The sequence below is a fragment of the Psychrobacillus vulpis genome (assembly GCF_006861825.1).
Classification (GTDB): Bacteria; Bacillota; Bacilli; order Bacillales_A; family Planococcaceae; genus Psychrobacillus; species Psychrobacillus vulpis.
This window is the reverse complement of record NZ_VDGI01000005.1, coordinates 1-57,489: the sequence shown is the minus strand read 5'-3', so window position 1 is coordinate 57,489 and position 57,489 is coordinate 1. Positions and strand designations below refer to the sequence as shown.

Annotated in this window: 66 protein-coding genes and 1 riboswitch (1 of these 67 only partly in view); of the genes, 19 read left to right on the top strand and 47 right to left on the bottom strand. The window is 36.4% G+C overall.

The features are described from left to right. On the bottom strand, positions 1-852 hold the 5' portion of the coding sequence (locus tag FG384_RS06910) for an AraC family transcriptional regulator (protein WP_142641863.1). The gene continues 21 nt to the left of window position 1, outside the view; 852 of the gene's 873 nt are visible here — the first part of the coding sequence; it begins with the start codon at positions 850-852; its stop codon lies beyond the left edge, outside the window. Positions 853-1,196: 344 nt separating this feature from the next. Then, the gene (locus FG384_RS06905) at positions 1,197-2,642 is read right to left on the bottom strand and encodes a DEAD/DEAH box helicase (protein ID WP_420849949.1); all 1,446 of its coding nucleotides are present in this window, start codon (positions 2,640-2,642) and stop codon (positions 1,197-1,199) included. A 206-nt stretch (positions 2,643-2,848) separates the two neighbouring features. On the opposite strand from FG384_RS06905, the gene FG384_RS06900 reads away from it, so the two are divergent. Next, positions 2,849-3,070 carry a DUF2187 family protein gene (locus FG384_RS06900; protein ID WP_142641861.1) on the top strand — a complete coding sequence of 74 codons (222 nt, stop codon included), beginning with the start codon at positions 2,849-2,851 and terminating at the stop codon, positions 3,068-3,070. Here FG384_RS06900 and recQ read toward each other — a convergent pair. Together recQ and FG384_RS06890 are read right to left on the bottom strand one after the other, a co-directional pair. Next, positions 3,055-4,821, bottom strand: a complete 1,767-nt coding sequence (gene recQ / locus FG384_RS06895) for a DNA helicase RecQ (protein ID WP_142641860.1) — start codon at positions 4,819-4,821, stop codon at positions 3,055-3,057. The two genes, FG384_RS06900 and recQ, sit on opposite strands and share 16 nt — an antisense overlap. 53 nt (positions 4,822-4,874) lie before the next feature. Continuing rightward, complete coding sequence (locus FG384_RS06890; RefSeq protein WP_142641859.1) at positions 4,875-5,099, bottom strand: hypothetical protein; 225 nt, start codon at positions 5,097-5,099, stop codon at positions 4,875-4,877. Positions 5,100-5,912: 813 nt separating this feature from the next. Between FG384_RS06890 and FG384_RS06885 the strand changes: the two genes are divergently transcribed. The 6 genes from FG384_RS06885 to FG384_RS06860 all read left to right on the top strand — a co-directional run bounded on the left by FG384_RS06885 (position 5,913) and on the right by FG384_RS06860 (position 10,447). Continuing rightward, entirely contained in the window at positions 5,913-7,103 is a 1,191-nt protein-coding gene (locus FG384_RS06885) for a class I SAM-dependent rRNA methyltransferase (RefSeq protein ID WP_142641858.1), read from the top strand. Positions 7,104-7,303: 200 nt separating this feature from the next. Beyond that, entirely contained in the window at positions 7,304-8,257 is a 954-nt protein-coding gene (locus FG384_RS06880; protein WP_205961753.1) for a DUF2268 domain-containing putative Zn-dependent protease, read from the top strand. Between the two features lie 205 nt (positions 8,258-8,462). Next, complete coding sequence (locus FG384_RS06875) at positions 8,463-8,654, top strand: hypothetical protein (RefSeq protein ID WP_142641856.1); 192 nt, start codon at positions 8,463-8,465, stop codon at positions 8,652-8,654. Between the two features lie 24 nt (positions 8,655-8,678). Then, positions 8,679-8,963: a hypothetical protein gene (locus FG384_RS06870; protein ID WP_240793362.1), complete on the top strand. Its 285-nt coding sequence runs from the start codon at positions 8,679-8,681 to the stop codon at positions 8,961-8,963. An 88-nt stretch (positions 8,964-9,051) separates the two neighbouring features. After that, a complete protein-coding gene (locus tag FG384_RS06865) occupies positions 9,052-9,543 on the top strand; it encodes an RNA polymerase sigma factor (RefSeq protein ID WP_240793361.1) in 492 nt (163 codons plus the stop codon). Further along, positions 9,536-10,447, top strand: coding sequence for a hypothetical protein (locus FG384_RS06860; protein WP_142641855.1), 912 nt, complete (start codon positions 9,536-9,538; stop codon positions 10,445-10,447). The genes FG384_RS06865 and FG384_RS06860 overlap by 8 nt, the downstream gene beginning before the upstream one ends. Before the next feature lie 728 nt (positions 10,448-11,175). On the opposite strand, the gene FG384_RS06855 is transcribed toward FG384_RS06860, so the two are convergent. Continuing rightward, complete coding sequence (locus FG384_RS06855; protein ID WP_142641854.1) at positions 11,176-12,561, bottom strand: aspartate aminotransferase family protein; 1,386 nt, start codon at positions 12,559-12,561, stop codon at positions 11,176-11,178. Positions 12,562-12,889: 328 nt separating this feature from the next. On the opposite strand from FG384_RS06855, the gene FG384_RS06850 reads away from it, so the two are divergent. Then, positions 12,890-13,735, top strand: a complete 846-nt coding sequence (locus tag FG384_RS06850) for a MurR/RpiR family transcriptional regulator (protein WP_142641853.1) — start codon at positions 12,890-12,892, stop codon at positions 13,733-13,735. Positions 13,736-14,573: 838 nt separating this feature from the next. On the opposite strand, the gene FG384_RS06845 is transcribed toward FG384_RS06850, so the two are convergent. The 6 genes from FG384_RS06845 to FG384_RS06820 form a co-directional block, all read right to left on the bottom strand. Continuing rightward, a complete protein-coding gene (locus FG384_RS06845) occupies positions 14,574-15,080 on the bottom strand; it encodes a ferritin (protein WP_142641852.1) in 507 nt (168 codons plus the stop codon). Between the two features lie 175 nt (positions 15,081-15,255). Beyond that, on the bottom strand, positions 15,256-16,077 hold the full coding sequence (locus FG384_RS06840) for a squalene/phytoene synthase family protein (RefSeq protein WP_142641851.1): 822 nt from the start codon (positions 16,075-16,077) through the stop codon (positions 15,256-15,258). 78 nt (positions 16,078-16,155) lie between these two features. After that, complete coding sequence (locus FG384_RS06835) at positions 16,156-16,887, bottom strand: SDR family NAD(P)-dependent oxidoreductase (protein ID WP_142641850.1); 732 nt, start codon at positions 16,885-16,887, stop codon at positions 16,156-16,158. A gap of 20 nt (positions 16,888-16,907) precedes the next feature. Beyond that, on the bottom strand, positions 16,908-18,071 hold the full coding sequence (locus FG384_RS06830) for an MFS transporter (RefSeq protein WP_205961756.1): 1,164 nt from the start codon (positions 18,069-18,071) through the stop codon (positions 16,908-16,910). A gap of 73 nt (positions 18,072-18,144) precedes the next feature. Continuing rightward, positions 18,145-18,984 carry a MerR family transcriptional regulator gene (locus tag FG384_RS06825; RefSeq protein WP_166462396.1) on the bottom strand — a complete coding sequence of 280 codons (840 nt, stop codon included), beginning with the start codon at positions 18,982-18,984 and terminating at the stop codon, positions 18,145-18,147. 124 nt (positions 18,985-19,108) lie between these two features. Beyond that, the gene (locus FG384_RS06820) at positions 19,109-20,773 is read right to left on the bottom strand and encodes a hypothetical protein (RefSeq protein ID WP_142641847.1); all 1,665 of its coding nucleotides are present in this window, start codon (positions 20,771-20,773) and stop codon (positions 19,109-19,111) included. 196 nt (positions 20,774-20,969) lie between these two features. On the opposite strand from FG384_RS06820, the gene FG384_RS19755 reads away from it, so the two are divergent. Both FG384_RS19755 and FG384_RS06815 read left to right on the top strand, forming a co-directional pair. Beyond that, positions 20,970-21,143, top strand: a complete 174-nt coding sequence (locus FG384_RS19755; RefSeq protein WP_166462395.1) for a hypothetical protein — start codon at positions 20,970-20,972, stop codon at positions 21,141-21,143. Positions 21,144-21,209: 66 nt separating this feature from the next. After that, the gene (locus tag FG384_RS06815; protein WP_142641846.1) at positions 21,210-21,467 is read left to right on the top strand and encodes a hypothetical protein; all 258 of its coding nucleotides are present in this window, start codon (positions 21,210-21,212) and stop codon (positions 21,465-21,467) included. Positions 21,468-21,516: 49 nt separating this feature from the next. Here the strand turns inward: FG384_RS06815 and FG384_RS06810 are convergent, their stop codons facing one another. The 5 genes from FG384_RS06810 to FG384_RS06790 form a co-directional block, all read right to left on the bottom strand. After that, positions 21,517-21,831, bottom strand: coding sequence for a DMT family transporter (locus FG384_RS06810; protein WP_142641845.1), 315 nt, complete (start codon positions 21,829-21,831; stop codon positions 21,517-21,519). Beyond that, entirely contained in the window at positions 21,831-22,172 is a 342-nt protein-coding gene (locus FG384_RS06805; RefSeq protein WP_142641844.1) for a DMT family transporter, read from the bottom strand. The genes FG384_RS06810 and FG384_RS06805 overlap by 1 nt, the downstream gene beginning before the upstream one ends. A 68-nt stretch (positions 22,173-22,240) precedes the next feature. Then, a riboswitch (guanidine-I (ykkC/yxkD leader) is annotated at positions 22,241-22,339 on the bottom strand. A 67-nt stretch (positions 22,340-22,406) separates the two neighbouring features. Beyond that, entirely contained in the window at positions 22,407-23,651 is a 1,245-nt protein-coding gene (locus tag FG384_RS06800) for an MFS transporter (protein ID WP_142641843.1), read from the bottom strand. Between the two features lie 582 nt (positions 23,652-24,233). After that, positions 24,234-24,923, bottom strand: a complete 690-nt coding sequence (locus FG384_RS06795) for a GNAT family N-acetyltransferase (protein WP_142641842.1) — start codon at positions 24,921-24,923, stop codon at positions 24,234-24,236. A 14-nt stretch (positions 24,924-24,937) separates the two neighbouring features. After that, the gene (locus tag FG384_RS06790; RefSeq protein WP_142641841.1) at positions 24,938-26,050 is read right to left on the bottom strand and encodes a mandelate racemase/muconate lactonizing enzyme family protein; all 1,113 of its coding nucleotides are present in this window, start codon (positions 26,048-26,050) and stop codon (positions 24,938-24,940) included. A gap of 91 nt (positions 26,051-26,141) precedes the next feature. Between FG384_RS06790 and FG384_RS06785 the strand changes: the two genes are divergently transcribed. Further along, positions 26,142-27,386, top strand: a complete 1,245-nt coding sequence (locus FG384_RS06785) for a transcriptional regulator (RefSeq protein WP_142641840.1) — start codon at positions 26,142-26,144, stop codon at positions 27,384-27,386. A 38-nt stretch (positions 27,387-27,424) separates the two neighbouring features. Here FG384_RS06785 and nhaC read toward each other — a convergent pair whose 3' ends face one another. From nhaC to FG384_RS06770, 3 genes are all read right to left on the bottom strand, one after another. Then, entirely contained in the window at positions 27,425-28,840 is a 1,416-nt protein-coding gene (nhaC, locus tag FG384_RS06780) for a Na+/H+ antiporter NhaC (RefSeq protein WP_142641961.1), read from the bottom strand. Between the two features lie 115 nt (positions 28,841-28,955). Next, a complete protein-coding gene (locus tag FG384_RS06775) occupies positions 28,956-30,059 on the bottom strand; it encodes an amidohydrolase (protein WP_142641839.1) in 1,104 nt (367 codons plus the stop codon). A gap of 30 nt (positions 30,060-30,089) precedes the next feature. Continuing rightward, entirely contained in the window at positions 30,090-30,284 is a 195-nt protein-coding gene (locus FG384_RS06770; RefSeq protein ID WP_142641838.1) for a YwbE family protein, read from the bottom strand. Positions 30,285-30,362: 78 nt separating this feature from the next. On the opposite strand from FG384_RS06770, the gene FG384_RS06765 reads away from it, so the two are divergent. The 3 genes from FG384_RS06765 (at position 30,363) to FG384_RS06755 (ending at position 31,996) form a co-directional block, all read left to right on the top strand. After that, the gene (locus tag FG384_RS06765; RefSeq protein WP_142641837.1) at positions 30,363-30,803 is read left to right on the top strand and encodes a peptidylprolyl isomerase; all 441 of its coding nucleotides are present in this window, start codon (positions 30,363-30,365) and stop codon (positions 30,801-30,803) included. 178 nt (positions 30,804-30,981) lie between these two features. Next, a complete protein-coding gene (locus tag FG384_RS06760) occupies positions 30,982-31,305 on the top strand; it encodes an ArsR/SmtB family transcription factor (RefSeq protein WP_142641836.1) in 324 nt (107 codons plus the stop codon). Then, on the top strand, positions 31,289-31,996 hold the full coding sequence (locus tag FG384_RS06755) for an SRPBCC domain-containing protein (protein ID WP_142641835.1): 708 nt from the start codon (positions 31,289-31,291) through the stop codon (positions 31,994-31,996). The genes FG384_RS06760 and FG384_RS06755 overlap by 17 nt, the downstream gene beginning before the upstream one ends. A 154-nt stretch (positions 31,997-32,150) precedes the next feature. Here the strand turns inward: FG384_RS06755 and FG384_RS06750 are convergent, their stop codons facing one another. The 16 genes from FG384_RS06750 to FG384_RS06675 all read right to left on the bottom strand — a co-directional run bounded on the left by FG384_RS06750 (position 32,151) and on the right by FG384_RS06675 (position 42,105). After that, the gene (locus tag FG384_RS06750) at positions 32,151-33,257 is read right to left on the bottom strand and encodes a DUF1648 domain-containing protein (RefSeq protein ID WP_142641834.1); all 1,107 of its coding nucleotides are present in this window, start codon (positions 33,255-33,257) and stop codon (positions 32,151-32,153) included. After that, on the bottom strand, positions 33,254-33,643 hold the full coding sequence (locus FG384_RS06745; RefSeq protein ID WP_142641833.1) for a GntR family transcriptional regulator: 390 nt from the start codon (positions 33,641-33,643) through the stop codon (positions 33,254-33,256). The genes FG384_RS06750 and FG384_RS06745 overlap by 4 nt, the downstream gene beginning before the upstream one ends. A gap of 384 nt (positions 33,644-34,027) precedes the next feature. Then, positions 34,028-34,807: a sulfite exporter TauE/SafE family protein gene (locus tag FG384_RS06740; protein ID WP_142641832.1), complete on the bottom strand. Its 780-nt coding sequence runs from the start codon at positions 34,805-34,807 to the stop codon at positions 34,028-34,030. 61 nt (positions 34,808-34,868) lie between these two features. Continuing rightward, positions 34,869-35,096 carry a sulfurtransferase TusA family protein gene (locus tag FG384_RS06735; protein WP_142641831.1) on the bottom strand — a complete coding sequence of 76 codons (228 nt, stop codon included), beginning with the start codon at positions 35,094-35,096 and terminating at the stop codon, positions 34,869-34,871. Positions 35,097-35,214: 118 nt separating this feature from the next. After that, the gene (locus FG384_RS06730; protein ID WP_142641830.1) at positions 35,215-36,342 is read right to left on the bottom strand and encodes an MBL fold metallo-hydrolase; all 1,128 of its coding nucleotides are present in this window, start codon (positions 36,340-36,342) and stop codon (positions 35,215-35,217) included. 89 nt (positions 36,343-36,431) lie between these two features. Next, positions 36,432-36,827, bottom strand: a complete 396-nt coding sequence (locus FG384_RS06725; RefSeq protein ID WP_142641829.1) for a DsrE/DsrF/DrsH-like family protein — start codon at positions 36,825-36,827, stop codon at positions 36,432-36,434. A 19-nt stretch (positions 36,828-36,846) separates the two neighbouring features. After that, positions 36,847-37,404, bottom strand: coding sequence for a sulfurtransferase TusA family protein (locus FG384_RS06720; protein ID WP_142641828.1), 558 nt, complete (start codon positions 37,402-37,404; stop codon positions 36,847-36,849). Positions 37,405-37,458: 54 nt separating this feature from the next. Then, positions 37,459-37,755: a rhodanese-like domain-containing protein gene (locus FG384_RS06715; RefSeq protein ID WP_142641827.1), complete on the bottom strand. Its 297-nt coding sequence runs from the start codon at positions 37,753-37,755 to the stop codon at positions 37,459-37,461. Positions 37,756-37,769: 14 nt separating this feature from the next. Further along, positions 37,770-38,111 (bottom strand): rhodanese-like domain-containing protein, encoded by a 342-nt coding sequence (locus FG384_RS06710; RefSeq protein WP_142641826.1) that lies wholly within the window; start codon positions 38,109-38,111, stop codon positions 37,770-37,772. 10 nt (positions 38,112-38,121) lie between these two features. Beyond that, the gene (locus FG384_RS06705) at positions 38,122-38,598 is read right to left on the bottom strand and encodes a DsrE/DsrF/DrsH-like family protein (protein ID WP_142641825.1); all 477 of its coding nucleotides are present in this window, start codon (positions 38,596-38,598) and stop codon (positions 38,122-38,124) included. A gap of 598 nt (positions 38,599-39,196) precedes the next feature. Next, positions 39,197-39,457, bottom strand: coding sequence for a metal-sensitive transcriptional regulator (locus tag FG384_RS06700; protein WP_142641824.1), 261 nt, complete (start codon positions 39,455-39,457; stop codon positions 39,197-39,199). 258 nt (positions 39,458-39,715) lie between these two features. Next, a complete protein-coding gene (locus FG384_RS06695) occupies positions 39,716-40,405 on the bottom strand; it encodes an N-acetylmuramoyl-L-alanine amidase family protein (protein ID WP_142641823.1) in 690 nt (229 codons plus the stop codon). A 103-nt stretch (positions 40,406-40,508) separates the two neighbouring features. After that, on the bottom strand, positions 40,509-40,778 hold the full coding sequence (locus FG384_RS06690) for a phage holin (RefSeq protein ID WP_142641822.1): 270 nt from the start codon (positions 40,776-40,778) through the stop codon (positions 40,509-40,511). After that, on the bottom strand, positions 40,775-41,068 hold the full coding sequence (locus tag FG384_RS06685) for a hypothetical protein (protein ID WP_142641821.1): 294 nt from the start codon (positions 41,066-41,068) through the stop codon (positions 40,775-40,777). Before FG384_RS06685 ends, FG384_RS06690 begins: the two co-directional genes overlap by 4 nt. 204 nt (positions 41,069-41,272) lie before the next feature. Beyond that, positions 41,273-41,749 carry a sigma-70 family RNA polymerase sigma factor gene (locus tag FG384_RS06680; RefSeq protein ID WP_142641820.1) on the bottom strand — a complete coding sequence of 159 codons (477 nt, stop codon included), beginning with the start codon at positions 41,747-41,749 and terminating at the stop codon, positions 41,273-41,275. A gap of 152 nt (positions 41,750-41,901) precedes the next feature. Then, the gene (locus FG384_RS06675; RefSeq protein WP_142641819.1) at positions 41,902-42,105 is read right to left on the bottom strand and encodes an XtrA/YqaO family protein; all 204 of its coding nucleotides are present in this window, start codon (positions 42,103-42,105) and stop codon (positions 41,902-41,904) included. A 265-nt stretch (positions 42,106-42,370) separates the two neighbouring features. On the opposite strand from FG384_RS06675, the gene FG384_RS06670 reads away from it, so the two are divergent. The 3 genes from FG384_RS06670 to FG384_RS06660 all read left to right on the top strand — a co-directional run bounded on the left by FG384_RS06670 (position 42,371) and on the right by FG384_RS06660 (position 43,559). Continuing rightward, a complete protein-coding gene (locus tag FG384_RS06670) occupies positions 42,371-42,712 on the top strand; it encodes a helix-turn-helix domain-containing protein (protein ID WP_142641818.1) in 342 nt (113 codons plus the stop codon). Between the two features lie 13 nt (positions 42,713-42,725). Then, positions 42,726-43,196: an ImmA/IrrE family metallo-endopeptidase gene (locus FG384_RS06665; RefSeq protein ID WP_142641817.1), complete on the top strand. Its 471-nt coding sequence runs from the start codon at positions 42,726-42,728 to the stop codon at positions 43,194-43,196. Between the two features lie 159 nt (positions 43,197-43,355). Then, the gene (locus FG384_RS06660) at positions 43,356-43,559 is read left to right on the top strand and encodes a hypothetical protein (RefSeq protein WP_142641816.1); all 204 of its coding nucleotides are present in this window, start codon (positions 43,356-43,358) and stop codon (positions 43,557-43,559) included. On the opposite strand, the gene FG384_RS06655 is transcribed toward FG384_RS06660, so the two are convergent. From FG384_RS06655 to FG384_RS06625, 7 genes are all read right to left on the bottom strand, one after another. Next, positions 43,549-44,853 carry a D-serine ammonia-lyase gene (locus tag FG384_RS06655; protein WP_142641815.1) on the bottom strand — a complete coding sequence of 435 codons (1,305 nt, stop codon included), beginning with the start codon at positions 44,851-44,853 and terminating at the stop codon, positions 43,549-43,551. The two genes, FG384_RS06660 and FG384_RS06655, sit on opposite strands and share 11 nt — an antisense overlap. 16 nt (positions 44,854-44,869) lie before the next feature. Next, the gene (locus FG384_RS06650; protein WP_142641814.1) at positions 44,870-45,316 is read right to left on the bottom strand and encodes a GNAT family N-acetyltransferase; all 447 of its coding nucleotides are present in this window, start codon (positions 45,314-45,316) and stop codon (positions 44,870-44,872) included. Between the two features lie 269 nt (positions 45,317-45,585). Next, the gene (gene trhO, locus FG384_RS06645) at positions 45,586-46,542 is read right to left on the bottom strand and encodes an oxygen-dependent tRNA uridine(34) hydroxylase TrhO (RefSeq protein ID WP_142641813.1); all 957 of its coding nucleotides are present in this window, start codon (positions 46,540-46,542) and stop codon (positions 45,586-45,588) included. A 256-nt stretch (positions 46,543-46,798) separates the two neighbouring features. After that, a complete protein-coding gene (locus tag FG384_RS06640; protein ID WP_142641812.1) occupies positions 46,799-48,163 on the bottom strand; it encodes an ABC transporter substrate-binding protein in 1,365 nt (454 codons plus the stop codon). A 37-nt stretch (positions 48,164-48,200) separates the two neighbouring features. Then, positions 48,201-49,013 carry a carbohydrate ABC transporter permease gene (locus FG384_RS06635; protein WP_142641811.1) on the bottom strand — a complete coding sequence of 271 codons (813 nt, stop codon included), beginning with the start codon at positions 49,011-49,013 and terminating at the stop codon, positions 48,201-48,203. Next, positions 49,010-49,921, bottom strand: a complete 912-nt coding sequence (locus tag FG384_RS06630) for a carbohydrate ABC transporter permease (protein ID WP_142641810.1) — start codon at positions 49,919-49,921, stop codon at positions 49,010-49,012. The genes FG384_RS06635 and FG384_RS06630 overlap by 4 nt, the downstream gene beginning before the upstream one ends. Beyond that, positions 49,918-51,048, bottom strand: a complete 1,131-nt coding sequence (locus tag FG384_RS06625; RefSeq protein WP_142641809.1) for an ABC transporter ATP-binding protein — start codon at positions 51,046-51,048, stop codon at positions 49,918-49,920. The genes FG384_RS06630 and FG384_RS06625 overlap by 4 nt, the downstream gene beginning before the upstream one ends. A gap of 233 nt (positions 51,049-51,281) precedes the next feature. On the opposite strand from FG384_RS06625, the gene FG384_RS06620 reads away from it, so the two are divergent. Continuing rightward, the gene (locus tag FG384_RS06620) at positions 51,282-52,151 is read left to right on the top strand and encodes a glycerophosphodiester phosphodiesterase family protein (protein WP_142641808.1); all 870 of its coding nucleotides are present in this window, start codon (positions 51,282-51,284) and stop codon (positions 52,149-52,151) included. A 2-nt stretch (positions 52,152-52,153) separates the two neighbouring features. Here the strand turns inward: FG384_RS06620 and FG384_RS06615 are convergent, their stop codons facing one another. The 4 genes from FG384_RS06615 to FG384_RS06600 all read right to left on the bottom strand — a co-directional run bounded on the left by FG384_RS06615 (position 52,154) and on the right by FG384_RS06600 (position 55,469). Continuing rightward, positions 52,154-52,600, bottom strand: coding sequence for a YaiI/YqxD family protein (locus FG384_RS06615; RefSeq protein WP_142641807.1), 447 nt, complete (start codon positions 52,598-52,600; stop codon positions 52,154-52,156). A gap of 170 nt (positions 52,601-52,770) precedes the next feature. Then, entirely contained in the window at positions 52,771-53,853 is a 1,083-nt protein-coding gene (locus FG384_RS06610) for an ABC transporter substrate-binding protein (protein WP_240793360.1), read from the bottom strand. 10 nt (positions 53,854-53,863) lie between these two features. Next, on the bottom strand, positions 53,864-54,643 hold the full coding sequence (locus FG384_RS06605; RefSeq protein WP_142641805.1) for an ABC transporter ATP-binding protein: 780 nt from the start codon (positions 54,641-54,643) through the stop codon (positions 53,864-53,866). A gap of 4 nt (positions 54,644-54,647) precedes the next feature. Next, positions 54,648-55,469 carry an ABC transporter permease gene (locus FG384_RS06600; protein ID WP_142641804.1) on the bottom strand — a complete coding sequence of 274 codons (822 nt, stop codon included), beginning with the start codon at positions 55,467-55,469 and terminating at the stop codon, positions 54,648-54,650. A 161-nt stretch (positions 55,470-55,630) separates the two neighbouring features. On the opposite strand from FG384_RS06600, the gene FG384_RS06595 reads away from it, so the two are divergent. After that, on the top strand, positions 55,631-56,938 hold the full coding sequence (locus tag FG384_RS06595) for a M48 family metallopeptidase (RefSeq protein WP_142641803.1): 1,308 nt from the start codon (positions 55,631-55,633) through the stop codon (positions 56,936-56,938). A 351-nt stretch (positions 56,939-57,289) separates the two neighbouring features. On the opposite strand, the gene FG384_RS19985 is transcribed toward FG384_RS06595, so the two are convergent. Beyond that, a partial coding sequence (locus FG384_RS19985; protein WP_205961752.1) for a hypothetical protein occupies positions 57,290-57,489 on the bottom strand: 200 nt, incomplete at its 5' end.

The following is a 57,489-nucleotide window of genomic DNA, read 5'->3' as shown; positions in this document are numbered from 1 at the left end:
GATTTTCATTTTCATTTCATTTGGAAATGTTGAATTCATTACATCGGTAATTTCAAAATCTGGAGTTTCTCTTCTATCGTAGTTAGAGTTTGGTAGCCATGTTCCATAAATATATCTTCTAGTATTTTGAACCAATTCAGTAGTACCATTTATTTTGAATTCAGCATATTTACCTTCGGGAATTTCAAGATTTACAAAACCATTCTCTAACTCACTCTGAAATTCCTGAACTTCTTCTCCAACAACAAACGAAAAATGACCATCATCGTGAAATTCCGTCGATATTCCATATGACATATTAGGTGCAGTTTTTTTCGGAATTCGCTCATAATATTTATTTTTGCCAAAATCCAGGTAAAATCCAGGAATTTCCTCGAAATATTTTTCGTTATTTATATTTGTTTCATACTTATAACCAATAGTATATATCCTGTTTAATAAGATTATTTCAGGCTTTATCAATCTGAAATCTCCTTTCAACTCGTTTTTATAATCCAAAAAGTTTAATTTGATTTGTTGTTTGATAAAAGTATTCCCTTTTCGATACCTAGCGGGTGTTACACCAAAATAATTCACAAACGCACGGGTAAAGGCTTCTTGGGAACCGTATTGAAAAGATATGGCTATTTCTAATATGTTCCTTCTTGTTTCCTTTAGTAATATTGCAGCTTCAGAAAGTCTTCTGTTTCTTATATACTCTTGCACAGAAAAACCTGTAATAGATTGAAAAATCCTTTGAAAATGAAATGGCGAGAAATAAGATTTGTAGGAGATTTCAGTAATAATTAACTCCTCTTGCAGATTCATTTCAATGAATTCAATCGATTTTTGTATTCTTTCAAAGTAATCCATATATCAACACCTCTTGTCTAATCTATTCCTATTTTATAGTTCGAAAAGAACGTTTTTTTGATAATTTGTGCTATTTCTTATTTATATATTGTAACCTAACATTCCTTTTACTTGATGAAGTTTTTAATCCCTTTAGCTAAACCTCTCTATCAATTAAGAAAAGCGCATATCCTATGCATTACAGGATCGCTTTGGACGAAATGAACGCTACTCTATTGAAGAAAAAGATGAGATGCTAGGTATTTTGCGAAGAGCTTACTTAGGAGAATGGATGATAGAGTTTGAACAATTACTATTTTGAATTTCTCTAAAAAAAAGAAGAAGGCATAGGCCTTCTTCTTTTTTTATTTGTGCGCAATATGCACTTTTAGTTGTTTGCCTTTTACTGTTGTACTTCTCATTGTTTTTAGAACAAGTGGACCTTTGCCATTTAGTATTTCTACATAGGTCACATTATCTTGAATAGTGATAATTCCAATATCGTCTGCAGTTACACCATTAATTTTCGCGATGGTTCCAACAAAATCGACTGCACGAAGTTTCTTTTTCTTACCTCCGTTGAAATAGAGCTTTGTAATATCTTTGTTTAACTGCTCGCTTTTTGATTTTTTTATTTCCGGTTGCTCCTGCATTTTCAGATCAAATGCAGATCGTTTTTTCGCCACTTCTTCAGCAGATAATTCTGGACCTGAAGGAATCTCAAAGCCAATAAATGCTTCAATTTCTTTTACAAATTTATCTTCATGCGGTGTCGCAAGCATAATCGATTTACCACTACGACCCGCACGACCAGTTCTACCAGTTCGGTGCACGTAGCTTTCTTGCTCAAGTGGAACGTCATAGTGAACAACGTGGGTAATATCTTCGATATCAATTCCTCGAGCAGCTACATCTGTTGCGATTAAATATCGGAAATCGCCTCTTCTAAAGTCATCCATTACTTCAAAACGGTCTTCTTGCATCATCCCGCCATGAATTTTGTCTGCAGTGTAACCTTTACCGTCTAGTGCATCTACAAGTTGATCTACTCGTTCTTTCGTACGACAAAAGATAATACAGCTATCCGGGTTTTCAATAATCGTTAGCTTTTCAAGGAAAGCAAGCTTTTGATCATCTTTTACTACATACTTTAAATGTTCAATATTTGGAGCATTTTCTTCTGCAGCATCAATTTCAATTGAAACTGATTTCTTCATGTATTTGCCACTTAGTGATTTAATCTCATCCGATAATGTTGCAGAGAAAAGCATCGTTGTGCGATTCGACGGTAGTAATTTAATAATTGACTCTACTTGCTCTAAAAAGCCCATGTTTAACATTTCGTCTGCTTCATCCATAATAAGATATTCGATTTTCGAGACATCCAGTGTTCCTTTTTCTATATGATCAAGCACACGACCTGGTGTCCCAACAACGATATGTGTTTTTTGTTTTAATGCTAGCTTTTGTTTAGCAAATGGAGATTTCCCATATAGAGCAAGTCCTTTTATTCGCTTAAAACGCCCAATATTTGTAATATCTTCTTGTACTTGAACAGCCAGCTCCCTCGTTGGTGTCAGTACTAATGCCTGTGGTTTATTTTCTTCCCAATCTACAAGCTCGCATAGTGGTATCGCAAATGCAGCTGTTTTTCCACTTCCAGTTTTCGACTTCACAAGTATATCTTGCTTTTGTAATGCTACCGGGATGACTCTTTCCTGGACTTCTGTCGGCTCTGTGTAGCCTAATTGTTCGATGGCACCTAAAATCTTTTCGTTTAACTTCAACTCTTTAAAATGCACGTTGCATATTCTCCTCTTTAAATACATATTTTTAATGAAACCTATTTGTTATCACTTGTCATACAATACCAAAACTCTATTAACTTTTTCTATCCAACCAATTCAGAGTTTTAGCTAAATTGTTAAATAAGCTCTTTTTCATATTTTAACAGGCTATCTATGTTATAATAGAAATATTACTGTTTGCATGAATAAACTAGAAAAGAGGTAGGCACATGAGTTTCCAACGACAACCAAAAGAAGTTTCAGACTTCGTAGCAGCACGGAAAATTGATGAGAAGATCTCTTTTACTCGTAATGATCACGAAGTGCAAGGTACTATTTTCAAAATTTTAGAGCAATCTGTCATTGTTGAAATATCTACAGAAGATGCAAAAAAGATTAATGTTCCATCTAATTTAACAGTCGTATCACATAAAAACTACAAAGTATTGTAACGACGAATCTCATCGAGAAAAGCTTCTCCATATTTTTCTCGTTTATTTGCACCTACACCGTGTATATCTAACAATTCTTCTTCGGTTTGCGGACGCTTTACGCACATATGTTGTAATGTTTTATCAGAAAAAATAACAAACGGTGGCACACCGGCTTCGTCCGCAATTCTTTTCCGAAGTATTCTTAATCCTTCAAACAACGGATCATTCGTAGCAATTTTTTTTGTTACAGCGACTCCTTTTCGCATTATTTGTCTCTTCCCAAGTAATACATCCTTCCCTTTATCTGAAACATATATCGTAGGTAAGCTCCCTTGATTTACGGAAAGTAATCCTTCGGAAATCATAAACTCCATTAATCCAGAAACCTCTTTTAACGATTTATCCTTCAATATCCCATAAGTAGAGAGGTTAGTAAATCCAAAATCGAGTACTTTTTTGTTTTGTGAACCTGTTAACACTTGCGCTGTAATTGTTTTTCCAAACTTCTGTCCCATTCGAACAACACAAGACAGAACCATCTGTACTTCTTTCGTGACATCCGACATTTCCCTTGTATCTGTGCAATTTCCACATTGGCCACATGGCTCTCCATTCGACTCTCCAAAATAATGCACAATAAACTGTTGTAAGCAGTTTTCTGTATGACAATAATCCACCATACCTTGTAGCTTTTCCAATTCTTGAGGAATTCTTTCGCGATCTAGAGCTTGATCTATTAAAAATCTCTGCGTTTGCACATCTTGTGATGCATATAACACAACACATTCACTCGGAAGCCCATCTCGTCCAGCTCTTCCTGCTTCTTGATAATAACTTTCCATATTTTTAGGAAGTTGGTAATGAATTACATATCGAACATTCGACTTATCGATCCCCATACCAAATGCATTTGTAGCGACCATCACTTGCGCCTCATCAGTAAGAAACCGATCCTGTTCCTTATTTCTAAATGCTTCTGGAAGTCCTGCGTGGTATTTTGCAGCACGTACACCGGCTTTTATTAACAGTTCATGTATTTGATCCACTGTCTTTCTTGTTGCTGCATAAATAATACCAACTTCTTGCTCATTCTTTTTAATAAACTCTTTCAAAAACTTATTTTTATCTTGCCCAAGTACAACAGAAAAAGATAGATTAGAACGTGCAAATCCTGTGATCACAGTATTGTCTTCTTCAATTTGAAGCAATCTGCAAATATCTGCTCGAACATCTGGAGTTGCAGTGGCAGTTAACGCGAGAACGGTTGGTTGTTCGTCAAATACTTCCTTTAAACGATGAATTGCCCTATAGCTTGGTCTGAAGTCGTGTCCCCATTGAGAAATACAATGTGCTTCATCTACAGCAATTAAAGGCACCTTTACACGTTTTAATTGATTTAAAAAGCTTTGAGATTCTAAACGTTCTGGTGCGATGTAAAGCAAACGATATTGCCCGTTTTGGACTTCTTCCATCGTTTCTCTTACCTCTTCTGTAGTTAACGTACTATTAATAAAAGTCGCTGGAATTCCAGCCTGAAGTAAAGTATCTACTTGATCCTTCATAAGTGATATTAGGGGAGAAATAACAACCGTAGTTCCATCTAACAGTAAGGAAGGAATTTGGTAACATAGCGATTTCCCTCCACCAGTTGGCATTACACAAAGACTTGAATTATTGTTTAACACATAGTTAATGATCGTTTCTTGTCCTTCTCGAAACGAATCATATCCAAAATAGTTTTGAAGTAATTGTCTTGCATTATCTAGCATTCCATTCCCTCCTATCTTCTTTTCTTATCTGTTAAGAAAAAAAGGAAAACAGATTACTTTCTGCTTCCCTTTTTGTTTTGCTGATTTGGTTTCGGGTCTACTTTTTGAACATCGGATCCAAGTAATAAGTAGCCAAGACCTCCTGACAAAATACATGCTCCAACAGTAATAAGGATTTTATGTAGTAAAGGTACTTCACTATGATCTTTATTGAGAATCCAAGTAGCTAGTACCGCCACTACGACCATAATCGGAATAACAACTTTCGACTTTTTCACACCGAACTTCCTTCCTAATACATATGTAAAGTATATTGTACCATAAAGAATTCTAGTAGGAGGTGGTGAAAGCATATCAAACTAGTCTTCTTTTTAACAATATTCTCCGGGCCTCCTCTTTCGCATCGCTTGAGGGCACTGAAAAAGCGTCATTCAAATAAATTATCTATCAAATAGTCCTAAGAGAATTTAGCGCTTTGGCATTCGCTTTCCGCGGGCGAGCGACGAGCCTCCTCCTTCGCTCTGCTTCGTGCGGGGTCTCGTCTGTCTCGCTATTCCCGCAGGAGTCTCATGCGTCGCGCTAAATTCTTTAAATGAAATACAGCACATAGTTCCATGAGAAGGTATCCCTAAAGCAAATAAAATTAAAGTGATTAGCCTGGAAAGGGTTCCATCTTTTTTCTTATAAAATGAATGAAGACTAGTTGACCGAAAAAAGCTACTCGCTTTTCTCGGAGAATCGCCAAGCATACTCCTCACTGCAATGAGGGCACTGAAAACCCATCTTTGTCATTTCTAGAAAATCGTTGAAGAAGGCGACACTCCTGCGGGAATAGCGTTAGTCGAAGACCCCGCAGCAAAGCGAGGAGACTGAGGCAACGCCCGCGGAAAGGGAGCCGTTTCAACGATTTTCTTATTTACTGGAATATTAGACTACCTCATTTGGAAAAATCGAATTATAGGGACTTTTTCAGTGTCCTCTCGCTTCGTGCGGGGGGCGTGTGACTCGTTACGAATTTATTTATCGCATTTCTTTTTTTAAATGCTTTCATATGTGATAATGAACAAAAAAGAACTTTAAGGATGACTATCATGCAAAAAGAATTAGATATAAAAATTAAAGATGCCCTTTCACAGGATTTACAAAAAGGTGTTCCGATTTTCCTAAAAGATGGGTTCAACGAAATCGAATCTTTAGAAGAAGGGTCTATTATTAAACTGCGCAATCCAGCTGGTAAATTTGTTGGTAAAGGCTATGTAGGAAAGCAGAATAAAGGGATAGGCTGGCTTTTAACGAAAAATGAAGATGAGCCAATCGACACCGCTTTCTTCCATAAGAAAATTACTGCAGCTATTAAGCAGCGTGCGGATTACTATGGTAATAAGGATACAACTGCTTTTCGTGTCTTTAACGGAGAAGGCGATGGAATTGGCGGCTTAACGATTGATTATTTCGACGAGTTTTATTTGATAAGCTGGTATAGTGAAGGAATCTATTCCTTTAAAGAAATGATTTTAGAGGCTCTTGAGACGTCTGTTTCGTTTAAAGGTATTTATGAGAAGAAACGATTTGATACGAAAGGGCAATATTTAGAGGACGATGATTTTGTCAAAGGTGAACGTGGTGAGTTTCCACTGATCGTGAAGGAAAACGGACAAAACTTTGCTATTTACTTAAATGATGGTGCAATGGTTGGTGTATTTTTAGACCAGCGTGACGTTCGTAAAAAAATTCGAGATACTTACTCTAAAGGAAAAAATGTACTGAATACTTTTTCATATACTGGTGCCTTTTCCGTCTTTGCTGCTGCAGGTGGTGCAACGAAAACGACTAGTGTGGACTTAGCAAAACGAAGCTTAAGCAAAACGACGGAACAGTTTGAAGTAAATGGAATCGATCCGGAGAAACAAGATATTATAGTGATGGACGTATTTGATTACTTCAAATATGCCAAACGAAAAGAACTAGCTTTTGATGTTGTTATTCTAGATCCTCCAAGCTTTGCACGTTCAAAGAAATATACATTTAGTTCTTCAAAAGACTATACGAACTTGTTAAAAGACGCTATTGCTATAACGGAAAAGAATGGTGTCATCGTTGCCTCAACTAACAACGCAACGTTTGGAATGAAAAAATTCAAAAGCTTTGTTGATAAAGCATTTAATGAAAGTAATCGTAAATACACAATTGAGGAAGAATTTTCTCTTCCTAGTGATTTTAGTATCTCCCCGCTTTTTAAAGAGGGAAATTATTTGAAGGTACTCTTTGTGAGGACGAAATAATTTAATTTCTAAACAATGCATCCACTTAAGTCTACATTATAGAGAAAAATAATACTTCCTAATTTTTTAGTAGCGCCTGAAGATTCTTTCAGGCGCTTTTTCAATTGTAAAATAATTGAAACCTTTTTCAGCATCTACCGTAATATTATTGTACATTTAGAATTATCTAACTTTTCATGAGAATGGAGATTATGATTAATATGAAAAAACTGTCTCGTTTTTTTATCGCGATTTGTTTTTCGTTCTTACTTTTTGGTTGTTCAGATAAGACGGAATCAGCCGAAAGTTCAACAAAACAATCCATTCAAAGCCCGTTAGTATTTCAGCATAATGAACAAGAATTTAAAGTTTATACTTACTATGAAGAGTTCGAAAACTTTTTAGAGAGCGCTAAAAAACAACCAGACAATTTGGATGCTCTATACACACAAGCAGTGGTGGAAGCATTTAGATCAAATCCTGGTTACGCCTTTTTAGAGGACAATTGGATGCTCACAACTCCTACGGATATTGAAGAGTTGGAGAAAACAATTGATGCATTGATCGACAAGCAAAAACTAATTACTGATTCGATAGTGGCAGCTTTAAAGGAATCAGCTGACCGACTTCCCGGAGGTAATAAGTCCGTATATCTTTTACCTTTTCTTCCTGAATTTAAGCCTGATTTGAAAGTAATGAATTATGTAACCGGTGAGGCATGGAACAAAAATACTATCATTATAACGATTGATCCTTTGTTTCTCGTAGATGACTTACAGTATACGATTGCCCATGAGTACCATCACGTAGTGGCTATGGAATATCGTGATTCATACACATTGCTGGAAAGAAGTGTATTGGAAGGGAAAGCAGATGCCTTCGCCAAAATGGTATACCCAAATGTTCAAGTACCATGGATAGAACCATTAACAGGGTATTCCGAAGAACAGGGTCGGAAGCTATTTATAGAAAATTTGGATTCAACCGACACTGGTCTATGGTATGAATTCTTCAAAGGAAACCACTATAGGGGACTAGATGTATGGTCCAATTATAAAATAGGGCATGAAATTATGGAGGGTTTTCTTGAAAAAAACCCGGATGTACCTGTCGAAGAGTGGACGCAAATGCCTGCTGAGGACATTCTTTTAAAGAGTGAGTATAAAGATAAGTGAAAGAGAATTTACCGGATGAATTATGGAAGATTTTGTTATATACGAAACGAAAATTTGAGGGTGTAGTCGTTATGAGAAAAAGTTCTATTGTGTTAACTACAATAGCTATTGAAACAATTTCGCTTTGGGTAGTTTCGCTTTTTTTCGGATGGGTTTTCATCGATACAATATTTTTAGGGGACTTGCTGTATTCGGATGTGTTTGGTTGTCTCAATTGTATTTTAACCAAACGAATAACCAATTTAATGGAACTACAAGAGGTTGGACTGGTCAAAACACTGGTGGTATAAAGCAGTTTCAATTCAAAATGTCCCCAATTACTTTAGGTATTACATTATTTGCAGGGATAAGCTTTTTAATAACTATTATTACGTATTACCCGTACTTTTTTAGTTAAATCACATGAGATTGGAGTTCTTATATGATTAATGCAATTGTTCTTGTTAGCTTAATAATCCTTGGGGGCGTTTTTCTTGGATTTATTTTAACTCTAAGAAAAAGTCTTAAGAGAAAACTAATCATTTGGGGAATTATCACGATGTTCATAATTACGCCATTCCTCGGGTGGATAATTAGTATTTTAGTCGGAATTATTGAAGGCGATGGATTCGCTGCAGTTGGAATGATGATGTTATTGTTTCCTACCTTTTTTATCATAGGCTTAGTTTTATTGATTGTAGGTTTTTTTAGAAAAGAAGCTTTTTAACTTTATGTACCCATTAGAATTATTCTAATGGGTTTTTTTGACCCTTTTTAACTTTTCATTCGTATTAAGTAGTATGGAGGTGCAGTTTGTGAATGATTTTGAGATAGCGAATATTTATAAGCAGTTCAGCCCGCCTATATTTAGGTATATGACATATTTAGTGCAGCATAGGCAGGTAGCAGAAGATTTAACACAGGAAGTCTTTATTCGCTTTGTTAATTTGGGCGACGTACATAGAACACCAGCTGAAATACAAGGATGGCTTCGAAAAACAGCACGAAATATTGCGTTTGATTACTTGCGTAGAAAGCGACTTATTAAATTTACACCATTTTTAGTGATCCATGAAAAAGCCGATGAGCACCCTTTCTTCGGTATGGAGGAAGTACGTGAGCTGTATGATGCTTTAGGAAAATTAAAACCTTCCTACCGGGAAGTAATTATATGGAGAAAAATAGAAGAGTTATCCATAAAAGAAACTGCAGAAATACTTAATTGGAATGAAGAGAAAGTTAAAAATACGTTAAAGCGCGCGATGCAAGCATTACGTTTAAAAATGGGAGGTGCGGAAGATGAATGAACAACATCGTTTTGAACAAATGCGTAAACTCACACAAACAAAGGCACAACAAAATGCAGCTATCCTAACAATTATAAATACAACAGCAAAGCCTATCAAAAATTGGACTATTTCTTTCATTGGCACCGTTACACTGATTGCAACGTGCTTATTAACCTTTTACTTAGTGACAACTGAAACGACTAAACCTACTACTTCAGCTTCCACTGATCAATCCATTGAAAAAGTATATTATTTTACGAATGGAAATATGGATACGTTTTTTGAAAAGTGGTCCAGCTTTTACTTACATGTTGGTGTTATAAAGGACACAAAGATGCTTGAACAGCTTGAGATATTTTTACAATCAGCAGTACCCATCTCTAAAGAGAACTTTAGGTCGTATGATAGTGAAAGTGTAGATATATTAGTAAAGTACGATGGAGGTACAGAACGCCGATTAAAAGGATTAAGCCCCTCTGTTTTTCTAGACATCAATACAAATGAATTATTGTATATTCACGCTACTAGTTGGTCTGATATTTATATGGACTTATTTAAGAATCCTAATTCGAATTTAGGAATGGTTTTTGGACTAATTATATTATTCTTTGCTCCATTTTCCGTGACTCTATGGTTTAAACACAAATTTCCTATTATAAAGCGCCGTGAATGGTCATTAAACTGGACACATCATTGGATAAATTATTTAGCCATTGCCCTTATACTCGGATTTTACTCGTTTTGGGAAAGTAAGTATGGAACCTTTCACATAGCTGCATATGCGTCATTATGGCTTTTATACGGTGCCTGTCAAGTTGCCTATCGATTGAAAAAAGGAGAGCATGTCCGGTCCATTCAACTTACAATTATTAACCACCTAATTGGAACTGTTGCTTTAGTTTTATGTGTTTTTGGGTTTTGAATAGTAACAATAAGAAAAACCCAAGCGCCCTTTAAGCGCAATTTATCTCGACTATTCCTGGATGACTTAGTACTGCACGTTTGCTACATCATTACCGAAGGATGTTTTTTGGAGGGTTGTAAGTGACGATGCCACTTACAACCCTCTTCTTTTTCGGTAATCTTGTGACTGACGTTTGTACGGCGCCCTCTTGGAATGTTCACAGACAGGCTACTTTTGGTTTGGTTAATGAAAGAAAAAATGTTTTCCAATAGTTAGATCTACGCCCGAAGATACAATTTCGGGCGCTCTTTGCTTCGTTATAAATAGATACTCCTTATTTTTTCTAGCATCGTATTCTAAAATGATAAGTGAAAAATGGGTTATACAAATTACTTTTTTCGAAAGAAATTCAGCAGTCCTACTAATCCAAATAAAAATACCATGAACATGGGATTCACGGCATGCTTATTTTTTATACACTTTCTTATCTTTGAACAAAAGCGCAAGCGTCTATACTAGGGAAATACAGTCTAAGTTCACGACATCGTGTCGCAACGACTGTATGACCTGCTTCGCGCAGGCCTCCGACAGGCACTAACTTCTGCGACGAGCTTACTCAGGAGCAAGGCGAAGAAATCTGGATGTAGAAACACTTGTAGAAAGTTATACACAAGTTAAAAATTTTATAGTTTCCTAAGCAATTAAAAAAACAGCATCCAAATCATAATCTCGATGCTGTTTTTTTGTTATTTATTTGTAAGTTCTTTTAACACTTGTTCATGAAGTGCAACGGTTTTTTCTAAATCTTCTTGTGTATGTTCAGTAGACATAGAGTAGCGAGTTAGCGGCTTGATGTAGACGCCTAACTCAAGTAAGCGTCGATCTATTTTGTCACGCATTGAAAAATCTGACTCCTGCATATCGCGATAATTTAGAATTTCTTTATCTGTGAAGACTATGTTAAAGATTGTACCTAAGCCAATCGTTTTCATCGTAACACCATAGCGTGCATAAAGAGCTTCTAACTCTTGACGCAACCACATTGTGCGTTCGATTGTTTTATCTAATATACCGTCTTTTTCTAGTAGATCTAAGGTTGCTTTCCCAGCACTTAGGATGGTTGGGTGCCCATAGTAAGTACCTGAGTGGAATAAAACACTGTCTTTGTTCCCGTTCTTTTCTTTGTTAGTTTCAACACTAGCGCTTAAAATATCTCGACTACTAATTGGATTTGTAATCTCCATAATCTCTTTACGGCCACCTACAAGTCCAACTGGGAAACCACCTCCTAAAACCTTTCCTAAAGTTGTAATATCTGGTGCGATATTATAGTAGCCTTGTGCACCCCCCATACTTACACGGAAACCTGTTTTTACTTCATCGAAGATTAAAACAATGCCGTATTTCTCTGTGATTTCACGTAAGCCTTCCATAAACTCCTGTGTTGCTGGAATGTATCCACCTTGAACAGGCTCCATAATAACTGCAGCAATTTCATCTTTATTTTCAGTTAATAGTTGAATGGTTGCTTCTAAATCATTAAAAGGAAGAACGACTGTTTTTTCAAGGTAGTAATTAGAGATTCCACGTGATTCTGGAACTGGAGTTGGTCGCTTAGTATCGCCCGCTTCTTCCATTGTAGGGTTCACACTAATTAAAGATTGATCGTACCCACCATGGTAATGGCCTTCGAATTTGGCTAATTTTTCACGGCCAGTAAATCCTTTCGCAATACGAATAGCTAGTAGAGTTGCTTCTAAACCAGAGTTTGTAAAGCGTGCCATTTCAATACCGTTGTATAGTTCAATGACTCTCTTCGCCATTTGTTGTTCTAATAAGTGAGGAGTCCCGAAAATAGTTGTACCCATATCATGTAGCTGATTTGTGACTGCTTCTGTAATAGCAGGATGACCATGTCCAGTTAGTAAAGAACCTGAACATAACAAATAATCGATGTAAACATTACCATCCACGTCTACTAATTTAGATCCTTTTGCTTCTTTCATAACAATTGGATGTGGAGTCATATATTTGATATGGGCAGTTACCCCTCCCGGAATATAAGTACAAGCTTCTTCGAAAATACTTTTGGATGTTTCTACTGTAAACAAATTTTCAGTTGATGATTGCATACAATTATTCCTCCTAATTATGAAATATTTATTTCACTTTATAGATAAATATGATTATTTTATTTCATAATATGCTTTGATTATTAGAAAAGCAACTTCTTTTTGAAAATTAAAATTCATTTTTTATATAACACTTGTATTTACATAGAGAAAACGACGTATGGTAAAGAGTTTTATATAACACATTATTTTTATAATTGCGATGAAAAATTAGATGAATGGAAGTTGAGGTTCATAAATTTAGTTTCTAACTATGGCATAATAAGTATAAAATACTTTAAATTAATGTGAAAAATATTGAAATCAGAGCGAGAGGAGACTTTCTAATATGCGAGATCCATATCTTGAAATTGCAAGCCAAATGAACAGTTTAAGCAAATCACAAAAGAAGGTAGCTCAATATGTTTTAGACAATCCAAATAATATCCCATTTCAAACGGTTGAAAAATTAGCGAAGGAAGTGTGTGTTAGTGATGCTACTGTGGTCCGGTTTGCAAATGCACTGGGTTATAAAGGGTATCCTGACTTACAGTGTCATATCCAAAACAGGCTTCAACGAAAGCTTAAAACAACAGAACGTTTGAAAAATGATCAATCTCTAGGGAACACGATTGATGAACAAATCAAAAATTACATAATGCAAGATGTTCATAATGTACAAAGTATTATTGAAGAGATTGATACTTATCAATTTGAAAAAGTAATAAAAGCCATTTTAGCAGCTGAAAATATTTATATTATTTCAAGTCGTAGTGCTGGCTCTCCAGGAATGTTCTTAAATTACTATTTAGGCATGCTCCTTGGAAACGTCACTCATGTCGAAGTGTTAGAAACAGATGGAGAAAAAATGCTTTCAATTGACCAAAATGATGTTGCGTTTGCAATTAGCACTGCACGCTATACACGAAGCACCCTAGAGTTATTTCGATATGCTAAAGAGAGAAATGCTTGCACCATTGCGTTAACTGATAATTTTTCTTCACCTTTAATACCGAACGCCGATTTGGCTCTTTATACTAAAAGTGATTTTTCCTCTTTTTTTGATTCATTTGCTGCATCCATGAGTATGATTAATCTAATATTAGCATTCGTTGGAAAGTATAAAGAAGCTGATAATACCGAGCGTTTAGAGGAACTCGAAGCACTTTGGCTCAAGTTAAATGTCTTCTACTAAAGTTGGTTTACGTTCCTAGTATTCTAATAACTTACCCTCACATCAATACCTCTCTTACATTATTCTATTCTGTAAGAGCGGTATTATTTTTTAAATAATTTTGTTGCATTAAATAAAGTGAAAACGTAAAACGTAATAAATGATTCAAAATACTGCAATTTTACAAATAACAGTATTTTTGTTAGGAGAGGAGTCACTTTTAACTGTTATCGGTGTTGCCGAATTAACTCTGCAAGGAACATTCGTTGTATCTTCAAGCTTCCGGGAAGTTGTATATCCCAGCGCGCCCTCTAAGTGCATCTTCTCTTCATCGTTTCTTGCGTGCTTTGGACAGTATGTCGGCCATCTTACTACCGGATAAGCTTTAAGAGCGACGGGAAGTGGCTAGCCACTTCCCGTCGCTCTTTTTCGGTAATCCTTTGGCTGTCGTTTGTCCGTCGCTTGAAATGGTTGGAGTCAGTTTGCTTTTGCTTAAGGTTAATGAAAGAATCTATTTATAGAATAAATACTTTTTCATTTCTAGAAAATCGTTGAAAAAGGCGACACTCCTGCGGGAATAGCGTTTGCCGAAGACCCCGCAGAGCAGCGAGGAGACTGAGTCAACGCCCGCGGAAAGCGAATGCCAAAGCGCTAAATTCTCGTAGTGGCTATTTGATAGATAATTTATTTATCTTTTAAGAAATGCGCGAGCACCCTTTAAGTGCATCTTGTCTCCACTATTACCGGAGGGCTTAGTACTAAACGTTGCTACATCATTACCGGAGAATCTTTTTTTGGAGGGGTGGGAATGACTATGCCACTTTCCCCCTCCTTTTTTCCTACTTGTGGGCTCAAGTATTTACACTACTTCTGGAGTGAATGTGCGTGATGCTAATTCTGAATCTAACATGAAGATTGCATTTGAATCATTTTCAATACGTTTGATTTTGTTAATTAGCGTATCAAATGTTGACTCTTCTTCTACTTGCTCATCGATAAACCACTTTAAAAACGCCATCGTTGCATGCTCACGCTCATCTAATGCAATATCAGATAACCCATAAATGCGACGCGTCACTTCTTTTTCATGTGTTAATGCTGTTTCAAACGCATCTAAAATAGAAGTAAATTCGTTATTTGGATGATTGAAGCCATCAATTGTCGCTCGATATCCTAAATCACTTAAAAAATTATAAAATTTCATCGCATGGTAACGCTCTTCCTCAGCTTGTACCAAAAAGAAATTAGCAAAGCCATCATACGCTTCTGCTGTGCAATACGCAGCCATGGCAAGATAAGCATGTGCAGAATAAAATTCGAAGTTCATTTGTTCATTCAATGCTGTATGTAACTTTTCAGATAACATTATTAATTCCTCCTCTTATCAAAAGTATTGAAGTGGCAATATGCCCCTTCAAATATAAGTATACAACTATGAACATTTTTCATGCAACGAATAATTGATAATGATTATCAATACTAATTAAACATAAAAACTCCCAAGAAGAACCTATGCTCTTCTCGGGAGTTGGAATATATTATTATACCTCTGCTTGTACTTCTTCCACAGTGGCCTCAACTTCTGCACGCGTCATTTTTTCTTTTCCACTTTTCAGTGCTTTTAATGTTTTGTGTGCAAGTGCAAGTGGCAGTTTGCAAAATAGTACGATGCTTTTACGATTAATACTTTTTATATAATCGTCTGCTTTCGCTAAATTGCCTTCCGCATATTCGAACATATCCTGACGAGTCCAACCTTCTGGAAAAAATTGAACTCCACGTTCACTATCTTCGTCTTTGTTTCGTAATATATTTACTGCTTGTAAGCCACGTCCGTATGCAATCGCATCGTCTCTGTTCGTTTTAATGCCAGCACTCCACTCCCATAAATCCGAAAGCATGACACCAACAAGGCCTGCTACATAGTATGTATATTCATCGAGATCTTCTTTCGTTTTCACTTGCCAGTTTTTTTCTACCCATTTGGCCATTCCTTCTGCCATCTCACTAGTGGATTCTTTTACTTTTCCCACTAAGTCAGCAGGGCAAATAGCAAGCCAATCACCTAGTCTTAGAGAGACTGCTGGTAGGATGTCCTTATATGGCGCTACCAGTTTTTCGTATTCTTTTGTATCAAATTCTTTTGTAAGCATTTTACTTGTGGCAAGTAATAATCGCTGTTTTTCTTGCAATTCTAATGCTTCATGATCTTCTATTTCATCTATCGCACGCATACATAAATAAGCAGAAGCAACCGCCTTTTTTAGTTTCGGTTCTAAAAAAGTGATAGGGATATAAAACGTTCTACTTGTCTTTTTTAGCATGTCCATTGCTTCTTTTTGTAAAGCTGCTACTTCAGGCACAACTAGTCCTCCATTTCACAATTGAATACTCTATGTACTATTGTAATGGATTTTCTAAAAAAGACAAAATGACTGCCATTATAGATTGCGTAAATCGCTTATGACCTCTACTTTATAAAATTGATCACTTTCCATTAGTTTTATTAACTTTTCCGCCACTTCTGAAGGACTGCTGAGATCGCCAGCAGATTTGTATTCCTTAAATCGATCTACTAAAGGAAACTCACTTTCTGTTGACTGACGAATCTTTCCTTGCATATTGGTATCAATAATTCCAGGTGCAATAGAAACTATTCGAGCTCCATATTGTTTTTTTGATTCTTCTACATTCACCGCTTCTGTAAATCTGTCGAGTCCAGCCTTTCCAGCACAATAGCTGCTCCAGCCTTCATACGGCTTTCTACCCGCACCGGATGAAATTTGCATAACCTTTTTAGGGATTGTTTGTCCTTCTAATGCGTTAATAAAAGCTCCTGTTAATATCATCGGAGCCGTTAAATTGACTGCGATACTTTTCGCGACAAGTTCGCTGTCGATCTCCCCTACCATACCTATCGGATCAATTGTTCCTGCATTATTAATGAGCGTAAAGGAAGTCGCCTCATTAGTGGCATGTTGAATAATTGTTTTCATTGTGTCTGTCAGCTTCAAAGTTTCACTTAAATCTAATAAAATATGATGATAATTATCATGCTCAATATCATTTTCTCTTCTTGCAAACCCATAAACTATATTGCCTGTTTTTAATAATTGTTTGGCAAGTTCTAAACCTATTCCACTTGTTGTTCCAGTAACTAGATAAATATGCATTTCTTTAGCTCCTTTGTATTCTAATTGGTTCGTTCTTTCCAAAATAACGAAATCACAAAGCTAAGCGCAAGTATAAACATTGCTAATACATATGGGTAGTCGACATTTACATCAAACAAAATTCCCGCAATGCCAGGACCTATAATATTCCCTACGCTTGTAAAAGTGGAATTTAAACCACCTACAAATCCTTGCTCATTACCAGCAATTTTAGACAGGTATGTTGTCAATGCAGGACGTATTAAATCAAACATTAAGAAGATCACAAAAGTCACAAGTAATATGGACCAGTACGCTGACACTTTAATCATAGCAAATATAAATACTCCGGACACACCCATACAAATTTGAATTAATCTAATTTCACCAATTTTGCCGACTATACGGTCAAATGAAAGAACTTGCGCAACAACACCTAAAATTCCACTAACTGAAATGATTAACGCAATGTCTTTTGGTGTAAATGCAAACTTGTGATCGACAAAAAGGGAATAAACTGTTTCAAAAGCCGCTAAGCCAAAACTAGAGACAAGAATAATAATCATAGGAATTAAATAAATGGGCTCTAATACTTTACGTAATCCTGATTTTGCTACTTTTTTATCTTCTTCCTTCTGTTCTATTTCTGGTCTTTCAGGCTCTTTTAATAATAGCAATGAAAATAGAGATCCCAAAAAGCCTAATGCCCCTGCAAAAAAGAAAGGCAATCTTGTTCCAAATTCAGCTAAAAACCCACCAATCCCAGGTCCTATAATGAATCCTGTGCTTATAGCAGCAGCAACATATCCCATTGCTTTTGGTCGTTCCTTTAACGAAGTAATATCAGCAACAAAAGCTGTTACTGCAGGCATAATAAATGCTGCACTTATACCACCTAGCATTCTGGAAACATACAATACTACTACATCCTGACCAAGACCAAATAGTATTTCTGATAACCCAAAAAGTAGCATACCAATAACAATCATTTTTTTGCGTCCAAACAAGTCGACCCATTTTCCCGCAAAAGGAGAAACTAATAATTGAGTAAACGCAAAAGCTGCCACTAAGTATCCCATCGTAGACCCTTCTAGATGCATTTCTCTCATCAAAGTAGGTAATACAGGAATAACTAATCCTATTCCTAAAAATACAATGAATATATTTACTAATACTAAGTAAATTATTTTATTTAAACCAACCATCATTTCCAAACTCCTCATTATGCTAGATAAAACTCTTATGTAAATAAAAATAAACCCTATAGTAACTATAGGGTCAAGTAGCTTGAATTTGTATTTTTAGTTCTACAATGAATTCATCTTCTTTGGATGCGGTAAAATTTATAGGCATCCAAATATCATAAACGATTGGCACTACATGAATGGAATGTTGCTCCAAATAACAAATCAATTTATTGTAACAAACCTCATAAGTATCCTCTTGTAAGGGAAAAGTTATACTGAGGTATTCTCCAGCAGGCAATATACTTATTTCTACATCCTCAAAGTTTATATCCGTTTCCTTATCTGTCACAGTATGGGTAAATAAATAATCATAATTGATATCATCTAATGACTCATATCTTTTCAAAGCATATGAACCACCATACAACGTATCAAATACACTTCCCACATCCTCTAGCACTTTACTAATAAGTCCATATTCCTTATTTGGAATATCATTGAATCTTATGTTGGACGTTTTTATTTTTACTATTTTTTGTGCTGGAATTTTCTTCACACAAACATCCATCATACTCGATTCAAGTGTAAATGATTGTATTTGTTCCTTTTTACGCTGTAACATTTCTTTGGTCTCTATAAGCCTTTGAAATTCCTGGTCAATTCGTTCTTCTTGATTAGCCAGATAAGTAACTAATTCTTTCGGTGTCAATGTTAGTACAGATTTAACCTCTTCCAAAGATAGCCCTAGATATTTTAATGATTTTATAATATCTAAGTAATATAGTTGGGTATTTTGATAGTACCTATATTGATTTATTGGGTCAATTTCTATTGGCTTAAATAAATCTATTCGATCATAATAACGCAAAGTTTGAATCGATAAATTACTTAACTTTGCCACTTCACCAATTGTTAAGTAATGTATTTTCAAGAAATCACCCCTTTTGCCTGAGTGAGCTAAGTATAGAATGCTACATCTCTGTTTAATTATTCTATAACAAAAAAGCTATCCTATAAAACTAGGATAGCTCCAGCTGTTAATAATTGATTTCAATTTAATTATTCTGTATACCTTGAATTGTGATCTCTTTAACAGGTAAAAATAACTCTCCTGTATTTAAATATTTTACTTGGACGATGTCACCTTCTTGCATATAAACTGCAAGTGGAGCTACTTCTGAAGAAACAATGTAGTTCTCTTTATTGTCCAGTAAGAAAGATACTTGTGTGAAGTCTCCGACACGTTCTTTAAATACACGAACAACTGTCCCAGTTACTGACTTTTCTTCCGCTTTGGAGCTTCCATCTACTGTGCTTCCACCGCGTTGAATGGCTGTTTTATACAGCTTCAATGCTTCATTAGGCGTATTGCCGTAAACGGAAATTTCTGGGTTTGCAGCAGACACGATAAAGTAATTTTGTAAAAATCCATTCGAATCCAGAACCGGAGTTAACCAGCTAGCTTCCCCATAGAAGTTGTACAGTACAGGCATCTCTCCCGACCATTTCTTTTCAATAAATTTCTTCTCTATTATTTGAAGTGCACCTTGTGAATCCATATAAGAATCTTCTAGATTTCCAGTGTAATATGTTGCTTTACCAGTTCGGCCATCTGTTAAAGAATAACCTAGCATCGAATCAACGCCCTCTTTTGGACTTGTGAAATCAGTAAAGTAATACATTTTACCGTCTTCAGTAAAAATTGGGCTAACATTCGCTTCTGTTCCTTCATCAGATGGTAATTTCACGTCTTTTTTACCAAAATGACTATTTATATAGCCATGAACATATTTACCAAAATAACCGTTTTGCAAACTTACGGTTTCTGGAGATACTGCTCCATCAATAAACGCAGGTACATCTGCAAGCTTAAAAGAATCTGTTTGACCTGTGGCTGGATCTACTACGACAATTCCTTCAACGTCAAAGCCGTTTCGAGCACTGATGAATTTTCCGTATGAACGGATATAGTATGGCTTTCCGTCTTCATCAATTTCCAACTGTGGATCTCCATAAAAAATCTTTGTTGGATGCTTCATACGCATATGTCTTTCTAAATTTTTGTGAAGGAAAGATGAAGGTGTGTAACTCATCTCCTCTTTCACGAATTTTGGATTGTCAGCTGAATCTGTTGCACTCATCGTAAAATAACCTGGTGTAACGTCACCATTTATCCATTTGAAAAAACCAGAAAATTCGACTGGAGCAATATATACATATTCCCCTTTTACTTTTTGAATTTGTAAGTTACCTAGCTCATAGTAGCTAGTATTCGGTACTTGACCAAATGCTTTCTTCATTTTATTTCGTGCAAATTGAGGTGGTACACTCGCTGGCGTTTTTGTTTCATCGAACGCTTCGATTTCTACCTTTTCATCCATCTTGGCTACTTCAAATTTTTCATCAGCATTCCAAACAAAAGCAGATAGCATGTAAATAGCAACAGCTAAACTTCCTAAGAAAAGTATACCTTTTGCTTTTTGCTCTACACCTTTTGACAAAACTGTTCCCGCTAATGTAGCAAGCACAAGCCATGGCCATAAAGCCGTCCAGTTCCTATCCAAATTCGTCAAATAATATACAATTGCTAATACGATAAACGATACAATTGTTAGTCCTATTAGAGAAGACATCGTGTCTTTCCTTTTAGCTGTCAATGGTACGACTATTAGTGCAGTAATTACTGCTACAACTGCCGAGATAATAAAAACAAACGTCATACAATCATCCTTCTTCCTCTTTTTCTACATAGCTATTATACGGACAGAAGAAAAAATGGTTTCAGGAAATATGTTGCATAAACAAACACTTTTCAGAAATAATTAGATGTTAATTTCCATTAGTGATACACTATTAACATATATACCCAATTTAAAACTAAAATCGAGGGACTTTTTTTGAAAGGAGTAAATTTTTATGAGAGCGATAACCGGATTATATATAGTCATTGTTTTAATGCAATTTATTACTCTGACCAATATTACATTATTTAATGGAGAGTGGAACGGAATAGCTTTGTGGCTAAGTACTGGTTTATTTATTGCTGGTACAGCATTTTACGTAATGAATAGAAAAACAAAACGTTCATAATCACTGATAGACGATAAACTATCAAAAGTAGAAACAACTTCTAGTGCACTTAATTTAAATTGGATTATGGTTGCTGATGATTCCCTAACTTGGAGTGGTAGTATTAGTCCTCCAAATGGACTCCCTATGCTTTGGGGTTTAGCAACTGATAACATTAAGTCTATTGTAATAACAAGTGAAAACGATATTCAGCCAAACAAGCTGAAAATCCAAGACAACTTATGGTTGTGGTATGCCCCTATTAATACAGACAAATTAAATATGCCAATTATGATGAAAGCATATGATGAAAAAGGTAATATACTTTATGGGGAAAAATTCTAACAAAAAACACCTAGTGAATTATCTTTCTTACTAGGTGCTTTCCTGTTTTTTAAGAGACTAGTTTTAATCCTATCGCTGCTCCTAATACCATTGCGATAAAGACAAGTCTTTTCCAATCTTTTGGTTCCCCGTATAAGATCATACCTAAAATAGCTCCTCCAGAAGCACCTATCCCAGTCCAAATAGCATAAGCTGTTCCCATAGGAAGTGATGTCATTGCGTATGCAAGAAATAGAAAACTTCCGCCAAACCCGAGAATTAGAAGGACTAACGACTGCCAGTTACGTTCCTTGTGCAATTTGTTAATCATGGTAACACCAAACATCTCAAATATTCCTGCTACTAACAGAGAAACCCATGCCATTACGACTCATCTCCTTCTTGAACTTTGTCTTTTGTAACTAACTTCAATCCAACTACTCCTGCTAATAGTAATAAAATTAATAAAACTTTACTTACTTTAAATGGTTCTCCGAAGAAGAGAATTTCGGATATAACAGTTCCTGCGGTACCCATTCCAACAAAAACAGCATATACAGTACCTACAGGCAGTTTTCGACCAGCTTCAATCATTAAATAGAAGCTGACAATGATGGAAATAACAGTTCCTGACCAAGTCCAGAAATCACTTGCATGTTTTAAACCGATAACCCAAAAAACTTCAAAAAAAGCTGCAATTAAAACTTTCAACCAATCTTTGTTCATAAAATAATAACCTCCTATATTTGTGGATATAAAAAACAAAAAAGCCTGAGAGAAAACTGTTAAACAGTTTCTCCCAGGCTTTTATCCTTCCGTGACACAGCAAAGCTGTGAGTTTTCTCTCGGTCTCAGACCAACTTCATCGTTGCGGAACCCTAGAAAACATTTTACGTATACAATTATTTTATATTATACACATCTTGGTGACTTATTCAAGTTCAGTGTATCCTCAAAAAATTATTTTGCTATTAGCTTAGGTTCCACTTCAAGACTGATGTCATTTTCATTTGCTTCAAATCCCTTTTTCCAAGTTAAAGTGACGAATATAGAGGCTACGATTAGTATTCCACTAAGCATAATAAAGCAATAAATGATTAAACCTGTAGAAACCATTTCAGTGAAGATAGCTAGTAATACAATCCTTAACAAAAGTCCAATTGTTCGAAACAGGCTATCGACCCTCCCCATTAATTCGTTAGGAACCTTATCCATTAAAAAAGAGTTCCTAGCTACTCTTGCACCACTATTTCCTAGAGCTATAAAAAACATAAGAGACAAATAGAATGGTACATTGGCAAAAATAATCAGCGAAATGGCAATCGTATAAGTAATTACGCTATAAATGATTGTTTTTTCATCCCCAATTTTTCGAGCAATAATAGGGACGATAATACCTGCAATTACTGCGCCTACCCCATAAATCATTCCTTGAATCCCATAGAAACTCCCAGAAGTTTTTAGCACGTCAGCTAAATACACTGGAAATAAATAATTCGTTATCATGACGCCAATAAACGGCATAACTGAAAACATTAAAAATAGGAACATTGCTGGTCGTTTCAACATATACATTAAACCTTCAGTTGCTCTTGACTTAGAAATGCTTTTTGTTTTTCTAATATTGGTCCATGTATAAGGAATTTTTAAGTAAAAGTAAATTGCTGCCGCGTAAGATAATACGTCTAATAACAATATATATTGAAAATCCCATTTAGACAGTAAAATACTTGCTAAAGCACCAGCTATAACGCTAGAAAGCTGCCCTTGAACTTCCATTGTTCCATTTAGTGTTTTGTATTGATCTTTTTGGAAAATTTCTTGATTTAAAGCAAACATTGTAGGATAAAAAATCGTGTAATACAAACTGCCAATCATATAAATGATTATGTAATGCCAGACTTCATAGGATAGCCCAACAAAACCGATAAGTGAAAAAGCAAGTAACACAATTAAACTTACTATCTTACTAGTTAAGAGTAGCTTCTTTCGAGACATTTTATCAATTAGATTACCTACTAGTGGGGTAATTAAGAAACTAATAATAGTCATGCATATTGTTACATAGCCAAATACCGCACTTCCATTATTGCTTGATACAAGCATCCATGGTACTGCTATCATAGTTATTCCGGATCCAATCGATGATGCAATATTAGCAAAAATAATAAGACGGAAACGAGAATCGTTATATAAATTTTTCATTGTATTGCGCCCCTTATACTGTGGAGCTAACATTAATCCTAAGTTGTCTCCAGCTATTTTCTTATTATTCTCACTATAATTCATTTTTCCTATTTTGAATTCAGCCATTGGTCTTGAGTGAGTCTCATACTAATTACTGAACTATTAGAAATTTAGAGCGAATAAAAATGGGGTTTCTCAAAAACTAGAAAAGTAGAGGGGGATCTCTCTACAATCCACACTCTACTTTTTTAGTTTTAGAAAATCGTTGAAAAAGGCGACACTCCTGCGGGAATAGCATTAGCCGAAGACCCGCAGCGCAGCGAGGAGGCTGAGGCAATGCCCGCGGAAAGGGAGCCATTGCAACGATTTTCTTATTTATTCGGTTATTGGACAACCACATCTAGCAAAGTCGAATCATAGGGACTTTTTCAGTGCCCTCGAGCTTAGGGAACGAAGAGGCTCAAGTCGCGTCAACAGAAAGTGTTTCCCCGCAGCGAATATCTACTTCTTTCAATCATTAATTTATTTTAAATTAAATAAGACTGTATACAGTCTAAAACACCTAGGGATTCATTATGAATCCCTAGGTGTTTTCCTTTTTTATATGTACGTTCCTCGCTTTTCAAACGTAACGTACCAATCATCTTCTTTTTGCAAAATGCTTATTCCTATCCAGCCTTCTTCAAGTAGTTGCCGTTGTTTTGCAGTGTCATCCATATTGATTTCCAAAACTTCGTTACCTACTACACGATCTTCATGCAGTTTTTTATAAAATACATAACGCAACATTTCTCCGTATTTCTTTTTTAGAGCTCCAATAACCATACCTTGGCTTAGTTTGTCCTTTAAACTTGCTATATTAAACGGTGCCACTGTTGCACATACATGCGTAAATGGAGATGCGTCTAAAAGTTCCATTACGATAACACCTAGTTTTTTTTGCAATCCGAATCCACGATAATCTGGGTGAACATTCGTAATTTCTTGATAGACAACGTTGTCCAATTGTTCTGTTTGAAGTCCAATGTCATATCCTAAGTGATGTTCATCTATTTCCGGTATAGCTAATGCGCGAAAAGCGATTAACTCCTCACCCACGAAAACACCAACCATTAAAGCATTCTCAATAGAATGTACAAATTCTTCTTTTGTTAATGGTTGAAGGAACTCTTTGTTTGTGAGAGTTTCAAGAACTTTATCCTGTATACTTAAAATGCTGTCCATACTCTCCGTTGTCAGCTCTCGAACTACATATTCTTTCTCGCCAAGCTTGCCCTTCCATTCTTTCATGTCAACACTTCCTCTTACTTTGTCACTTTAGTGGAATACTCAGTTAGCTCTTGTAAAACAGCCTCATCAATTTCAATTCCTAAACCAGGTTGTTCATTTAACTTAATAAATGGCACATCATAATGTAGATTCCCTACATCTTTTGAGAATTTAAGTGGCCCAGTTAACTCTACACTCGTAAACGCTTTTTTCGAAAATGCTACGTGGAATCCTGCTGCTGATCCAATAGAAGACTCTACCATAGAACCGATTTGACATTCTATTCCTGCCATTTCTGCCATATGTGCAAGCTTCATTGCTGGATAAATTCCTCCACATTTCATTAGTTTAATATTTACTTTATGTGCCGCTTGTTTCTCGATTAATTCGCGCATATCTCGAATTCCTCTTAAGCCTTCATCCATCATAAGTGGCGTACTTGTTTTAGCCTTAATTTCTACCATACCATTAAAATCATCTGCAACTACTGGCTGCTCCAACCAATCTAATCCCGTATGCTCTAGTTGACGCATTGCTGTAATTGTATTGGCACTATTTTTCCATCCTTGGTTCACATCTACACGAATTGCGATGTCTTCGCCTACTTTTTCACGTACAGCTTGAATACGTTTAACATCTGCTTGTACTTCTGTGCCGACTTTCATTTTAAACGATGAATAGCCTTCTTTTATTCGACTTTCCGCTTCTGCTGCCATCGACTCCGGTGTTCCAATACTTAATACATGAGTAATAGGAAACTTCTCATGGTATCGCCCACCAAGTAGCTGATAAACTGGCACACCTAATTTCTTTCCTACTACATCGTAGCACGCTATATCAATAGCCGCTTTTGCAGCAGGTGCTTGATAAACTGCTTTATCCATCTTTTCATGCAAACGTTCAAACTCCATTGGATTCTCTCCGATTAACAATGGCGCCAAAGTATTTTGCAATAATGCATATGTGCTTTCCCACGTTTCTCCTGTTACATGCTCATCCGCAACAGCTTCTCCGTAACCGACTAGCCCTTCCTCAGTTGTAAGTTTAACAATAATAGATGGCATATCATCATACGTGTGATAGCTAATGATAAATGGGTCTACTAATGGTAATCTAATAGCATAAATATCAATTTCTTTAATTTTCAATTTATTTTTCCTACTTTCTTTACAAGTTTAATTTTTCCAGTTATAGTTGTCGTTAAATAGTCGTTTAAAAAATAAAAAAAGGGGTGCGTCAATGATTACACGCATTGCAGTACTTGGATCTACCGATTTTATTGAGCGTCTAAAGCAATTAGAAGAGGAACTGCCTACTATCCGTTTGGATTATTATATCTATAATTCGCCCATCGAAGCAATAGATATTGTCCCAAATATTACACCATGTGATGCGGTATTTTTCTCAGGATCTCTACCTTACTTATATACGAAAGAGCGGAGAGAGCAACTACCTGTACCTACCCATTACTTAAAACAAGATGGTACAGCTATAGCTACAACATTATTATCTACTTGCTATTCTAATTTTATTCCTATTCAGGAGATATCAATAGATTTAATAGAACCACAACTTGTGCATGGCCTACTTCAAGATGTTGGGCAATCGGAGCAACACCCTTATATGATGATAATTGATCCTACATTTAACTTACAGGAAGTTGTTGCATTTCATTCTAAATTGCAAGAGAACGGACAGTCATCACTTGCAATAACTAGTATTCATGCAGTATATCAAGAATTACGAGTAAATAATATATCTGTTATTCCTATGATTGATCCTAAAAGTTCTATAATAAAAGGGATTGAAGAGACCAAATCAATGGCACTTCTTGCAAAAAGTCAGTCTGCCAAAATTGCTGTCGGTTATATACAATTAATGAATGATAGTACTATTTCGGATGAAGTATTAAAGAAAATTTCAAGCTCCATTCATGCAAGTGTTGTAAAAAGCGAGGATTATTTTTATACTCTTTTTTCTACACAAGGTGCTGTTCAAAAAGCACTGGAAAACAATACGATAAATACTTGGCTAAATCTTGTTTCCTCTCCATTAAAGGTGGCATTTGGATTTGGCAAAACAGTCACCGAGGCAACGAAAAATGCGAAGGACGCCCTCCCTTACGTGGCAGAGAATACGGCCTATTTAATAACAGACAATAAAGAATTGTTAGGACCATATCCAAACAATCAAAAACAAGTGCAGCTAAAAACAAATGACCCAGTGCTTGCTCAATTAGCAAAAGAAACAACATTAAGTCCAGCTAATCTATCTAAAATTATGCAGTTTAGCCGTTCACACAAATCTACTGAATTTACAGCATATGATTTAGAAATCTATTTACAAGTAAGTAGACGGACAACGGAGCGAATCTTGAAAAAGCTTGTAAATCATGGATATGCTCATATTATTGGGGAAGAAATGACTTACCAACAAGGACGTCCCCGTGCAGTATATGAAATTAATTTTCCTACTTATGTGTAAAAAGGAAAGTTCGCTTTTGCTGAACTTTCCTTTTTCTCTTAACCTTGTAAAGCTTCTCTCTCTTGAATTTCTGCTATTTCTGATTTCGTTAATTTCTGAATGGTGAAACCAGTTATAGCATACCCAATAGATAAAAGCGGCACAACGTAATTTAAAATTGCATAAGGAGCATACTCAAACGCACTTACCCCTAAAGTCCCTAAAATAAAGACTCCGCAAGTATTCCACGGTATAAAGACTGAAGTAAGTGTTCCTCCATCTTCTAATGCACGAGAAAGGTTTTTGGAGTGTAACCCCATTTTCGTATAAGCATTTGAAAACATTCGTGCAGGTACAACGATTGAAATGTATTGCTCCGAGCAAGTTGCATTCGTTGTGAAACAAGCTAAAATTGTGGATGCTACTAATGTACCTGCTGATTTTGCTAATTTAAGTATTTGATTCATAATGGATTGAAGCATACCAGAATATTCTAATATCCCTCCGAATGTCATTGCGACAAGCGTCATCGATACAGTATACATCATGGAATCTAAACCACCACGGTTAAATAAATCATCTACCATAGCATTTCCAGTTTCAATAACAAAACCACTTTGAAGTGCTCCGATTGCTTCAGCAAGAGTACCACCTTGCACAAATACTTGAGCTAACGATCCTAAGATAATCCCGATAACTAGAGCTGGTATTGCTGGAACCTTCATGGCAACAAGTACAATTACAGCTACTGGTATTAATAATAACCAAGGAGAAATGACAAAGCTCTTCTCCAACATGGAAATTGTTTGAAGAATGCCCTCCTGATCGATATTGCTGTTCTTATACTTCATACCTAAAAAGCCATATACACTCAAAGCTATAAGAATCCCCGGTACCGTCGTATAGAACATATGTCGAATATGTACAAATAGATTTGTGTTCGTTAACCCAGCTGCTAAATTTGTTGTGTCCGATAGAGGGGACATCTTATCTCCAAAATAAGCACCTGAGATAACTGCTCCCGCAATAATCGGGGCTGGTATTCCCATACTAAGTCCAATTCCCATCCCAGCAACACCAATTGTTCCCATAGTGGACCAAGAACTACCGATTGCAAGTGATACAATCATACAAATTATGCAAATCGTCACTAAAAACAATGCTGGAGTAATAATTTTAAGGCCAAAATAGATCATAGTAGCAACTACTCCGCCACCAATCCAAGAACCAATTGTTAAACCTACTAACATAATGATTACAACTGCTGGTAATGCAAGTTTAATTCCTTTGTACATCATTTCTTCAATGTCATTCCATCTAAATCCATGCTTCCAGGCTACTAATGCAGCTACTGATGTTCCTATTATTAACGGAATATGCGGCCCCTGTTCTAATCGTACTACCGCTATATACATGCAAGCTATCATCACTAGCAAAGGAACAATCGCCCATATTAAAGAAATTTCCTTTTTGATAGATACTTTATCTTTTTCTCCCATACTATTTCCCCCTTTGCCACTTTTGCAACAATTCCTAATTGTCGTTTATTCGTCGCTAATAGGGTAATGATAAAGCCAAATTTACTTATCGTCAATCCTTTTTAGAAATAATTGAAAGCGTTTTCGCTATAACTTTTGCTCCAATTGTAAGCGAAGCATGATCAAACGTCATATTCGGATGATGTAATCCCGGTGCAAGGTCTGCTCCAACCCCAATCATTGCAGCTTTCACTTCCGGATGTCTAATCGTGTAAAAGTGAAAATCATCGCTTCCAGAGGTTATTACTTCTTCAGCAAGGTTTTCTATTCCAACTACTTCTATAATTCCTTCTCTAGCGATAGTTGCTGCTTCTCCAGACACTTCAGCTCCTGGTGTTATGTCTTGCCATTCCCACTCTATGTCAATATCAAACAATTGCTTGATTGCTTGTAAATCTTTCTCTATATGGTCTTTCATCTTAAACAAGATATCATTCTTTGCTGCACGAGCATCAATCGAAAATGTTGCTGTACCTGGGATGATATTTGCACTATCTCCACCTGCTTGAATTTTTGTAAGTTTAGCGGAATAAGCTTCAAATGGTGAAAAATATAAGTTTTTCAGTGCTTGATGAATTGCCACCGTCACGTCAATTGCATTTTTGCCTTGATGTGGACGTGCACCATGCGCATCGATTCCAACTATTTTTCCTTCCAAAAACATTGCTGCTCCATGATGAATAGCTGGAGAAACTTTTCCAAATGGAAGCTCTTCGATTGGTCGTAAATGAACGCCAAACAAATGCGTTACATCTTCAAGTGCACCTCGATCAATCATTGCGTTGGCACCATTTCCTTTTTCTTCAGCTGGTTGAAATATAAAACGTATACGTTTGTTTAGCTTTTCATTTTTAATTAATAATAACGCTCCTAAAACCATTGATATATTTGCATCATGCCCACATGAATGATTCGCGCGATATACACCATCTACTTCTTGCCAAAGTGCATCAATGTCCGCTCGAACAGCAATGACTTCGTCTCCTTCTCCAATTTCAGCGAGTAATCCTGTCACATCGTCGAAACGACGATAAGGTATTTGTAACTCATCCAATATTTCTGCAAGCTTGTTTGTTGTTTCGTATTCCTTCCAGCTTACTTCTGGATTTTCATGAAAATGATTAAACCATTGTAATATTTGTGATTCTACTTGCATGATGTACGCTCTCCTTTTTCACTTTTCTGATTAACTTAATATTTCACAAACCCTACCAATTTGTCCATCCTCTAAACGTACTTTTATACCATGTGGATGAAAGGACGAATTCGTTAATAGATCTTTAACAATTCCTCTTGTTTTTTCACCAGTTCGTTGGTCTTTTTTCAAAATGATATTTACTTCTAGTCCTGGTCTCACATCTTTTCTATTTTGTCCGTTCATAATGATTCACCTCTTTTTGTATCGTACCACTTTCGTGCTATACTTATGAAGGATTTATTTGAAAAAGGAGTGTTTAGAATGGCGAAAAAAGGATATTTTTTAATGGATTCTGGCGAGAAAATCGAATTTGATTTATTCCCAAATGAAGCACCTAACACAGTAGCAAACTTTGAAGAACTAGCAAACAGTGGATTTTACAACGGGGTTATTTTCCACCGTGTTATTCCTGGTTTTGTAAGCCAAGGTGGCGACCCAACTGGAACTGGTATGGGCGGCAGCGGTAAAACAATTAAATGTGAAACTGCTGGAAACCCACATAAACATGAGGCAGGTAGCCTATCAATGGCGCACGCTGGAAAAGATACAGGCTCAAGCCAGTTCTTCATCGTGCATGAACCACAACCACATTTAAATGGTGTTCATACTGTTTTCGGTAAAGTAACAAGTGGTCTTGAAGTAGCTAAAGCTATGTCAAACGGCGCTAAAATGGAAAAAGTAGAAGTATTCGACGCAGAATAATAATTATTGTGTAAGACGCCAACTTAGCGTTCTTCTGCTACGATGGCTGGCATCTGAATCTGCACAAAAGGAGTAGTTCCCGAAATGTTGGAAACTACTCCTTTTTTTATTTACATTTTTCTAACTATTTAGTATATTTATCATATAACCAAAAGGTTATACGATGTGGAGGCTTTCTATGACGGACTTTTATCGGGCAATATCAGACCCTATACGTAGACGAACACTAACTTTAGTGTCTCATAAAGAACTTACTCAATCTGAACTTGTTGCGAATTTCTCCATCTCTCAGCCTGCTCTCAAAAAGCACCTTGCCATTCTAATCGAAGAGAATCTGATTACAGAACGAAGGGATGGAAGATACTGCTTCTACCGTTTGAAACGCGAGGTTTTTTATGATCATTACCAAAAGCTTCAGCATGAGCTAGGTTCTATTTTAGAAAACAAGCTTGTAAAGTTAAAGGACTATTTAGAGGAGGATAATAATGGAGAAAGTCATTAATTCGGTGCAAAGAGAAATTTTTGTAAAGGCTTCACCAGAGAGAATATGGAAAGCATTAACGATTAGTGAGGAACGGAATAAATGGGAAACAAAGAGCTGCGAGCTAGATATTCGAATAGGTGGCCAAGTGAGCCTCGATTATGGTTGGGGTGTTAGTTATATTGGCACTATTGTCGAACTGGAAGAACACAAAAAATTAGTGTTAAAGAGAGAAGATGACGACGACTTAACCATTTGGACAATCACCCCTCAAGATAAAGGATCCTTAGTATCTATAGAATATACCGGTTCTTGGGTAGGTGATATTGGTATGATGGAAATGGATAATATGCTATTCGGAACTTATCAATTTATGCTAAACCTAAAAAGTATCTATGAAGAAGGAATCGATATCCGTTCAAAATTTTGGAGAAGTTGGATTGGGATTTTGCATCGAACATATAAAATGGGGGAAGTGTTAGGGTCAAGAGTCGTGAAAGTACAACCAAATACTCCTGCAGATAGTCATATTCAAGTTGGAGATATGATAACTAAAGTAAATGGCACTGCAACTCACTCGTATGATGATGTAGAAAAAATAATCTCCGAACTCGGGGCAGATAAAGAAGTTACAATTGAAATAAATCGTAATGGATTACCATTATTACTCACATTAAAAACGATACCTTTTGGGCAAATGAACAGTCAATAAAAGGATTGGGGCTGAAATCGTAAGAGGACAGCCCTTCTTTAGAAAAATGTCAGATTTTCCAACTAACCATTCATTTGTTCTCTAAACAAGAAATAAGGTAGCCTCCTGATGCTACTAGAGACCACCTTATTTTTATAATCCTATATAATGGGCCTTATAAACTAAATGCAATCGCAATAATAATGATGAGCGGTAGGAATAAAAGAATCCAACTTATTGGTCGAGCAAAATTAAACGTCCATCCAACACCAAAACGTTTTTCGACTAAAATGCTTGGATCGTCTTTATTAATATAAAACATTCCTCCTTTCCAGTATCTATCGTCATCTACCGCAATTTTATCTTCTATACTTGGGTTAGCCTCTCCTACTTTCAAGCGCGAGCCACTTTGGCCAACCTTTACTGTATAGATGCCTACTCCAACAAAGGTAATTACTAAAAAGGCAAGTGGCAGTGCGAACATAATCCACGGAGTTGCAATTTCTGGATGAATGGTTTGCAAATGAGAATAGCCCATCATAAGAGTCAACGTAATAGTGATGAATAGTGCAAACCAGCTACTATACTTACGAAAAGCAAGTTGTTGCTCAACGGATGTTTTTTTATTTGCAGGATTAATCTTTGCACCCGAAAACTTCATCCCTTCACTCATCATGAGGAACATTCCTTGCATGACAAGTAAAATGAGCGGTAAAGAAATAACACTAAAATACGTTTTTTCGCTAAATGCGTCCGGTTGTCCAGAAGGTCCCCAATGAGTTGGAATCATATTTGGCATTTGGTCGTATTTAATAAAAGTATAAATAATTAGTCCGACTGTAATAATCATTGGAATTACAAATACGATTCTCGGTATTAATTGAAGCTTTTTTTGAAATTGTAAGTCAACTACGCGTACTTCATTTTTACCAGTCGCCCAGCCTTCAGTCACTTTCAACTTCTTCATGCGTAAATGCATAATGAAATAATAACCAATACTAATAAAAATAGTAGTAAATTGTACTCCTACACTTATAAGTGCGAGTATTTCTTCGTTCGGCTCTTGAGAAAGTGACCAGATCAGATATCCAGTGAGGATAATTAATCCTGTAGAAAGGACAACCTGCGTATATCTTTTTTTCAATCGAACTACTGTCTCTTTCTTAGCATATTGTTCAGGAACATATACGCCAAATGCCTCTGTTTGCTTTAGAAATTTCGGCATAAAAGCTTGTAATACAGTAATAAACAAAAGAATAAATCCAAATAAGAAAGTAATCATAATTTCCCCTCCTTAATATCTTGTACAAGCTCTCGTAACATAGCTACCATCTCTTCCTCGGACAGTTTCAATACTAATCCTTCTGCTATCAATGGTCTGATTTGTGCTGCTAGTTGTTGTTTTTCTTTTTCCGAGGCTTTTGGAATTCCGTTTGGTTGTATAATAACGCCTGATTTTGCGACGATTTGTATGAACTCTTTTTCTTCTAAATAATGATATGCCTTATTGACCGTATGCATATTCATTCCTAGGTCTGCCGCAAATGCCCGAACGGATGGTAGAGAGTCCCCTGGTTTCAAGTCACCTCTTGCTATACCCTCAATCAGTTGCTGAGCTAATTGTAAATAGATTGGCACGGATGAATTTGCTTCTATTTCGATAAACATAATGCCACCTCCTACTTACGTTGTTCTACTCATAGTGTAACACATTTGTTCTATATATGATAGAGCAAGTCATAACTTTTTTATCGTCCAGCATAGTAAGTACTCTTTTATTAGAAATGATTTATCGCAAATATTTCAGTACAGTATTTCAAATGAATTTTTCCATAATAAAAAAAAGAATCCACTAAAAATGGATTCCCTTTATACTCTTTGACTTACCAATAGTAGCGTTCTCTACAGGTAGATATAAATTTTAGATTGGTAAACAAGCTTTTTCAAGTTGGCAACTGCACTAAATTTTATGAATCTCATTGGAAACATCGTTCATACTTGCTATATACACGCTGTTCATCTAAATTGTATAGCTGATTATTATTTCACCAATTACATTAAAATATCTATCCAAATTTTAATAGCAGTTGCCGCAATCATAATAGCTAAAATTATTTGCAGTATTTTTGTATTCATTTTCTTACCAAATTTAGCGCCAAGTGGAGCTGCTATGATACTCGCGATAATCATAATAAACGCAGGCCAATAATCAACTTGTCCTGTCAATAGTTTACCCACGCTTCCGCCAATGGACGAAATAAATGTAACTGCCAAACTTGTTGCAATTGTCATACGCGTTGGGATTTTTAATAGGACAAGCATAATCGGTACAAGTAAGAAACCACCTGCTGCTCCGACAATCCCAGAACCGATTCCCACAACTAATGCAAGACCTGCTGCTAATGCTTTGTTAAATTTCACTTCATTCATTGGTTGATCATCGACTTGTTTTTTCGGAATGAACATCATAACAGCAGCAACCATTGCTAACACACCATAAACAATATTCACGCCTGCTTCTGATAAAAAGCCAGAACCATAACTACCAATAAAACTACCAATTAAAATCGAGCCACCCATGTAAATGATTAATTCTTTATTTAAATAACCACCTTTTCGGTATGCCCATACACCTGCAATCGATGCGAATAATACTTGTACAGCACTAATACCGGACACTTCATGTGCAGTAAACGCAGCTAATCCAAATAGAGGTGGGATATATAGAAGCATCGGGTATTTAATAATTGAGCCACCTACCCCAAGCATCCCCGAAAGGAATGATCCAATAAAACCAAGAGCAAAGATTACAATTATAAATGTTAAATCCATGTTAAATCCTTCTTTCTGATTAAAAAAAGCGAGTAAATCGAGCTACTCGCTTTTCAATTTTCTATACTTTTTGAATGTAGAAGTACAGTACACCTGCTTCTTCTTTTTGTTCAATGATTGTATGACCACCAGCTTGTGCCCATGCTTTAAAGTCATTCAATGCACCTTTGTCTGTTACTAATACTTCTAATACTTCACCTGATTCAATTGTGTCGATTGCTTTCTTTGTTTTTACGATTGGCATTGGGCATGCTAAGCCTTTTGCGTCTAATTGTTTTGTAATGTTCATGTGTAAGTCCTCTTTTCTTTTATTTTGGAAGCGATATAGACCGTTTTTAACCTTGCCTAGCGAGACAGTAGCTTGCCTCTTGAGATTGAGGCAAGTATAGGTATAACAGTTCAATTAACTAGCGTACGGCACAACGGTTTGGCCCTATTTCCATTTCCGTTTGCTCGTCGTTATCTGGTGTAATTTTACCCATGTTTACTTGACGAATTTGTTGGTATGCATTTGGTTGTGGTGGTAAGTTATCTGTCACCATGCTGCGGAATACTGCTTCGTCTTCCACATTTAAGCCATGATTATTAGCGAATAGATCACCAAGGCGTTTTGAAACTGTACCATCAACGTTTAATTCATCAATAATCATGAAGTGGGCTGGTAATACGATTAAGTCTTCTGCTAGCTGACGGTAACGGTTGTAAAGAGTCTCACGTAAGTCGCCTACCCAGTCTTCTGCAAGACCAGCTAAATCTGGACGACCAATTGAATCGATGAATAGAATATCGCCTGTCAGTAAGTACTTAGCATCTACTACGAATGAAGTAGAGCCAATTGTGTGGCCTGGCGAGTAAAGTGCGCCGACATCAATTTTTGAAGCACCGATTTGAACTGTTAAGCCATCTTCTAATTTTGTGTAATCAAACACTAGTTCTTCTGCATCTTTTTCTGGTAAGTAGTAAGTTGCGCCTGTCGCTTCAGCTATCGTACGTCCGCCTGAAATATGGTCAGCGTGTAAGTGCGTATCGAATACGTGCTTGATTTCTACACCTTTTTCTTTTGCGAAGTTAGTGAACACTTCGGTGAAACGCACAGCATCAATTACCGCTGCCTCGCCACCGGAAATTACCATGTAAGACAGGCAACCTTTACCTAAACGGACGAATTGGTATAATTCTCCGCCACTTTCTAAATCGCCAACTTTAATAGGTTCTAGGTACATTGACCACGATTTCATGCCCCCTGCAAGATAAGCGACTTCACGGCCTTCTTCTGAAAGCATTTCTGCCACCATTATGGACGATCCCTCTTTTGCACAAACAACTAACACTTCTTTGTTTGTTGGGATTTTCGGTAAGATTTCTTCTACACCATCTAACAATTCGAAATAAGGAATGTTTAAGTATTCGAATTTGTGACCATCGATTTTCCAGTCTTCAAATGCGTCTGCATTACGTACATCTAAAATGAATAATTCTTCATTGTCGATTACTTTGCGTGCCACATCGGCTGCTGTCCATGTATTTATTGCCACATTTATTACCCCCACAGATATATTATTTGATTTTTTTAATGTAGTAGGTTTCACACCTAGTGCACGGTCGAAAGTTGCTTAGCTTGCGATTAGAAAGTTAGTGATGGCGCTGCATCTTTCGCAAACTCAAGGAATGTCACAGCGCCGCCTACTTCGATTCCATCTACGAAATCAGCTGTTGTTAAGCCCATTACGTCCATTGTCATTTGGCAACCGATAAATTTAACACCAAGTTCTAGCGCCATTTCCACTAATTGTGGAATGTTTGGTACATTTGCTTTTGCAAATCCTTCTGCCATGAATTCTTTTCCTTCTGGCATTGGTAGTGCTTGCATTGCTTGTTTGTGGATTAAGTTAAGTCCTTCAAATGTGAAGAAGATTGCTACTTCTTTTTCTGAAGCTGCTGCTGCAGTTGCGATATTGAATACTTTATATGCGTCGAAAAGACCACCGTTACTTGCGATAATTGCTACTTTGTTAGACATTGTTGTTTCCTCCGATAAATTAAATATTTTTCGTTAATTCGCCGTTCCAAGCTGTCATACCTGGTAAGACGTTATATACTTTTGTAAAACCTGCATCTGCGAGTTGCTGTGCTGCCATATCAGAACGTGTACCTGTACGGCAAATAACATAAATTTCTTGATCCATATCAAGCTCTTTCATACGTGCTTCTAGTTCACCCATCGGCATCGATTTTGCGCCTTCAATATGGCCAAATGCGAATTCTGCTGCTTCACGTACATCTAAGATGATACCTGTACGACCAACGATTTCTTCATTTGAAATAGTGCGTTCGAATTGGTTCTCTACTGCATCTGACTTTCCAGGATCACATTTGCGAATATAGTGATACAGTACATCGTTTTCTTCTTGTGTACCGATATATTGGTGACCAACTGTTTTTGCCCATGCTGCTAAATCCGCTTTAGAGCCCTTATCTGTTGCGATTACTTCAAGTACTTGTCCATCCTCTAAACCATTCATTGCCTTTTTCGTTTTCACGATGGGCATAGGACAAGCTAATCCTTTTGCATCTAACTGTACATCTGCTTTAATCATTTTCTTTACCTCCATACCTAGTAGGGTATTATTTTACTCAAAAAAAATATGAACTTATTGCACGTCTCCTTCCCAATTCAGCATACCGCCAACCATGTTCGTCACGTCATAGCCTTGCTCTTCAAGAAATGCTGTCGCTTGACCACTGCGACCACTTGAACGACAAATCATAATATAAGGTTTGTTTTTATCTAATTCATGCATACGGAACTCCATTAATCCAAGTGGAATATTGACAATCCCAGGAATGTGACCTACTTTTACCTCTGCCACTTCACGTACATCGATTAAGTTTAATGTTTCGCCAGCTTCTAAACGTTGCTGCACTTCTAGTGTTGTAATTTCCTTCATCATGCTCTCTCCTTTTAATAGGCGCTCATGCCGCCACGGACATTTGCTACTTTTTCATAGCCTAATTTTTTTAAGTGCTTACATGCTTGACTTGATCGCATACCACTTTGACAAATAACTACGATTTCTTTGTCTTTCGGTAGCTTACTGAAATCTGAGCCAAGCGGAATGTTTATAAACTGCATGATGTTACGCCCCTTAAATTCAGCTGGTGTACGTACATCCACAAATATTTTATTTTTATCGTTTAAAATTGTTTTTAACTGTGCAGTTGAAATTGTATTTACACCTTTTGTTGGCTTCATACGCCAAATAAGAAAAAGTACGATTACTGCAATGACAATTGTAATTTCCATAAGTTCCTCCTTAGATGAATAGGTTTACATTCCCGTCTTCCGCATCTGCTAAATAAGCAGCAACACCTGCATACTCAATCCCATCTAGCAGCTCTTCTTGTTGAAGACCTAATAAATCCATCGTCATTGTACACGACACTAATTTAATCTCTTGTTCCTGCGCCATTTCAATCAGTTGCGTTAGTGTCAGCGCATTATGCTTATCGATAACATGCTTAATCATTTTTGGTCCCATACCTGCCATTTGCATTTTTGACAAGCCAAGCTGCTCCGCACCACGTGGCATCATCTTCCCAAACATTTTTTCAAGGAAGCCTTTTTTCACTTCTACATCTTCTTGTTTACGTAATGCATTCAATCCCCAAAATGTGTGGAAAATTGTTACTTCATGGTCATACGCTGCTGCACCATTTGCAATAATGTACGCTGCCATCGCCTTATCATAATCTCCGCTAAATAATACGATTGTTGTTCTCTTCTTTTCCATTTCAATCTCCTTTACCTATACACGTACCGGTATAATTTATTTTAAAATAAGAGAAACAGGGCAAAAAGACGCCCGGTCCTTTTAAAACAAGTAGCCGCAGAAGTACGGTTGATTTCCGCTCCTGTGGACGCTTTCCGCCGGCATGGCTTCAGCCGCTTCCCTCGCTGCGCTCAGTCCAGGGTCTTCAGCTCATGCTATTCCGGTTGGAGTCGCCGCCTGCGCTCCAATCAACTAGTATGTAGCTATTCATCGTTGCAGCTGTTTATTAATAGAATGAGCGAAACTGATAAAGAATAGTAGGAATAGCACAACTACTTCTTTTTTTCTATTTTTAAAAAGTGAACGGCTTGTTTTAGGAGATTGGATTGATCAATAACTGTCTACAAATCTTCACTTTGTAATGCAGTAGCCAAGTACTCCATTCCAACAATGAATAGAAAGCACATGATTACTTTTTTTGTAGAATGGATGGATGCAGTGAAAAGCGGCGACTCCTGCGGGATTAGCGAGACAGACGAGACCCCGCGGAAAGCGTCCGCTTGGAACGGAATCCATCCTATAAACTTTTATATTTTCTTATTCTTATATATAGACACATCTAGCGGCTTTGAACTAATAAATTCACTGCTTCTTGAATTGATTGATTCATTATTGATTGATCTCCATTACCTTCATTTACACAACGCACTAAGTTTTCACTAACAATGACACCAATTGTACGATCAACGCCTGAACGGACTGCTGAAAGTTGTGTAATGACATCCTTACAATCTTGTCCTTCTTCCATCATACGTAAAATCCCTCGAAGTTGCCCTTCCATACGTTTAATGCGGCTTTTCATTTTTGTTTCGTAGTCCATTTTTTCAACTCCTTGTTCTCGTTGATATTCATCATAATATACCCCATAAGGTATAATGTCAACTAGTAAACTTTAAAGAGGTGATTTTTTGATTCCACAACTTGACTGCTATATCATTATCGGGATTTTGAATGGTATGGATCTACTTCGAGGAACTTTGAGTAGTGAACTTGTAGGAACTTATCTTCATATACAGAATTGTATAATTTCCGCACAAAAAAAGCCCCACCCACATAAGTGAGTAGGGCTGATTATTATTTACTTCACTCTCAACACTTGTCCTACATAAATTGTGTAATTGGCATCAAGACCATTCCAATCCTTAATTTGTTGTATTGTGCTACCATAAGTCTGACTTAAGGAATAAACAGTGTCACCACTTACAACAGTATGATAAATTGCCGTGCTTTTCTTTGGAAGATTAAAGCACTTTGCAATTCCATTCACATGACCTCGGGCAAGTGATTCAATAAATGATGCTGTTTTTAACTTTGCCGCATCATTTGCATTATCAATAAATCCATTCTCCGTTAAAAGAGCTGGCATATTGGATTCTCGTAACATATGAAAGTCTGCTTGTTTTTTGCCTCGATCAGTATAATTTACAAGCTTTAATATTTCTGCATGAATTGTATTTTGATAAGTTGTAGTAGGTACACCAGTACCCGGATAGATATAATCCTCATAACCTGTCCCACCGCCAGCATTAATGTGAACTGAAAGGAGGAAATCTGCTCCCCAAGCATTAGCTGCATTTGTACGTTGAGGCAAAGTCAAAGTCTGATCCCCAGTTCGACTCATTAATACACTTACATTGTTGTACTCCGCAACCAAAATATCTTTGACTCTAGTCGCAATTTGCAATGTTAGGTTTTTCTCCTGCAATCCATTTCCTACTGCTCCAGAATCTGTTCCACCATGTCCTGCATCAATAAATACTTTTACCATCATTATCACCTCTTATTAGATTTGAATTGCTAGAAAAGAATGCTTGTACACCTGTTTGACTTCACATAATAATCACCCCCTAAAAAAACCGCCCGAAGAAAACTTACTTTGGTTCGATATACTTCATAGCTCGTGGACTATCAGAAAATCTATTTGTTGTAGGATCTTGAATATTACCCATAGTTGCTAGTAATCCAAACACTGCATTTATAACAGCAAATATCCAATCTTTCATTTCCTCTGTTAAATGGAAATCCGTTAAACCAGCAGCATGAGCTCCAATCAAAAGTAATTCAGTTAAAATGAATAATTGGGCAATAAAACCCATCACCCAAATCTTATTTTTAAAACGTACCTTCCAGTTAATCTTCATACTTGTGGTGCCTCCTGAACGATTTTGATATTATCGATTCTTTTGTGAGCATGCTTAGAGCTTTCCTCCACTCGTGCTACACGTTCTGATAGTACGTCCATTTGCTTCTCATTCGCTTTTAAATCAATTCGAATCGATTCCACACCATTACTTATAGTGTCAAGCTTAGTTTCAATAACTGCTGTTTTTGCTGCATCTGCTTTCACATCTTTGTCGCGGTTACGACCAAATGTAAGTATCCCTATTAATAAACCCAACACAGTGCAACCAATACCGATTAGTGTCTCCATTCAGCACCTCCAATTTTTTTAAACAAAAAGAACGCTCCAATTGGAACGCTCTTTTTTACTATTGTTGATAAAGAGTTAGTAGATATTTACTCTCTTTAACTTCTTAACGATTCAACATCTATTATTGAAACTTACATTCAAATTCCAATTACTTATGCAAATAACTCTCTTCACTACTAGGTGGGTTCATACGTCAAGTGTACGTCAGGAAACTAGTATTTTGACTTTGTCCTTTGCACGATCAATGTATTGTTGCACAGTTCTCTTCTTTAAATTCAGCTCCTCTGCAATCTCTGTAAGACTCATCCCATACGCCATATGCATTAAATAGCATTGTCTCTCTCTATGAGAAAGCTCTACTAAAATATTTATAATCTCCTGTTTCTGTTCCTCACTTATACTACTTTGCTTTGTATCCAATTCAATCGTTGGAAATAAATCCATATCCAATAATGCACGACGTTGATATATAGACCTTTTATCAACCCCATGAAGATTGCCAGGTCTTCTTTCCTTCCTCATCCATTCAAGTGCATAAGACATATCATCGATCATACTATTAATAATTTTGAGGTCAGCATTATCTTTAGGATTTATTGGATCTAGCTTTGTCTTTAAATGCTCTAGTTCTTTTTTATGATATGAATACTCTTGTATCAATTTATCCGCCCAATTTAACATTTGAAGTACCTCCTGCTTTTTCTTTTTATTAGAACCCTATAAAAAAAGAGGACAACAAAAGACACAGCAAGTGCTGAAATCGATTGCTGTCCTCCAGATAACTGGTGGGACTATTACTTTCTATAGTTTATATGTTTAAAAATGTATTACACTCAAAAATTAATATCTTCCCCCTCACTCCATTTAACACGGACAACTTTTCCTTGATGTGTCTTAATGGTTGTATCAGCGAAAGGGGGTAACTCTGTAATTTTTGCTTTATTTTTACTAATTACTACGATGCATGGATTGGGAAATTCCCTTGTATTAATACTAATGTTACCTTCGGAATCTACTTCTAAGTCTCTCATTCTCATACTTTCCCTCCCTCTTTTTTCCGAAAACGGAAATTAATATCACCTTTAATAAGCTTTATTGCGCGAACCATTTATAAAATTCTCTATTAAAAATCAATATTTTTCACTTTAAGTTCCGTTTATGGAATAAATCTATCATAGTATTAACAGAAATTTATGTCAATATATTTTTTCCTAAAACGGAACTAATTATGCTCATTGTTGCATTTACGGAAATTTATATATACAATTCTAACTATAGATAATATGTAAGGAGATTTTAACTGTGAAGAACTTCGGAACACTATTAAAAGAGCTCAGATTGAACAGAAAACTAACAATTGAACAATTGGCAGATTCTTTAAATTCTAAATTCGGTAGCAAAATTAGCAAGAGCTCCATAAGTCGTTGGGAAAATGGAGAAGCCGATCCTAAGCTGGAATTTGTTCGATTACTCGCTGATTTTTTTCAAGTTCCTGGGCAGCATTTCTTAGGGGAAGACTCAGAAAAAATGAGTGAAAGTAAGAAAGTCGTAACTATTGCAGCACATATTGATGACGATGTCACAGAGGAAGAAATGGAAGACATTAAGAAATATATTGAGTTTATTAAATCACAACGCGGATAAATGAGGTGTATACATGGCGTATGATCAACTGATAATGGAGTACCCACATATTAAAATTATTGAAAAAGTATTACCTAAAGGTCTCCCAGGTTTATATTACGATAACGTGATTGAAATTGATAAATTCAAACATAAATATGAAAAGCATTGTATATTAGCGGAAGAGCTTGGTCACTATGAAACAACCTACGGTGATATAACAGAATTAAATGATTTAAGAAATGTAAAATTAGAACAAATAGCTCGAAGATGGGGTTATGAGAAAATTGTCTCTTTTGATAAGCTTATCGACTGCTATGAGAAAGGACAAACTACATTAGATGAAGTATGCACAAATCTAGAAATAACTCCAGAGTATTTGAAAAGTGTTATTGATTATTTTATTGAAAAATATGGTCTCTTTAAATTACACGGAGAATACAGAATTACCTTTGAGCCACTTAATATTAAAATGATAGAAAAAAAGAAACAAAGTTTTGATTAAAATAAACTCGTTAATCATCTTTGTTTTCAAAATGAGAAGGATGACTTAAAAGCTATTCTTCACTTTAAGTCACCCTTCTATCTTGAATCACAATTGGAAATAATATGGCTATTCATTTTTCACTTTGCTATACTGGACATACTAAAGGAGTGAATATACATGGTTGAAATCATTATATTTTCAAGCTTTGGAATTGCATTAGTCAGTATGGTTGGACTAATGGGCTATGCTACAGTAAAGCAATACCAAATTAAGCAAAAGCAATTAGAAATTGAAATGATGAAACTCGAGAATGAAGCCTTTTTACAAATTGAGAAAAAGCAATTACTTTTGGAAGAGCAAACAAGGAGTTCTACCGATTAAGTAATAGCTTTCCTTTTTCATAGTACGCTTCCTTTGCTTTCTCTGGAACCATTCCCCCACCAGTGGCCCATACGATGTGAGTCGCGTTCTTCAAGTTAACCCCATTCTTTGCAAGATGGATTGGCCCAGTCATTCCTGCAAGTGCAGAAGGCTCTAGCTGAATTTTTTCAGTGTCTGTCAGTAAAGCAAGTAATTGATACATCTTTTCATCACTTATTGTATAACTACCATCTATTAAATGTTCTAGTGTTTTTCCAACAAACCCAGAAGGTCTACCAACTGCTAGCCCGTCTGCATCTGTTTTATTGTCGAGTCCGATATCGCTTACTGCAATGTTTTCATGCAATCTGGTTAACAAACCAAGTAACATGCAAGGAGAGTGCGTTGGTTCCGCAAAAAAGCAATGGACATTGTCACCAAATAATAGTTTCAGGCCATATGCAACACCACCTGGTCCTCCACCAACTCCACATGGTAAATAGACAAATAACGGGTTATTATCATCTACTACTTTCCCTTGCTGCTCCAATTGTTTTTTCAGACGGCTCGCTGCCACCGCATAACCTACAAATAAGTCGACTGAATTTTCATCATCAATAAAAAAGCACTTCGGATCTTTTTCTGCTTGTTTTCTACCCTCTTCAACGGCTTTACTATAATCCGAGGCGTACTCTATTACCTCTACTCCTTTGTCACGAAGCATATCTTTTTTCCATTGTTTTGCGTCACTCGACATATGAACAGTCACTTGAAAGCCAAGTTTTGCACTCATAATACCAATACTAAGCCCTAGGTTTCCGGTGGATCCTACAGCTATAGAATATCCTTTGAAAAATCGCTTCATTTCTTCAGAAGCTAATAATGCATAATCGTCTTTTTCCGTTAATAACCCTTCACCAATTGCAAGTGTTTCCGCAATTTTCAATACTTCATAAATGCCGCCTCTTGCTTTAATCGACCCTGAAATCGGCAGGGCATTATCACATTTCAATAAAAGCTCCCCGTCAAATTCAGTCTGAAGTATATTTTGCAATGCAGATGACATTGCTGGAATTTCCACAAGTGGCGATTCAATAATGCCTTTTGATTTCTCTGTTTCAGGGAAAGCAATCTGCAAATAAGACGCAAATCGATCTAATCGATCACTTGCGTCCTGCACCATATCACTCGTCACAGATATATCTTTTAGAGCATCTACAGTATTTTTTAAGATTGGATTCATCCAAATAACCTCTTCGGTATTCTGGATATTTTTTATTAATGGATAGTCTTTCAATAGTTGTTGAACATTCATACTTAAAAATTCCTTTCTATTCTAAACTCAACACATGGGTAGTATGCGGAGAGCGTTCTTCAAATGTAAATCCATTTGCTCGATAAAACGCGTCTGCTTTTGCTGATTCCGTTTTAGTTGTGATTTCATTAAAATTGCCTTTTGCATTTTCTGAAATAGTCTTGCACAAAACACTTCCGATTCCTTTTCTACGGTACTCTGGTAATGTGTAAAAGCGGTGTAGCCTTGCAGAATCTCCGCCTGAACTACCAATATTTCGATTTAATCCACCGATTGCGACTAGTTCTTCGCCGTCCCACACCCCGTAAAGAGCCTCACCTTGTTCGCTAAATCTGTTTGTACCATCTTCATATTCAGATGCAAGTCTCGATACGAATCGGTACCCTTCTTTTTCGCTTTCTTGAATAAGTTTGGTTACGTCGACTTCTTTCAAATCTGAAATTTTCTTCACTTCGATTGCCATATACGTTCCCCCATCCTATTTTAAAAAGACCTCTAGCTTACTTTCGCTACTACTCTCACAATACCCTTTATATTACAGAATTATTACTGGTGCCTGGCACCAGTAATAATTTTTTCTTCACCTTCAACAAGACGATGCATCTACGTGTTGAGTTGCTGAGGTTAGTGGAAATCTTATATTTAAGGACATCACCATAACTGATCGCTTTGAAAGAAGAAAAAGGTTGCCTTCAAGTAGAAAAATACTCGAGAGACAACCTTTTTATCTATTTATACAGTTTCTTCGATAGCTGCTAGTCTTGCTTCTACTTCTTCTTCGGATAAGTTATGTTCTACGATGTAGCGGTTGCGTGGGTGTACGCGGCATTCATGTGAACAGCTACGAAGATATTTATGTTCATTTTCTTCTGAACAAAGTATTTTATCGTTACAATCTGGGTTTGCACAGTTTACATAGCGCTCACAAGGTTCTCCAGTAAAATGGTCTTTCCCCACGACAACATGCTCTACTTGGTTGATCGGAACAGCGATACGCTCATCAAACACGTACATTTGACCATCCCATAATTGACCGCGTACTTCCGGATCTTTTCCGTAAGTTGCAATACCACCGTGTAATTGCGCAACATCTTCAAAACCTTCTCGTACTAACCAGCCAGAGAATTTTTCACAACGAATTCCCCCTGTGCAATATGTCAGTACTTTTTTACCTTCAAACATTTCTTTATTCTCAATCATCCATTCAGGTAAATCACGGAAGTTACGAATATCTGGACGAATCGCCCCACGGAAATGCCCTAAGTCGAATTCATAATCATTACGAGCATCAATAACAATTGTATCTTCTGCTTGCATTTGTTCAAAAAACTCTTTTGGAGAAAGATATTTTCCAGTTAATTCATTTGGATTAATATCCTCTGCTAATCCTAAATGTACGATTTCTTTCTTTGGACGAACATGCATTTTTTTGAATGCATGTCCTTCCGTTTCATCTATTTTATACACCATGTCAGCAAAACGTTCATCCGCTTTCATCATGTTCATGTATGCGTCGGTTTGTTCAATTGTTCCCGAGCAAGTACCGTTAATTCCTTCGTCTGATACTAAAATACGCCCTTTTAATCCAATTTCTTTACAAGCAGCAAGATGCTCTTGTGCAAAGGTTACTGGATCTTCAATCGGGACATATTTATAGTAAAGTAATACTCTGTATGCATTTGTTTCCATTTTTTACTCCACCTCTTATAAATTTTGTCCATTCGTTTTAATATAACAAAAAATAGGGTATTTGTTAAATAGATAGTTTTCTTTTTATAATCAAAAAACGAACAAGGAGGCTTTTGAAAGCTTCTCGTTCGTCTTCTTTACTGTCCGCAGTCAGCTCAAGGTAAAATGCCAATTCTCAGTGGTGGCTTAAGAGATGCTTCCTCGAAAATTACCGTTCGCTTGTCGCTGACAAGCGGGCGCCTTGCGCTTTTCTCTATTATTTTGTTTTATTTGCAATCTCGATAGCACGGTTAGTTCCTTCTGCCGCTTGGTCAAGTGCTTCTTGAGGAGACATCCCCTGATATAAATTTTCTAATGCTGTAACGACTTGTTGACGTGATTCTGGGAATACAGAAATTAAAGCTCCTTGTGTTGCAATTGATGGTTCTGTACTCTGCAATTGGTCAACCGTCACTTTCAATTGTGGCATTTTACCCCATGCATCTTTTACAACAGCTTCATCATATGCTGAAGGATTGATAGCGAAATAACCTGTTTCTAAATGCCATTTCGCCTGTACTTCAGGTGTAGTTAAATACTTCATAAATTCCCAAGCTGCCTTTTGCTCTGCTTCGGCAATTCCTTTTGACATCCATAAAGAAGCTCCACCTATAACAACGCCTTTTCTTTCTGCTTCATCTGAATAAGGGATATATGCAACGCCAACTTCGAAAGGGGCATTGTTAATAATTCCTGTTACACCAGCTGAAGAGTCCATATACATAGCAACTTTACCAGATTGAAATGCTGCTCGAATATCATCCCAATTTGTTCCGAAGTTACCAAAAGTACCAGCTTTGTTCATCGTATCTAAAAACTCAAATACTCGTAAACCTTCTTCACCATTGAAAGTAGCCTCTGTTGCATCTCCTGCACGACCATTTTCTTCATTTACATATAAACCGCCTTGTGTTGCAACAAGTTGCTCAAAAAACCAGCCATATGTTAACATCGAGAAACCTTTCATATCATCTGTTTTTAATTTTGCTGCTGCAGCAATTACTTCCGAAAACGTTGCTGGTGCTTTTTCTGGATCTAGTCCTGCTGCTTTAAAAGCATCTTTGTTATAAAGCATAACTGGTGTAGACGAGTTAAATGGCATAGAATATAATTCATCGTCTACTGTATAGTAATTTAAAATATTTCCTTCTAATTGAGAAATATCATACTTGTCTTCATCGATGAATTTTTGAATTGGTTCAACAAATCCACTTTCGATCATATACTTTGTTCCAACTTCAAACACTTGTGTTATTGCTGGAGCATCTTTTGTACCCCCTACACTACGAAGCTTAGTTAAAGATTCCTCATATGTTCCTTGAAACTCCGCTTGAACTTCATATTTATCTTGTGATGCATTAAAATCCGCTACAATTGAATCCAGGGAAGTTTGGCCAACTCCAGACATAGCATGCCAAAAAGAAATAACTGTTTTACCTTCTTCAGTTGTTACCACTTCATTATTTTCCTTGTTTTCTTCATTTTGTTCAGATGTGTTACTCTCACTGTTTGTACACGCCGCTAACGCAATAAGACTTAGTAGCAACATATATAAATATGCAAATTTAAACTTTTTCTTCATATTTAATGTACACCTCGTTTTTAGTTTTGAATAACTGTTATTTTAGAGCACCTTGAGTTAACCCTTTTTGCAATTGCTTTTGACCTAAAAATAATAATAGTAATGTTGGAATAATAACAACAATTACTCCTGCCATAACCACCCCCCATTCTGTCGATACTTCTTGAGATTGTAGCTGTTTCAGACCAATTTGAACGGTTCTCACGGATTTATTTGTTGTTACAAGAAGTGGCCATAAATACATATTCCATGTTGTCAAAAACCCATATGCACCTAACGTAACAAGGCTTGTTTTTGAAACAGGTAATACTATTCGAAAGAAAAAAGTAAATCTATTAAGTCCCGCTACTTGCGCTGCTTCATGAAGTTCTTTTGGTATCGTCTTAAAATGCTGTCTCAATAAAAACGTCCCAAAAGCTAATGCAAAGAACGGTAATGTCATACCTTGATACGTATTAATCCAATCTAATTTTTGAATGGTAAAAAAGTTTGGAATCATAGTTGCTTCCCAAGGAATCATCATCGTCGAGATAAACAGAAAAAATACAAAGTCTCTCCCTTTAAACGGAATAAATACAAATGCATATGCAGCTAGACTACAAACGATTAACTGTCCAATCATCACTCCTATAGAAACTACAAAACTATTAATCAAGTAATTAAATAAAGGAAGTCGATCAAACACTTTCACGTAATTATCTAAACTTAAATTGGAAGGTAAAAATTTCCCTTGTAAAATTTCTCCTCCAGTCATGAAACTTATCATGAATGCATAAATGATAGGAAAAAACATGAGTAAGGAAGTCACGATTAATAGGATATAAATAATCGATCTTTTTAGCATTCTCATTGATAATGTACCTTCCTCTCGCCAAGTTTAAATTGCAAAATTGTGACGATCAAAATACAAATAAATAAGAACACTGCTTGGGCACTTGCGGTTCCAAATTGATAATTGACAAAAGCTTCTTTATAAATCGAATATACGATTAGATTAGTAGATTGAGATGGACCACCTTTTGTTAAAATATCTATTTGTCCAAACGTTTGGAAAGCGTTAATGAGTGATATGGTTACGATAAAAAATAAAGTTGGCGATAACATTGGAATCGTAATTCTTCTCAAACGATACCAGTAACTTGCTCCATCAATTCGTGCACTTTCATACAAATGCTCATCAATATTTTGCAAACCACCAAGCAATATTAAAAATGAAAAACCTGTATTTAACCAAATCGTTGATAAAGACACTGAAAGTAGTGCCCATGTTGGATCCAGTAACCACTCGACTTGTGGAAGATTAAAGATATTTAATAATTTATTGAACATACCTATACTTGGGTGAAACAAGAACAGCCATATAACAGAGGAAGCTGCTACGGAAATCCCCATAGTTGAAGAATAAATCGTACGAAAAAAACCAATACCTTTAAGTTTTTCGTTAGCAAGTAATGCAAGTATTAGTGCGATAATAATTCCTGTCGGTACAGTATATAGTACAAATAAGAAGGTAGCTTTTATACTATTGCGGAATGCCACTGATTCTAGTAAATACGTATAATTTTCAAGACCTACAAATAATGCAGCATTTCCGTTTTGGTCAGTTAAAAAAAAACTTAAATAAATTGTCCGAAACATTGGATAAAAAACAAAGACCGAAAATAGGAGTATGGATGGCAGTAAATAAAGCAATGCGGTTCTAGCATCTAAGGATCGTTTCCATACACTTTTCTTTGCTTTCGTTTGTGATACCATCATACAAATACCTCTTTACCAAATACATGGTTTTCCACGTCGGATGGTTTTTTAATAATTTCCTTCTTCTCACTATCAAAAAAACAGAAAGATTCATAGTTCATTATTAATGGTATTTTATCTCCAACCTCTATTTGCCATTGTCCACTCCACTTAACTTGCCAGGATCCCTCACCCATTAAAAATGAAAAGACTGTTTCATTCCCTAGAATTTCAACATTCACAACTTCTACTAGAATTTTTTCTGCTTCTTTGGACTCTTTCGTTGCTGCTTTAATATGTTCTGGGCGTATGCCAACAATTATTTTCTCCATTAAATAGCGTTCATCCTCAAATGGAACAGGAATACTTATAGAATCATTTAACCTGATAGCGTTCGATTCTTTATCCCCTACCCCCGAAGTAATATTCATAGGCGGAGAACCAATAAATGTCGCTACAAATGGATTTGCAGGATTATTGTAAACATCAATTGGATTACCTATTTGTTGAATTGAACCTTCATGAAGGATCATTATACGATCACCCATAGTCATTGCTTCAATTTGGTCATGTGTTACATAAATCATCGTTATACCTAATCGTCTTTGAATTTGTCTTATTTCAGATCTCATATGCGCTCGAAGCTTCGCATCTAAATTAGACAATGGTTCATCCATTAAACAAATAGGGGCTTCATTTACAATCGCACGTGCTAGAGCCACCCGTTGGCGTTGTCCACCTGATAATTCTCTTGGCTTTCGCTTTAAATAATCAGTCAAACCTAACATTTCTGCCACATCACTTGTCCGAATCATACGATCTTTTTTTGGAATCTTCTTTACATGCAATCCAAACTGAATATTTTCTTTCACAGTTAAGTGTGGATAAAGTGCATAGTTTTGAAAAACCATTGATAAATCTCGTTTACTTGGTGGTAAATCATTTACTTCTTTTTCACCAATTTTCAATACACCGTCTGTTATTTCTTCTAATCCCGCTATCATTCGAAGCATTGTGCTTTTTCCGCAACCAGATGGTCCTACTAAAACAAAAAATTCACCTGGTTCTATTGTTACGTTAATATTAGAAATAACATTTGACTGTTTGTCATATGACTTGGAAATATCGATAAGTTCTACCTTTTTCAAAGCACCCCATCCTCCCTGTCTAAAATTACACAAAACTACCATAAGCTGTCTTGTAGAGTTTATTAATAAAGAATTTATTTAATGAATATTTCTTGAAAAATAATAATCTTTGTTTTATACACAACTCATGTTACAAGAGAAAACTTTGCAAAGTCAAAACAAATTGACATTTTTACTTAATTTTTACATTTCCAACAATCTCTTAATATATCTTTACTTAAAGGGGGTTTCTTATGCGAAAACAATACATTATACTGGCATTTTTATTATTAGTTGTTGGGTGTGTACATACGGAAAAGAGGATAGAACCGATTCCCTCAGAGGAGTTTTTAGTTATTGCGCATCGCGGTGCTTCTGCCTATGCTCCAGAGCACACACTCCTTGCATATGAAATAGCACAGCAAGCCGAAGCTACTTATATTGAAATTGATTTACAAATGACAGAAGATGGCGTGTTAGTAGCCATGCACGATGAAAAAGTGGATCGTACAACGGATGGGACTGGATTTGTAAAAGAATACACATTAAAAGAATTGAAGCTACTAAATGCAGGAGAATGGTTTAATAATGAGTATCCAGGTCTTGCAAATGAAGAATTCGAAGATGTGAGCATACCTACATTAGAGGAAATATTTATCCACTTTGGAAGTGAAGTGAACTACTATATTGAGATGAAATCACCTGGTATATATGATGAGATGGAAGAAAAGCTAATAGCCTTGCTAAAGCAGTATAATCTGATTTATGTAGACAAAGGATTGCCTAAAGTTATTATTGAATCATTTAATGAGGATAGTTTAGTAAAGATACACCAACTTGAGCCAAGACTTCCTCTTATCAAGTTATTCAGTTTCAAAGAGGAAGCCGCTCTTTCCGTTCAAGACTACAATCGCTTAAATACTTATGCAAGTGGTATTGGAGTTAACATAAGCTCTGTTGATAAACATTTTATACGTGAGGTTCAACAAAACGGTCTTCAAATTCACCTTTATTCTGTAAATGATGAGACAGAATTAAAAAAAACACTAAATTTAAAAGCAAATGGAGTTTTTACGAACATACCAAATATAGCAGTTGAATTACTTAAACAACAGATTGAATAGATTTAGCTATTTAACGCATGAATACATATTTTTTTAAAGTTCACTTCAAATTTTTCGTCGTCTTCTTTTTGACGCTTTTTTGGACCTTTCAATCTACCGCCCGCTTGTCTAATTTTCTTCGAAATATGTCGACTATTTAAGAGCTGATCGATATTTTCGGGTGTATACCAGCGTCCATTTTGATCAATTGCATAGCCTTGTTTAGCTAACACCATTGCAGCAAGACCGTAATCCTGAGTAACGACGATATCCCCTTTACTCACTTTATTTACTAATACAAAATCGACCGCATCTGCACCCTTAGATACCATGATCGTTTCTGCACCTACTCTTTGCATATAATGAGCCGTATCACATAGCAATGTTACCTTTAATCCAAAAGACTGTGCTATCTCAATTGTTAGATCTACCACTGGGCATCCATCTGCATCTACTAAAACACTTACCATCCCTATGCACCTCATTTACCATTCGATATTTACTCATTGTATACTATAAAATACATTTTATAAAAAAACGTCCAAAACTTATTGGACGTTTACAATAAAGATAAGAATATTTTAAAACCAAGCGCAAACTCAAGTACAGTAGAACGTTGTCACGAATACTTTTGCTTTTCTTACTTGTATTCTCCTAATATTTCTACAGCTTTTTCGGTAATCGACGTATCAACCGCTTTGTCGAAGTCCACGTCCCCACTGATTGCACCATTTGCTTTATATACATCGTATTGTTTTGTAACATCATCTAAAAACATCTTTCCATTTGGATCTAAACCTGTTACAAAAACTTTCTCCCATAATGCCGGATCCTTTAATGATGTATGCTTCGTCATAATATCGATTACTTCTTCTTTTCCTTCACCTTTAATGAATGCATCATTGTAGTCACGTACCCCTTTTAAATATGCAGCCATAAAACGTAAGGATACATTCTTTTCTTCATTCATAAACTTAGGTGATCCGAGTACCATTGCAATTTGTGATTCAGGAGCATAATCAGTCGTATCTCCAAATCGAGTGTGGAAACCATTTTCAATACCTTGAGCGATTAATGGCTCAATTTGTAGTGCTGCATCCACAGAACCATTTTCAATTGCACCTAACATACTTCCGAAATCACCAAGAAGGACGAATTCCACATCATCAGGAGTTAATCCTGCATGCTTAAGCATTTCTAAAAAGATATATTCATCGATTGAGTTTTTAGAAGAAATAGCGATACGTTTCCCTTTGAAGTCTTTATATTCCTTAATTTCGTCCTTCATTTGATTGCCTATTACAAATGAGAAGTACGACTTCCCTTCCACATTATGCCCTTTATCTGCAATGATTTTAACATCAATTCCTTGTGCAATTGCATTGAAAAATGACGCTGTAGATACACCTCCTGCAATATCTACGTCACCAGAAGCAAGTGCCGGTAGCATTTCATCACTATTTGCAAATTGAGCAAATTCTACTTCAATATTGTACTCTTCGAAATAACCTTTTTCTTTTGCGATATAAAAGCCAGCTCCAGATGCAGCTCCATCCTCTGCAATAATTACTTTCACTTTCTTTTCAAGGGGAGCTAAATCACCAGAAGGATTATCTTTATTTACTTTATCATCGATTCCTCCTGTACTTTCTTTATCTTTGGAAGAACACGCACCTAATAATAGAATGATCGATGCAAGTAATATCAACCAACGTTTTTTCACAAACTTCCTCCTATCTTCTTGATCGCTGTACTTCTTGTTGCAAATGATTCCAAATCGTAATGAATTGCTCTGCCATCTCTGCATTTGCTCGAACTTGCTCCATCGTTCTTGGTCTTGGAATAGGAACTTTGATTTCTTTTATTATTTCCCCTGGGTGTGCACTCATCAACACAATACGATCGCTTAGCAGTAAAGCCTCGTCAATACTATGTGTAATAAAAAACACTGTTTTTTTCGTTTCAGACCAAATTGAAAGCAGTTCATCTTGTAGAATAAATTTATTTTGTTCATCGAGTGCAGCAAATGGTTCATCCATAAGTAAAATTTCTGGGTCATTAGCAAATGCGCGAGCTATGCTAATTCGTTGTTTCATTCCCCCAGAAAGCTCTTTAGGATAAAGTTTTGAAAACTTTTTTAAACCTACTTTTTCTAAATAATAGTCAGTTTGTTTCCGTACAAATTCTTTCGGTAAATGTCGCATTTTAAGCCCAAATGCAACATTTTCTTCTACCGTTAACCAAGGGATAACCCCTTTTTCTTGGAATACCATCGATTGTAAAGGTCGGTCATTTGAATCCGAATCAATTGTGAACGTTCCTGAGCTTGGTAATTCCAAGCCCGCTAGTATACGTAGTAATGTTGTTTTCCCACATCCACTCGGCCCAACTAAACAGACGAACTCTCCTTCTTCTATTTGAAGAGACACATTTTGAAACGCGGTTACACTATTATTCTTCTTGTAAAATATTTTCGTTAAATTGTCGATTGATATTTTGACAGTATTATTCAACTACTCACCTCCATGGGACTATCTTCTTTTGAAGCCCACGTAAGAAAAGGGAAAACAGAAAGCCAAAAAATGAAATAAGTACTAAACCTACAAACATTTCTTTTAACATAAACGCTTTGTAAGAGGTCCAGATTAAATACCCAATTCCTGAAGTAGCTCCCATCATTTCCGCCGCAACTATCGTGAGTAATGCTATCGCCTGCCCCATTTGAATACCTTCTAGCATGACAGGAAGTGCTCCTGGAAAAGCAATTTTAAAGAAAAAATCCTTTGGACTCGTGCCATAATTTTTCGCGACATCTAAGTACACTTTTTCTATATTCAGAACACCTGCGACCGTATTAATGACGACTGGGAAAAATACGCTACCTGCGATTGTTACAACTTTTGAAAAGTCTCCAATTCCGAAAAGAATAATAATGATTGGGAGTAGCGCAAGTGTAGGTATTGGCATAAAAGCCATCACAATAGGAGAAATAAAATGTCGAATTGGCGCATACAGCCCCATTAATAACCCAATCGTTACTCCAGGTATTACCCCTAACAAAAAGCCTGCTGCTATTCTATATAAAGACACCGATATATGTGTCCACAATTGTCCGCTCCCAGCTAAGTCGAAAAATGTGGACACGATTGCAGACGGCGGAGGGAAAAATCGAATATCGAGTATTCCTGTTCGAGAAAAGATTTCCCAAAGTAATAGGATGATGATAGGAGAAATTATCGTTAGTAGCTGTTTTGCCCCATCTTTTACTTGTTGTTTCTTCCATTCCTGTTGTTCCGTTTCATAAGGATCGTAGAGTACGCCCCCTTTTTCTTCGCGCATTTTTCACCACCTCTTGTAAAAATAATATGTAATATAGGTTAAATGTGTGAAAACGCGCTAATTAGGAATCTACAAATGCACTTTTTTATAAAAAAATATTCAAATTGACTATAAACACATTATTTGGTAAGTTTATAAATATTTTAAAGGAGGGATTTAATTTGTCACCAAAAGACTTAACATCTAATAGAGAAATACCATATTTCGTAATTAGCATTATTTTCAGTCTGTTCTTATACATACTCGCTATAGTATCTCTATTTGGAATTGCTATTTTACTTATTCTATTTGCTGTCTTACTCTATGCCAACGCTATTATGCTAGGATCTATCCGTGGTAACGGGATACGTATTAGTGAAAAGCAATTTCCTGATGTGTATGAACGCGTCGTCTATTTATCTAATAAGATGAACTTAAAAAAAGTACCTGATGTATTTGTCATTCATTCAGAAGGTGCATTTAATGCGTTTGCCACAAGATTTCTAGGAAGAAATATGGTTGTTATTTATTCGGAAGTATTTGAGCTTGCTAGAGAACGTGGAGAATCGGAGCTAGATTTTATCATTGCGCATGAGCTCTCCCATGTGAAACGGAGACATGTATGGAAAAATATTTTAATCATGCCTTCACAGTTTATTCCTTTTCTTTCGCAAGCATATAGCCGCTCTTGTGAATATACTTGTGATCGTGAAGCAGCCTATTATATACAAAATGGGATGGCAGCTAAGCGAGCACTTACGATTCTCGGAGTTGGAAAAAAATTATATACAGAAGTTAACGAGGATGCATATCTAGAACAAATTCATACGGAATCGAATGTTGCTGTATGGTTGAGCGAAGTATTATCGAGCCATCCACTTTTACCAAAACGAATTCAATCGGTAGGTAAGTTTATGCAAATAGAAGGGACTCCTAATTACTTTTCTAACTCAACAAAAATCGCACTTGGTATAGGTGCTTTGTTTGGAATTTTCTTCGTTGTTTATATCGGAGTTATTGCCATTGTTACAGCAGGAACGCTCACATATTCCAATTTATTTTCTGGTAGTCTATTAAATGAAGTGTCTACTGTGGATGAATTATCGAGTACTGACTATGAACTTACTCTAACGCCATTAATTGAAGCTGTTTCAAATGATGATGAGGACACTGTAAGAGACCTTATAGCAAATGGAGTTGATTTGGAAGACTTCGATTCGGAGCAAACTACTGCACTTCATTATGCAGTATATGAAGATAATATTTCGATCGCGGAGATATTACTAGAGGCAGGAGCTAATCCAAATACCGCTGACTACTACACAAATGCATTAACTGCAGCTTTGGAAAATGGAAACTATTCGTTAGCCTCTCTTTTAACTGGATACGGCGCCGATCCAACCGTAGAGGACCCTCAAGGATATTCTGCTTTAAATATGCTTGGCGCTTATAACAAAGAAGAGTTTATTGATATAGTAAATAGCTATTAATAAAAAGATGAGTCTAATAGAAAGACTCATCTCAGATTGAAGCCAAAAGGTTTCGGGACTGTTGAACATTCCCGAAACCTTTTGAGATACTCTTGATTCTATATGTAGAAGAAAAGCTGCGAGACTCTTGCGGAAGACGGAGCGTAGCGAGGGCGCTAAAAATGTCCCTAGTTTGAAGGTTCCAGATGAGGTTGTCCAATATTCCAATAAATAAGAAAATCGTTGAAACGGCTCCCTTTCCGCGGGCGTTGCCTCAGTCTCCTCGCTTCGCTGCGGTGTCTTCGACTAACGCTATTCCCGCAGGAGTGTCGCCTTGTTCAACGATTTTCTAGAAATGAAAAAGTATTTATCTTAAAAAATAGACCTCCTCACTTCAAAGGCACTGTAGTTAGCTTTACCAGACGGGGCTGTACAATACCCTATTAATAAGAAAATCGTTGAAACGGCTCCCTTTCCGGAGGCCACTGAAAAAGTCCATATAGTTTCACTTTTAATGAAGTTCCCCCGTAGTTTTCCGAAGCTTACCGCTCGCTTTCCACGGGCGAAGAATT

What these genes read in the sequence shown, in the direction of transcription:
- FG384_RS06900 (WP_142641861.1), top strand. Translation starts at nt 2,849, where the DNA reads ATGAGTTTCCAACGACAACCAAAAGAAGTTTCAGACTTCGTAGCAGCA.
- recQ (WP_142641860.1), bottom strand. Translation starts at nt 4,821, where the DNA reads ATGCTAGATAATGCAAGACAATTACTTCAAAACTATTTTGGATATGAT.
- FG384_RS06885 (WP_142641858.1), top strand. Translation starts at nt 5,913, where the DNA reads ATGCAAAAAGAATTAGATATAAAAATTAAAGATGCCCTTTCACAGGAT.
- FG384_RS06880 (WP_205961753.1), top strand. Translation starts at nt 7,304, where the DNA reads ATGAAAAAACTGTCTCGTTTTTTTATCGCGATTTGTTTTTCGTTCTTA.
- FG384_RS06870 (WP_240793362.1), top strand. Translation starts at nt 8,679, where the DNA reads ATGATTAATGCAATTGTTCTTGTTAGCTTAATAATCCTTGGGGGCGTT.
- FG384_RS06860 (WP_142641855.1), top strand. Translation starts at nt 9,536, where the DNA reads ATGAATGAACAACATCGTTTTGAACAAATGCGTAAACTCACACAAACA.
- FG384_RS06855 (WP_142641854.1), bottom strand. Translation starts at nt 12,561, where the DNA reads ATGCAATCATCAACTGAAAATTTGTTTACAGTAGAAACATCCAAAAGT.
- FG384_RS06850 (WP_142641853.1), top strand. Translation starts at nt 12,890, where the DNA reads ATGCGAGATCCATATCTTGAAATTGCAAGCCAAATGAACAGTTTAAGC.
- FG384_RS06845 (WP_142641852.1), bottom strand. Translation starts at nt 15,080, where the DNA reads ATGTTATCTGAAAAGTTACATACAGCATTGAATGAACAAATGAACTTC.
- FG384_RS06835 (WP_142641850.1), bottom strand. Translation starts at nt 16,887, where the DNA reads ATGCATATTTATCTAGTTACTGGAACAACAAGTGGAATAGGTTTAGAA.
- FG384_RS06830 (WP_205961756.1), bottom strand. Translation starts at nt 18,071, where the DNA reads ATGGTTGGTTTAAATAAAATAATTTACTTAGTATTAGTAAATATATTC.
- FG384_RS06820 (WP_142641847.1), bottom strand. Translation starts at nt 20,773, where the DNA reads ATGACGTTTGTTTTTATTATCTCGGCAGTTGTAGCAGTAATTACTGCA.
- FG384_RS19755 (WP_166462395.1), top strand. Translation starts at nt 20,970, where the DNA reads ATGAGAGCGATAACCGGATTATATATAGTCATTGTTTTAATGCAATTT.
- FG384_RS06815 (WP_142641846.1), top strand. Translation starts at nt 21,210, where the DNA reads ATGGTTGCTGATGATTCCCTAACTTGGAGTGGTAGTATTAGTCCTCCA.
- FG384_RS06810 (WP_142641845.1), bottom strand. Translation starts at nt 21,831, where the DNA reads ATGGCATGGGTTTCTCTGTTAGTAGCAGGAATATTTGAGATGTTTGGT.
- FG384_RS06805 (WP_142641844.1), bottom strand. Translation starts at nt 22,172, where the DNA reads ATGAACAAAGATTGGTTGAAAGTTTTAATTGCAGCTTTTTTTGAAGTT.
- FG384_RS06800 (WP_142641843.1), bottom strand. Translation starts at nt 23,651, where the DNA reads ATGAAAAATTTATATAACGATTCTCGTTTCCGTCTTATTATTTTTGCT.
- FG384_RS06795 (WP_142641842.1), bottom strand. Translation starts at nt 24,923, where the DNA reads ATGAAAGAATGGAAGGGCAAGCTTGGCGAGAAAGAATATGTAGTTCGA.
- FG384_RS06785 (WP_142641840.1), top strand. Translation starts at nt 26,142, where the DNA reads ATGATTACACGCATTGCAGTACTTGGATCTACCGATTTTATTGAGCGT.
- FG384_RS06775 (WP_142641839.1), bottom strand. Translation starts at nt 30,059, where the DNA reads ATGCAAGTAGAATCACAAATATTACAATGGTTTAATCATTTTCATGAA.
- FG384_RS06770 (WP_142641838.1), bottom strand. Translation starts at nt 30,284, where the DNA reads ATGAACGGACAAAATAGAAAAGATGTGAGACCAGGACTAGAAGTAAAT.
- FG384_RS06765 (WP_142641837.1), top strand. Translation starts at nt 30,363, where the DNA reads ATGGCGAAAAAAGGATATTTTTTAATGGATTCTGGCGAGAAAATCGAA.
- FG384_RS06760 (WP_142641836.1), top strand. Translation starts at nt 30,982, where the DNA reads ATGACGGACTTTTATCGGGCAATATCAGACCCTATACGTAGACGAACA.
- FG384_RS06755 (WP_142641835.1), top strand. Translation starts at nt 31,289, where the DNA reads ATGGAGAAAGTCATTAATTCGGTGCAAAGAGAAATTTTTGTAAAGGCT.
- FG384_RS06750 (WP_142641834.1), bottom strand. Translation starts at nt 33,257, where the DNA reads ATGATTACTTTCTTATTTGGATTTATTCTTTTGTTTATTACTGTATTA.
- FG384_RS06745 (WP_142641833.1), bottom strand. Translation starts at nt 33,643, where the DNA reads ATGTTTATCGAAATAGAAGCAAATTCATCCGTGCCAATCTATTTACAA.
- FG384_RS06740 (WP_142641832.1), bottom strand. Translation starts at nt 34,807, where the DNA reads ATGGATTTAACATTTATAATTGTAATCTTTGCTCTTGGTTTTATTGGA.
- FG384_RS06735 (WP_142641831.1), bottom strand. Translation starts at nt 35,096, where the DNA reads ATGAACATTACAAAACAATTAGACGCAAAAGGCTTAGCATGCCCAATG.
- FG384_RS06725 (WP_142641829.1), bottom strand. Translation starts at nt 36,827, where the DNA reads ATGTCTAACAAAGTAGCAATTATCGCAAGTAACGGTGGTCTTTTCGAC.
- FG384_RS06720 (WP_142641828.1), bottom strand. Translation starts at nt 37,404, where the DNA reads ATGATTAAAGCAGATGTACAGTTAGATGCAAAAGGATTAGCTTGTCCT.
- FG384_RS06715 (WP_142641827.1), bottom strand. Translation starts at nt 37,755, where the DNA reads ATGAAGGAAATTACAACACTAGAAGTGCAGCAACGTTTAGAAGCTGGC.
- FG384_RS06710 (WP_142641826.1), bottom strand. Translation starts at nt 38,111, where the DNA reads ATGGAAATTACAATTGTCATTGCAGTAATCGTACTTTTTCTTATTTGG.
- FG384_RS06705 (WP_142641825.1), bottom strand. Translation starts at nt 38,598, where the DNA reads ATGGAAAAGAAGAGAACAACAATCGTATTATTTAGCGGAGATTATGAT.
- FG384_RS06700 (WP_142641824.1), bottom strand. Translation starts at nt 39,457, where the DNA reads ATGGACTACGAAACAAAAATGAAAAGCCGCATTAAACGTATGGAAGGG.
- FG384_RS06695 (WP_142641823.1), bottom strand. Translation starts at nt 40,405, where the DNA reads ATGGTAAAAGTATTTATTGATGCAGGACATGGTGGAACAGATTCTGGA.
- FG384_RS06690 (WP_142641822.1), bottom strand. Translation starts at nt 40,778, where the DNA reads ATGAAGATTAACTGGAAGGTACGTTTTAAAAATAAGATTTGGGTGATG.
- FG384_RS06685 (WP_142641821.1), bottom strand. Translation starts at nt 41,068, where the DNA reads ATGGAGACACTAATCGGTATTGGTTGCACTGTGTTGGGTTTATTAATA.
- FG384_RS06680 (WP_142641820.1), bottom strand. Translation starts at nt 41,749, where the DNA reads ATGTTAAATTGGGCGGATAAATTGATACAAGAGTATTCATATCATAAA.
- FG384_RS06675 (WP_142641819.1), bottom strand. Translation starts at nt 42,105, where the DNA reads ATGAGAATGAGAGACTTAGAAGTAGATTCCGAAGGTAACATTAGTATT.
- FG384_RS06665 (WP_142641817.1), top strand. Translation starts at nt 42,726, where the DNA reads ATGGCGTATGATCAACTGATAATGGAGTACCCACATATTAAAATTATT.
- FG384_RS06660 (WP_142641816.1), top strand. Translation starts at nt 43,356, where the DNA reads ATGGTTGAAATCATTATATTTTCAAGCTTTGGAATTGCATTAGTCAGT.
- FG384_RS06655 (WP_142641815.1), bottom strand. Translation starts at nt 44,853, where the DNA reads ATGAATGTTCAACAACTATTGAAAGACTATCCATTAATAAAAAATATC.
- FG384_RS06650 (WP_142641814.1), bottom strand. Translation starts at nt 45,316, where the DNA reads ATGGCAATCGAAGTGAAGAAAATTTCAGATTTGAAAGAAGTCGACGTA.
- trhO (WP_142641813.1), bottom strand. Translation starts at nt 46,542, where the DNA reads ATGGAAACAAATGCATACAGAGTATTACTTTACTATAAATATGTCCCG.
- FG384_RS06640 (WP_142641812.1), bottom strand. Translation starts at nt 48,163, where the DNA reads ATGAAGAAAAAGTTTAAATTTGCATATTTATATATGTTGCTACTAAGT.
- FG384_RS06635 (WP_142641811.1), bottom strand. Translation starts at nt 49,013, where the DNA reads ATGAGAATGCTAAAAAGATCGATTATTTATATCCTATTAATCGTGACT.
- FG384_RS06630 (WP_142641810.1), bottom strand. Translation starts at nt 49,921, where the DNA reads ATGATGGTATCACAAACGAAAGCAAAGAAAAGTGTATGGAAACGATCC.
- FG384_RS06620 (WP_142641808.1), top strand. Translation starts at nt 51,282, where the DNA reads ATGCGAAAACAATACATTATACTGGCATTTTTATTATTAGTTGTTGGG.
- FG384_RS06615 (WP_142641807.1), bottom strand. Translation starts at nt 52,600, where the DNA reads ATGGTAAGTGTTTTAGTAGATGCAGATGGATGCCCAGTGGTAGATCTA.
- FG384_RS06600 (WP_142641804.1), bottom strand. Translation starts at nt 55,469, where the DNA reads ATGCGCGAAGAAAAAGGGGGCGTACTCTACGATCCTTATGAAACGGAA.